Below are 57671 nucleotides of genomic sequence, written 5' to 3' on the forward strand. Positions count from 1 at the left end.
CGATCGGCGGGGTAGAGGCGCAGCTTGTCCCCCACCTTGAGGCTGCCCTGCTGCAAGGTGCCGGTAAGCACAGTGCCGGTGCCATTGGCGGTAAAGACCCGGTCTACATAGAGGCGCGGGGCGGCCTGCTCGCGAGCCGCTTGTGAAGCTGGCAGATTGGCAAGCTGGCGCACGATGGCGGCGTGCAGGGCAGCCATATTGGCGCCGGTTTTGGCGCTGACGCTGACGATGTCGGGCACCATGCCGCTCTCGTCCATCACCCGCTCCAGCAGGCTCTCTTCCAATAGCAAAAGCTCGTCGGGGGAGAGTTGATCGCACTTGTTGATGCAGACCAGCAGGCGCGGCACCCCCATCGCCTTGAGCAGGCGCAGGTGATCGCCGGTCATTGGCATCCACCCCTCGTCGGCGGCGATGACCAGCAGCACCAGATCCAGACTCCAGAGCCCCGCCACCATATTGCGGATATAGCGCTCGTGGCCGGGCACGTCGATGACGCCTATGGTGTTGCCCTGACCGTCGTCGAAGTGGGCAAAGCCGAGATCCTGGGTCATGCCGATGGCCTGCTCATGGGCACGGGCAGTGGTGATCCCGGTGAGAGCCTTGATAAGCAGGGTCTTGCCGTGATCCACGTGGCCGGCAAGACCGATAACGGCGCGATAGGGGGTCATGGGATCAAGGCTCCTCGGTCGCATTTGTTGCATTGAACGGGGCGGGCAGCAGCAACTCCCTGAGTTGGGCGATCAGCAGTTCCATCTCGGTCGGCAGCAGGGTCGCCATATTGAGCAGCACCTTCTGCTGGCGCACGGTGGCGATGACCGGCACCGGCAGTTCGCGCAAATCATCGAGCAACTGCTGGGCCGGACGCGGGTCGGTGCATTCGAGCGCTGGCGCCGGATAAAACTCGTCCGGCAGGGTGCCGCCGCCCACCACCAGTTGGGCGGGGACCGGCACAAAGCAGCCGGGCAGGGCGGCCATCAGCTGATCGGCTCTCGCCTGCATGGCGGTCGGGTTGCTTAAGGTGCGCTGGGCGATGCCTTCGCCGATGGGAGATTTGTTGAGCTTGTGGATGAGCAGGCGTTCGAGCAGGGAGTAGACGATGCGGCTCGGGCGGAAGGTGCGCATCATGGGGTGTTTTTCCAGCCGCTTGATAAGGTCGCTGCGGCCGCTGATTATGCCCGATTGCGGGCCGCCCAGCAGCTTGTCGCCGGAGTAGCAGACCAGATCCGCCCCCGCCTTGATGTACTGGCGCACCGAGGTTTCATCCGGTGCAAACTCCTCGGTGGTCAAGCCGGAGCCCTGATCCACCGCCAGCACCACCTGCTCGGGCAGGGCGCGGGCCACCTCGCCGATATCGGGGGATTCGGTAAAGCCGCGAATGGCGAAATTGGATCTGTGCACCATCAGTACCAGCGCGGTCTGATCGGTGATGGCATCGAGGTAATCTTGGGCGGTAGTGATATTGGTGGTGCCCACCTCCACCAGTTTGGCGCCGGAGAGGGCCAGAATGTCGGGGATGCGAAAGCCGCCGCCAATCTGGATCTGCTCGCCGCGCGAGACGATCACCTCGCGCCCCTTGGCCACCTCCTGTAGCAGCAAAAAGAGCGAAGCGGCGTTGTTGTTGACCACCAGCGAATCCTCGGCCTGGGTGAGGCAACGGAGCAGGGGAGCGATCAGCCCCTTGCGCCCGCCGCGCTTGCCGGTGGCGAGATCCAGCTCCAGATTGTTGTAGCCGGTGTTTAGATCCCGCACCTCGTCCCACAGATCGGCACTTAACGGCGAACGCCCCAAATTGGTATGCACCAGGGTGCCGGTGGCGTTGATCACCCGGGTTTGACGCTGGCGCAACTGCTGTTGGCAGCGTTTGGCAATCAGCGCCTCGATCTGCTCGGGGGCGACGCCGTGCTGGCGAAAATCTTCGCTCTGGCGCAGCTCGCTCAGGGTGTCGCGCACCGCCTGAGTCACCAACGGGCGGCTCAGCGCCTCGATAAACCCGGCGAGAAAAGGTTGCTGCAGCAGCTGTTCCACTTGGGGCAGACGGCGGGTTTGTTGCTGGCCGGGCTGTTGCTGAGAATCTGGCTGTGAATCGTCGGCAGCCGTACCTGATGCGGGCTGGCGGTGGAGGATGGCTGGCGCGTGAGACGAGTTCGGCATGGGATTACCAGTGCTGTGCGTGGGTTCGGGATGCGCACCGGTTTGCCGATAGAGAGGCCGAGCTGACGGGTTATGGCACTGCTGGCGATTTGCGGATGACTGCAAACTGGGTGCATCAATGAGCGGGTATAAATTAATGCTGCATCGATGCTGATAAAATAATTGTTGGCCAGCGAGATAACCTGAGTTCGGATTATATTGGCAAGCGGCAAGCACCTTTTACTAAGATATTCTTTCAAACATATTGAACAAACAATGGAAATAACATCCAAGCCAAAAAATTCAGCGGGAGAGTATTTGTTCAATAGATAAATTTGGCGGAAGAGGCAGGAATCGAACCTGCCAAAGCCTTCTCGGCTCACATCGGTTTTGAAGACCGAGGAGGCCACCAGACCCCATCAACTTCCATAACGGTCGCCATTTTGTGGCAAATTTCTGTGACTGGCAACGCTTTTTTTGTCATAAAAAAGCGAGAGTTAGCGATTTTTTGAAAAAATAAAAGAACCTTGTTTTATATCAAGTTCAGCACAATTAGCCCGATGTTTTTAATTTAACATCGGGCCTCGATCACATTGCCGGAACCGTTGGTCAATAACGGTCGTTAACAACTCGATAAATAATCACCGCTTGGCGTTGGCAATATTCCACTGATCCAGTTTATCTATTAACAGACTGGTGTCACTGGCGGCATCAAGATGCTGATAAAGATAATCCATCGCTTCACTCACCATCTCGGTCATCGGGAAAGAGAACGCCACGATGGCCGGTTGTACCCCGACAAAGATCACCTCAGGGACAAAGGTCTTGAGCTCGTCGATCAGGAAATTGAGCGGCATATTGTGGGTCGAGAAGATAAACATCTCGGCGATGGTCTCGGGGGGGATCACCTGCAGGGTCCCCGCCTTCTCGCCGATCTCGGCGGCATCCACCAGCACCACCCGATCCGGTTGCAGCTCCCGCACCTTGTAGACCACATTTTCCGGCGCGATGCCGCCGTCGATATGGATCCAGCCGGGCAGGGGGGTGGCCTGCAGCTTGTCGGCGAGATAGGGGCCGGCACCGTCGTCCCCCATCATGGCATTGCCCACGGTCAACACGAGATTGCAGCCCATCAGCGGCTCCTTACCATCAGGTACATATGGGGGTCGTTAAAGAGGGCGGTGAGCTGATCCATAAAGGTGTTGGTCCAGCCCAGCTCCTGCTCATCGAGTAGATTGTCGGCTTTGCGCAGCCGGTCGAAGGCGCAGGCCAGCATATGGCAGTGCTCGCGATAGATGGTGATCTCGCCAAAGGTGAGAAACCCCTCCATCTTGCGGCGCGCTTCACTCCCCTCTGGCAGCTTGGCTACCCAGTCGCGATAACCGATCAGCGAGCAGACCAGGTCTGCTCGCAGGCAATCGACGATGCCAAGGTGATGGCCGATGGCGAGGCTGTAGTACATCACCTCTTTGGCTTCCTCGGGCACGTCGAACTGCTCGTCGACGAACTTGCGCGAGAGGCGGTAGAAGAAAACCTCGTCAGCCATGCACCGCCTCTCCCTTGCCGGCCGCCCGGTTGAGGCAGGCGTTTGCGAGGTTGTTGACGATCTCCGAGAGGCGCGGATCGTCGTGCTGATCGAGGTAGCTCTGGATGCGCAGATCCACATCCTGCTGGGTCGCCCCTTCGAGCAGGGCCATGAATTCGTCGGCGATGATCCGCCCCTGCCGGTAACCGGCCATGCGGCGCGCTTCGCGCTCGATCATCACCCGAATTTCGTTGGGGATGCCGGTGTGGCGCAGCTCGACCCGCTCACCCGGTTGCACCTCATGGCTGGTGGCTTTGAGTTTCTGCTCAAGCAGACCGAGCGCCACGGCAAAGCCGTAGATGGTGGCCGCCGGTGTCGGAGGGCAGCCGGGGATATAGACATCTACCGGCACGATCTTGTCGGTGCCGCCCCAGACGCAGTAGAGGTCGTGGAAGATGCCGCCGTCACAGCCGCAGGCGCCGTAGGCGATGCAGATCTTGGGATCGGGCGCTGCCTCGTAGGCGCGCAGGGCTGGCACCCGCATCGCCCGGGTCACCGCGCCGGTAAAGAGCAGGATGTCGGCGTGGCGGGGGGAGGCGACCACCTTGATGCCGAAACGCTCGGCATCGAACAGCGGGGTGATGGTGGCGAAGATCTCGATCTCGCAGGCGTTGCAGCCGCCGCAATCGACCCGGTAGACATAGGCCGAGCGGCGAATGTCCTTGAGCAGGGTCTTCTTGAGTTTGGTGATCTCGGGATCCTGTGCCAGCGGCACGGCGCGGGTATGGGCATGGCCGACAACCGGTTCTATGCCTTTGATCTTGCTCATCACATCCACTCCTTTTGTGCGGCCATCGGTGTGGCTATCGGTGTGATCAGGGCCGAGTCAGGCTGGCTCAGCATGCTCTGTTTTCGTTTGCAGTCGGGGCAGTGGTGCAGCCGCTCCGGGGTCGCGAGCGGTGTGCCTGCCTGCTTGAGGGTGTCCTCCACCAGCGCCACCAGCTTGCTTGGGGCAAAGTAGGTGCCGCACAGGGTGCAGGGGGCCAGCGCGAAGCGGGCCTCCTCATAGAGGTCCGCCTTGTTGGTCACCGCCAGCTCGAACTCGGGGGAGAGGGCGATGGCGTGGGTCGGGCAGACCTCCTCGCAGCGGCCGCAGAAGATGCAGCGCGCCATGGAGATCTCCCAGCGCCGTTCGCCGGTCTCCATGTCCACTTCCATCACCAGCGCGTTGGCCGGGCAGGCCTTGGTGCAGGCGGCGCAGGCGATGCACTGATCCGCCTGATATTTCGGTTTGCCGCGAAAATCCCGGTTCACCTCGTAAGGGGCGAAGGGGTACTTGGCGGTCGGGGTGCCAGCCTTGAGGATGGTCTTGAACAGCTTGATCATGATGACCCCTTATTTCAGCGGAGAGTTTTTGCGATCGATGCCGTAGCGCTCGATCTCCTTGTAGGAGACCACGGTGGATTTGCCCTTCTTGGGGTCGACCAGGGTGACCCGGTCGGTACAGGAGTAGCAGGGATCCAGACTGCCGATGATGAGCGGCGCATCCGCCACGGTATTGCCGCGCAGCATGTAGCGCAGGGCGGGCCAGTTGGCGTAGGTGGCGGCGCGGCAGCGCCAGCGGAACAGCTTCTGGTTGTCTCCGGTCATGCTCCAGTGGACGTTCTCGCCGCGGGGCGCCTCGGTAAAGCCCAGCGCAAACTTGCCCGGCTGGTAGGTGAAGCCTTCGGTCAAAAGCGGCCCTTCCGGCAGGTGCTCAAGGCCGAACTCAATCATGTCGAGGGAGTCGTAGAGCTCGTGGATGCGCACCAGTACACGGGATTGCACGTCGCAACCCGCCTTGGTCTGGATCTCCATCGGCAGCTCGCGATAGCCGGCAAAGTCGTGGACCCGACGCACGTCGCGCTTGAAGCCGCTCGCCCGCACCATGGGGCCGACGCAGCTGAAATCGCGGGCAATTTGCGGGTCGAGCTTGCCGATACCGATGAGGCGGGAGGAGATGTTGGCGGTATCCAGCAGCATGGCCACCAGGGGTTTGAGCTCATCACGGAGCTCGCGTACCAGCTGGGCACCCTTGATGCGATCCTCCTTGAAGATGTCGCGGCGTACCCCGCCAATCAGGTTGAGGCCGTAGGTCTTGCGGGCGCCGGTGAGCAGCTCGGCCAGGGTCATGGATTTTTCCCGCACCCGGAAGAACTGCATAAAGCCGGTGTCGAAACCGGTGAAGTGGCTCGACAGACCGATGTTGAGGATATGGCTGTGCAGGCGCTCCACCTCCAGCAGCACGGCGCGGATCATCTTCGCCCGCTCCGGCACCGGAATACCCATGGCGTTCTCTACCGAGGTGGTGTAGGCGACGCTGTGGGTAAAACCGCAGATGCCGCAGACCCGGTCGGTCAGAAACGCCACTTCGTTGTAGCCCATGCGGGTTTCCGCCAGCTTCTCCATGCCGCGATGGACATAGAAGAGGCGGTAGTCGGCATCGATGATGTCTTCCCCATCAACGAACAGACGAAAGTGGCCCGGCTCGTCCGAGGTGATGTGCAGCGGGCCGACCGGCACGATGCGGTTGGCATCACTGCCCAGCTCGTTGACGAAGGGGTAGGTCTCGGTGTCGGTGGTGGGCATCGGGCGCTGGCGGTAATCCATGGCGTCCTTGCGCAGGGGATGGATATCCTCCGGCCAGTCGTCCGGCAGTACCAGACGGCGTTCGTCCGGCAGGCCGATGGCGCGCAGGCCGTACATGTCGCGGATCTCCCGCTCACCCCATACCGCCGCCGGAATGGTCGGGGTAATGGAGGGGTACTCCTGGGTATCAGCATCTACCAGCACCTTGACGGTGATCCAGCACTTGGTGTCGCCCTCCATGGAGAAGACGTGGTAGACGGCGAAGTGGCCGTTGAGGCTGCGCTCGTCATTGGCAAAGGAGAGCGGAAGCCAGCCCCCCAGCTGATGGAAGATCAGGCTGGCGGTCTCGACCAGACTGGTGGGTTTGACGGTGATGGTGGCCTGATCGGCGGTTTGCCACTCCTCGTCGACGATGGCGTGGGGTAGTTGGGCTCGCACCTGCTGGATGTAGTCGCAACCGATGCGATCCGAAATGGCGATGGTCATGCAGTTCTCACTTTAATGTTCGGGAATGAGCATTCGAAAATGATGAAATCGGAAAAAGTTGCTGTGCTGGCGGGCATGATTCAGATCCCGACCAGATAGGCGAGCAGCGCCAGCAGAGCCAGTCCCAAGCCGTAGAGGGTGAGCTTGTGGGTGCGCACGAACTGGGTACGGGCCATGGCGTTTTCGATGATGCCAGCCAGCAAAAAGGCCACCAGCAGCTTGCAGGCGAGGATCAGCGCCGCACCGATGAGTGCCGGCAGACTCCAGTTGGCCGCTTTGCCAAAGGGCAGGAAAATCACCAGAAAGAGCTGCACCACCACCAGTTGCTTGAGGCCAATGGAGAGCTTGAGCAGGGCCAGCCCCGCACCGGAATACTCGGTGAGCGGCCCCTCCTGCAGCTCCTGCTCGGCTTCGGCGCAGTCAAAGGGCAGCTTGCCCATCTCGACAAACACCGCGAAGGCGCAGGCGGCGCCGGCCAGCAGGGTGGCGATGGGCGCGGCCAGTGGCTGGGTCGCCACATAGTTGCTGATATTGCCCAGATCCGAGCTGCCCACCATCATCGCCATGATGAAGCAGGCGAGCACCAGAATGGGCTCCACCAGAATACCGAGGGTCAGTTCGCGGCGGGCACCAATACCTGCAAACATGCTGCCGCTATCCAGACCCGCCAGCGAAAAGAAGAAGCGGAAGATGGCGAACAGGTAGATGTCGGTGATGAGATCCCCGGCGATGGGGAAGGGGGACTCGTGAGTCAGGGTTGGCAGCGCCATCCCTACCAGCAAGAGGGCGGCGATGAGCAGCGCAGGCATCAGGTTGAAGATGATGCCGGCAGGCTCTGGGGTCACCTCCTGACGGCGCAGGAGCTTGGCGATATCCCGGTAATCCTGCAGCAGGCCCGGCCCCTGACGGGAGTGCATCTTGGCCCGCAGCACCCGGTTGAAACCGGTGGCGAGCGGCGCCAGCGCCAGCATGGCGATGGCCTGGGTCAGGGCGAGGGCAACCATGCCCCAGCTCGGCATTTCAAGAACAGGCATATCAGACTCCTACAGCCATCAGGATAAAGAGCGCCAGCACAAGGCCGTGCAGCAGCCAGCCGGTCGTTCCGCTGGTATCGCTCACCCCGTGCAGGGCGCTGGCCAGATCGAGCTGCGGCTGCTTGCGATAGAGCGGCGCGCAGAGTTGGCGCAAGGTGTGGGTGACACCGCCCGAGGTGAGGCTCATGCGCTCCTCATAGGCGTAACCACAAGCCCACGGGGTGCCGGCGTGACGACGACCCAGCTTGGGCCCCTTGAAGATGGCCAGTACCAGCAGCGGGATGAGGAACAGCCCCAGCAAGGTGATGGCGATAACGGGTGGGGAGAGGATCGCTTGTGAGCTGTCGAGTGGCAGCAGGGTGGCGCCAGTGGCGACACTCATCTGGCTGGCAACCAAGGCTTGGCCATAGCTGGCGATATGGGGGGCAATCCAGGGGGCGCCCAGACCCAGCACCAGACAGACAGCGGCCAGCAGCAGGGTGCCTGCCACCATGGCACCCGGCACTTCGCGGGCGTGGCTCGCTTTCTCGCTGCGCGGGGCGCCGCAGAAGCAGATGCCGTACACCTTGACGAAACACATCACCGCCATGGCGCCGGTCACCGCCAGCATCACTACCGCGAGCGGCGCAACGACCGAGGTGCCGAGCTTGGTCATGGAAAGGAGGGATTGATAGATAAACCACTCGCTGACAAAGCCGTTCAGTGGCGGCAGGGCCGAGATGGCCATGGCACCGATGAGGAACGCCAATGCAGTCCACGGCATCAGTTTGGCCAGCCCCCCCATCTTGTCCATGTCGCGGGTGTGCAGGCGGAACATCACCGAGCCGGTGCCCATAAAGAGCAGGCTCTTGAAGATGGCGTGGTTGAGCAGGTGATAGAGGGCGCCGAGCAGCCCCAGCACCACCAGTGCCGGTTGCTGGTTGGCGATACCGATCATGCCGATGCCCATCCCCATCAGGATGATGCCGATGTTCTCCACCGTGTGGTAGGCGAGCAGCCGCTTGAGATCGTGCTCGGCCAGCGCAAACAGTACCCCGAGTACTGCCGAGCAGGCACCGAAGATCAGCACCACATAGCCCCACCAGAGCTGGCTGGCGCCGAGAAAATCGATGCTGACCCGCAAAATGCCAAACAGACCCAGCTTCACCATCACGCCGGACATCAGCGCCGAGATATGGGAAGGGGCGACGGGCTCGGCCACCGGCAGCCAGCCGTGCAGCGGCACGAAACCGGCGCGCAGGCCAAAGCCGCAGAAGCTGAGCAGGAACACCAGGGATGCCAGGGCGCCCGCCAGATGGTGCTCGCGCAGGGCGGCGAACTCCAGCGAGCCGCTTTCGCGGCAGAGCAGCCAGAAGGCGATCAGCACCAGCGCCATGCCGATATGGTTCATCACCAGATAGAGGCGGCTCTGTTTGGCGGCCTCGGGGTTGGTCTTGACCAGCCAGTAGGTGGTGAGGGTCACCAGCTCGTAGCAGAGCAAGAAACCGAGCGCGTTGTCGGCCAGCACCATGCCCACCATGGCAAAGAGGAAGAGGTTCATCAGCGCGCCGATGGCCACATCCCCCTTGCCCTGATATTCGCGGATATAGGCAAAGGAGTAGAGGGCGACGGCGACGCCGACGGTACTAATCACCAGCAGCATCAGCGCGGCCAGCATGTCAAGGTGCACCGAGCCCAGCAGCCAGAGCTGGCCGTCGACGGGGGTGCCTTGGGCAAAGATCTGGATGGCGGCGACCAGACCCGCGAGCGATCCCAACAGGGCAAAGCCACTATTGAGACGGTTGGCCAGTGCGGGCAGCTTTTGCAGGAGCAAACCGGCGGCAGCGCCCAGCAAAAAGAGCAGGAGCGTAGCCATTACAAGGGGGGACAACATCAGCGAACTCCCTCTGTGGTGGATAAATCGGAGGCAGGGAGCGCCGTGGCGGGCGCCGAGAAGGCAGAGGCCCCTTGCGGGTTGGTGTCGGCCGCTTGCTGACGACGGATACGGGCGGCGCGTTCGGTGTCGCTGTCATTGACCAGCTTCAGTGCCTGGGAGGGGCAGGCACCGACACAGGCCGGGCCGTCGGCGCGAAACTCGCACAGGTCGCACTTGACGGCGATGCTGCGCACCCCCGGCTCCCAGCTCAGCAGATCCTCGCCAAAGCAGCGCAGGCCGGCGGAGGTGGAGGGGTTGCTGGAGCGGATGGAGCAGGGGATATAGGTGTCGTAACTGGTGGCCACGGCCACCGGACGGCTGCCGCTGCTCTGGATAGCGCCAAAGGGGCAGGCCACAGCGCAGAGATTGCAGCCGATGCAGAGCGACTCGTTGAGTTGCACGCAATCGCCGGTTTGGCGAATTGCCTCGACCGGGCACACCTTGATGCAGGGGGCATCGTCACAGTGACGGCACTGAACCGGCATGGTCGCCTGCTCGTGTCGCATAACGGTTAAACGGGGGGCTTGCTGCAAACCTTGCGCCTTGTGTACCTCGCTGCAGGCCGCCATACAGGTGCCACAGCCGATACAAAGCTTGGGGTCAGCGATAACGAAGCGGTTCATAGCCTACCTTGTCGTGTCGCGAACGGAGAAAGTAGGAGCTGGTTGGCAAAATACGGGCCAGATTGTTCGCTGGCGTGAAATTGATTTTAACTTGCTGTTTTTAAATGATTTTAAATTCTTTGTCGCGAGGTGGTACCGAGATTGTGCGGTGTCGAAGTGTGACGTTCGTCACTTGTGACGAACCATGACACTGATGCCACGAATAGTGATGTGCAATGAGAGGCGGGATTGGCAGCATTCTCAGACCATTAGTGATTTTTATATTAACTTTTTGTTTTATAGGGGATTTTTAGAAAAATGCAGAGCTTCATCACAAACTGAGTCGATTAGATATTAACTTAACCGGTTAACCTGTTAAACTGTGTTCATAGTGAAGAGACAGACTGACAGCATGACGATATGGCACCGATAGTTTTACCCAATTTAGCGCTGAGGTTGTGAGCTAAATAGCATTTATGGTGTTTTACGTATCCAGCGGATGTTTTGAGCGCAGCACGTAGGGTATCGAGACTTTTCTTTGCCTAACCAGATAGTTTAATATTATTAAATATGAGAAGTCACTTTGTATGAGGTCAGTAAATGTCTAGCAGTTTAAAGTATTTGACTATCAAGAACGACTTGATACAAGAAATAAATGAAGGGAAATATACTCCCGGACAAAAATTTTATAGCGAAGCAGAATTAAAATTAAAATATGGTGTCAGTTCAGCAACAGTGATAAAAGCCATCCATGAACTGGTCAATGAGGGTTTTTTATTTAGACAGCAAGGAAAAGGTACTTTTATTTCCAAGTCTAAAAGAAACAAGCATGTGTTGGTTTCAGAGAGTGATCTGAGTGTCAAGTTGAACAAATCACAAGTAACATTGATTGATGTTGAGAAAGAGGCGTCTGAGTCGATTAACAAAATATTGAATAGAGCATTCGATTCTTATTTTTATAAGATTGTAAGATTGAAGTCAGATAATGATATTCCCTATGCAGTGCAGACCTCGTACATACCAGAAAACTATTTAGACACAAAGAAACTGGCTGAAAAAAGTGGGTATTTATCATTGTACGAGCATCTGGCAGAGTTTAATAAAATTGACATGTACTCGATGCCATTCACTGAAGAGGTAACGGTAGTTAGTAACGTTGATGTTCATATAGCTAAAGCTCTGTCCATCCCAGAGGGAAGTGCCGTAGTTAAAATATTAAGAACTACCTATAAAACATCTGGTGAAATTATCGAGTATATCGAGACATTTAAAAGAGTTGAGTCATTCTATTTAAAATTTGAATCGGTAAGAGGAGCAGGAAGTGGAAATACTGTTGATATCTCATGATGGTATCGCGAGTGGAGCAAAAAAGTCAGCTGAACTCATTTTAGGTCCGCAAGAAAATCTACATGTTATTGAGTTAACCGCAGTTGGTGGTGTTGGTGGATTTGCTACTGAACTAATTCAATACCTCTCTAGCAAAACAAAAGAAAGTCAGAACGTAATTATCATTTCAGATTTGAAAAATGGGTCGCCATACAATACTGCTGTATCATATATCATTAATAATGATCTGGCTGATAAAGTCTCATTGCTCACAGGCATGAATCTAAATATGGTATTGGAAACCATTATGCTGGATGGTGATAGCGTGACTGGTATTGAACTGAATACCGTTATTGGTACGGCCATAGATGGAATTTCTATGATGCAACCAAGCGATTATAATACAGCAATCTCTACAGGTGATGAATAACATGCTTGAACATATAGAAATGTGGCAAATATTGCTATTGACTGCATATTCTGCCCTGGCTATTTATGATGGTAATAACACAACCTTTGGTCTTGTTAAACCGACCATGGCTGGATTTTTTGCCGGCGTCATTATGGGCGATATTCAAACAGGTTTGATGGTAGGTGGTACATTGAACCTGCTGGTACTGGGTGTCGGTAACTTTGGTGGAGCATCAATACCTGATTATATGACTGGCGCACTGCTTGGCACCGCATTCGCTGTGATGAGCGGTAAAGGCGCTGAGTTTGGTGCCACTATTGCAATCCCGATCGGCCTGCTAATGGTGCAATTAGATGTTTTGGCTCGCTTTACCAATACCTTTATTCAGAATAAAGCCGAGCGACTTATTGCAAATGGCGAGCCATGTAAAGCGGCGAAAATGAACTTGCTAGGGATCATTCCCACCTCGCTGTCCCGTATGATTCCTGTTTTCTTGGCTTTGTCGTTAGGATCTGTGTTTGTTAATGATATCGTCTCCTACATCCCTGAGGCGATTATGAATGGCCTGAAAGTAGCCGGTGGAATGTTGCCTGCGTTGGGTATTGCCATTCTGTTAAGATATTTGCCAATTAAAAAGAACATGTCTTTTTTGATCATTGGTTTCTTTTTGTCTGCCTATTTGTCTGTACCTGTGTTAGGGGTTGCATTAGTTGGTGTGGCTATCGCCATAGCATATTTCAACAGCAATGATGATGTTATTCAAGCAACCACTAATGTACAAAATGAGGTTATGGGTGATGAATAAAATAATAAATAAAGTATTTTGGCGCTGGTTCTTTTTTGGTCAGGCTGGTTGGAACTATAAAACAATGCAAGGCTTGGGGTACCTCTATAGCATTATCCCATTTCTAAAACATAAGTATAAATCCAAAAAAGAACTGGTTTCTGCTGCTGATAATCATGTCCAGTTTTTTAATTGTAATAACACGATGGCAGCATCAATTTTGGGTGTTAATATCGCGCTGGAAAATGATATTGGCACTGAAGGAAAAGATGCAATTACATCGACCAAGATGGGTTTGATGGGACCGTTGGCCGGGATTGGAGATACCCTCTTTTTTGTTATCCCGACGACAATTTGTGGTTCCATTGCATCATATCTGGCACTACAAGGTAATCCTCTGGGATTGTTGCTGTGGCCAGCCTTTGGTTTGATTCGTTTAATGTTCATGCGCTATAGCCTCAAAGTCGGTTATAACGAAGGGGTTAAACTGGTAGGGCAACTTAGCACCAAACTAAATAAAATCACAAAATCAGCAAATATATTGGGATTAACTGTCGTTGGTGCTCTTATTCCGACGGTGGTGAAAGCCAAGTTGAGCTTTGAGTTTAGTTATGGCGATGTTTCACTGAAACTGCAAAATATTGCTGATCAACTGATGCCCGGCTTGATGCCCTTGTTTGTGGTACTGCTGACCTATTGGCTATTAGGCCTGAAAGGCATGAACTCAACCAAAGTGATTTTCATTCTGATGTTCTTTGGTATCGTTACTTATAATCTTGGCATTTTTTAATCTCAAACAGGTAATAATATGAAAGGCATCGCACATATCCGCATTGATGATAGATTGATTCATGGTCAAGTCGCTACACGCTGGGTCAGCTATTATTCTGCCAACAGAATCATGGTGATCGATGATCAAGTAGCAAGCAATGATGTTGAAAAGAACATATTAAGAATGGCCGCACCTGCTGGGGTTCATACATCCATCATCTCTACCCAGACAGCCATAGAGAATATATCTGCAGGTAAATATGCTGGTCAGCAAGTGTTGGTATTGGTAAAGCATCCAGGCGTAATAAAAAAACTAGTAGATGCAGGCCTTGACATTAAAGAGTTCAATATCGGGAACATGTCCAACCGTCCCGAGACCACGCAAGTGAAGCGTTCCATTAGTGTCACCCATGCTGAAAAACTCGACATACTGGATTTGATTAATCGAGGTATCAAGATCACTGCCAGAATGGTTCCTGATGATGGTGAAGAACTTATTACATCATTTACTAGTAATTTCTGGACTGCATCATGAGCCATCTTGTTGAGTTTAAGAATAATATTTTTAGCATCATTGACAAGATTAGTGAGACCCAAACTGAGCAAATTGAATGTGCTGCTGAAATTTTCAAAAACACGGTCAAGAATAAAGGCATTATTTATGCTATCGGTAGCGGCCACTCATTTGCAGGTGCTATAGAGTTTGCTGGTCGAGCTGGGGGATTTGTAAATACCAGGGCATTGGATAACTTTTATGGCCATAGTGGCTGGTTTGAAAATGTTGAGGGGGTTGGAGATGTTTTTGCCTCTCTCCTTGATCTTCAACAACACGATGCCTTTGTCATAATTTCTAACTCTGGCAATAAAGCATTGCAGGTTGAATTGGCACAAAAACTAAAAAGCGCAGGCATCAAGATAATTGCCATTGTTAACAGGAAAGATGCTGATAAGTCCATTGCAAAGCACTCAAGTGGTCTAAAGCTTGCTGATCTTGCTGATGTAGTTATCGACAACTGCTGTTTTAAAGGTGATTGCTCAATTGAAATTCCGGAATCTGAATTAAAAATTGGGCCTACTTCATCGCTCGCTGTCGCATATATAGCAAACTGTATATCAATTCGAGCTACAGAATTGGTTTGTGCAGCTGGTATTTCTGTTCCAATTTTACGGTCTATTAATCAACCTGGTGGCAATGAGTATAATTTAGAACTATTGAGTGAATACAGAAGTCGAGTGTTTACTATCTAGAGACTTTCAAAATGAAAAAGCTAAATAGTGCTCAGTTTGATGCCTTGACTCCAATTACTGATGTGGAAGTCAAAGATGAGTTGAGATGGGCTTGTCATAAGATTAAAACCCTTGCAATAAAGATGGGTGACAAGTTTCCTTCAGCTTGTGCTGTTAATAACAGGTATTTGCTAAAAGAGAACAACGATTGGACCAATGGATTTTGGACCGGCATGTTGCTCATCGCATATGAGTTTACTGGCGATGTGTTTTTTAAAAACAAGTTGCAAGAAATAATCGATAGCTTTGTGTCCAGATTGACGAATCATGTTGTATTGGATCACCATGATATCGGCTTTCTTTACAGCCTGTCATTGCTTGCTGCCAAGCAGGTCTTTAAAACTGAAGAGTTCGACTCCGCCATTGTATTGGCAGCCGACAAGTTGCTTGCCAGATATCACTCTGATGCTAAATTTATTCAAGCTTGGGGGGGGATGGATAATGATCAAGAATATCGACTCATCATCGATTCATTGATTAACTTACCACTGTTATATCGGGCTCACGAAATATCAGGTGATGATAATTACGCTAGCGTAGCAGTGAATCACTTCAAGCGAGTGACTGAAAATATCTTCAGAGAAGATAATTCAAGTTATCATACCTATTTTTTTGACCGAGTCAGTAAGTTGCCGCTGAAAGGTGAAACATTTCAGGGCTATAGTGACTCATCATGCTGGGCCCGTGGTCAGGCATGGGCTCTGCTAGGGTTGCCATTAACTTATAAGTATCATCCAGAACTGGTTAATAGTGAAAAATATACGGCAGTATGTGAGTACTTTTTCTCACATTTGCCTGCAGATGGCATTCCATATTGGGATCTCCATTTTAAGGCTGAGAATAATCAACCCAGAGACAGCTCAGCATTGTCAATTGCCATCTGTGGGCTGCTTGAAGCGAGCAAGTTATTTGAGCATGCAGATTACCAGCATATCTCTCGAAAATTACTGAAATGCCTCAGTGACCACATGACATCGAGAGATGATGAGGATTGTGACGGGTTATTGAAACATGGTGTCTATGCCTTTGCGCTAGGCAAAGGCCAGGGCGGGAGCGCACTTTGCTTGATTTTCAACCAAAGAATAACTGTGCCCGATAATCATCGTCCCAGCCCGCTCTTTTCAACTTGTTTCGCTGGCTTGGCGCGCCACATTGACTCTGAGTGAGAATGTTCATCACGAATCGTCGAAACAGGGCCATATTCTCCACGGCATCCTCCATGGCTATCCGGGACGCATCCTCACCAAACACCACGTCCAGAATGTAGTGCTGACTGTTTTCTATCCGCCAATGCTGCCGGATATAGTGACCCAGCAGCTTATGTTTGTGAGACAGTGAACTGACATAGTAGGACGTATCCACCGTGCCTTTCCCGTTGATAGTCCGGTGCCGTTCAACGGCGATAATGCTGCGAATCGTCGGCCATTTTGCGGCCAGCTCAGGCGGTAACTTGGCCTTCAACTGAAACACATAGCGCGCTTCTTCCCGGCCATGGCCGCACTCTTTGTGCTCGACCACGACCTTCTCTTTTCCCGCATCGAACAGCGCCTGAAATTGGGACTGCACCGCCTGACGCAGCAAGGGCTGATTGTGTTTCACCTGCACCACCACATGGGCATTTTTCTCACTGATTTTCTCCAGTGTCTCGCGCTGGCAATGCAGTGCATCCAGGGTGACTACCGCCCCTTTCAAGTTGAGGACATCCAGCATCGCCTTGACGGTGCCGAGTTCGCCACGCTTGGAGGGGGTGACTTTTTGGCTAAGCACCAGCCCATTTTCGGTGTCATAAGCGGTGACGAGTTGCAGCGCCTGCTTGGCATCATTGCGATAGGCCCCGCGCAACACTTTGCCATCGAATGCGATGAGGGGCTTGCCGCTGTGGGTGCGGCGCTCATTGACCCAACCGAGTAAGGCTTCGAGCAAGGACTCGACGACGATGGTCCGTAGGATGCGAGCGATGGTATGACGACGCGGAATGCCATGAGTAAAGGGGCGATATAAGCGCAACCAATCGACTTTCGACTCGCCGAAGGTCTGGATATCACGCCAGCCCTCAGCTCCGGCCATGATGGCGCTGATGACGAGGAACATCACGTCCACCAAATCATGCTTGCGGTTGATATCTGAACGGGTTTCTTCAACGAGAGTGAGATGTTCAATGAGTGTCATGGCTTGAGCTCCTCTGGACTAGGGGAGCGATTAGATCACAGACGATCTGCCAGTTCAAAGTTTGTTAACAAAGTGCGATCCCGCCCTGAGGCAAAGGCATAGATGAATGTAACGTATGGGGGGACTACTATTATATGGAAGCCCTGTATCGAGTTTATTCAAATCAATGGCGAACTTATTGGTAATGAAAATGCAAGATACATTTTTTAATTGCGTAATGAAGAGCTTGTCAACCATTCATGAATCACAGCGTCAGATTATTGCTGATATTGCTAGAAAACTGTCAGATAAAGTTTGTGATAATGGCATAATTTATATCTTTGGCTGTGGCCATTCACATATCTTTGCTGAGGATGTTTTTTATCGGGCTGGCGGGATTGCCTGTGTGCGGCCAATTTTTATTGAGCCGTTGATGTTGCATGAAGGTGCCGCAAGATCGTCATACTTGGAGAAGCAAGAAGGGTATATCACAGAGCAATTATCGGCATATAATATTACTGATAAAGATGCGCTGATTGTTATATCTACTTCTGGTATTAATCCTGCTCCAGTGGAAGCAATTAGCTGGGCAAAATCGTATGGTGCATTGACGATAGGAATTACCAGCTATCAGTATTGTGATACGCAATCATCTCGACACTCTTCCGGGAAAAACCTAAGAGATGTGGCTTGCATCACGATTGATAATAATGTTCCTATTGGTGATGCAATTTTGAATCACGGTGATTGTACATCGTTCACACCAATATCATCGATTAATGGTATATATATCATTCAGTCATTGTTTTCTGAATTAATAAAAGAGATGGCTGATGCTGGTATAAATCCTCCAGTATTTAAAAGTGGCAACATTTCAGGTTCGTCCGAGCATAATAAATTACTTCTGAAACGGTATAAAGACAAAGTTCCAGAGTTAACCGCTAATAATTAAAATATCCTCTAAAGGTGACAAGCTATGAAAGGAAAGGTTTTTACTCCAACCTTGATTATGTTGGGGCTGATGTCCGTATATGGAAATGCTAACGCCAGTGCTGTCAGCGATGATTTTCAAAAGGCATTTATTAATGACTCAAGGCTAAGTCTCAATAGTGCTTTGTATTTTAGACATCGTGATGTTAAGGATGCTAATACAGGTTCATATTCAGCTGATGGCTCTCAGGGCGGCATTAAGAACCAGACTGCCAATATCGCGCTTGACTTTAATGGTGGCTATTATAAAGACATTATTGGTTTGGACTTTATGGCTGCCAGCAATATCAAGCTGGGATCGTCGGTAGGTCAATCTGAAATCCTGCTTTATGATTACGATTGCAAAGGTGATGGTACATTAAATCCTTGTGAGAGCAGTTATGCTGCTATCCCCATTGCTGCGTTAAAGGCAAAGTATGGTGATGACAATGTTTTGTTTAAAATGTCAGGTGGATATACAACGATAAACTCAGGTACTATCAAGAATAGCTGGGGCCTAAACCCTCATGCCTATCGTGGTATTGATAGCGCACTGGCATTGTATAACTGGAAGTTGACATATGCGTGGGCAGATCAATTCAGAAATGATTGGACAGATTCTTTCCATGATATGACGAATACCTGGCACCAGAATGAAGCATCAAATCTTAGTGGTGTTAAACCAGGACAGATTATTGACTATATTCATTCGGCGGGCATTTCATATAATACCGGTGACACCTTGTATGACCTGGCATATGGTGAAGGTGAAGGTTATCGGAAGAACTGGCATCTGTTGGTGACAGATAATCATAAGTTTGATAATGGTGCGGTTCTGACTTCCACTGGCTATTACCAGGGCGGTAAATATCTTGAGGAAAAATCCAACGTTAAAGATCCATCACTGGAGTACTATGTTGGTGCTGGCCTCTCACTTGCCAAAGATAACGTGACATATTTTACTGGATATAGCCAAAATAAATCAGAATCAACTAAGGATTACAATTTTAGATTGACACCATGGGCTAACTCTGACAAACGAGATTTCCAGCAAACATTATCCTCATTAGAAGATTATAATGTGGCAGGAGCGAAAGCTGTTAAGGTTGGCATCAAATATAACATGCTCGATTTTGGCCTCCCGAATCTAACACTTGGTACGTCCGCAAACTATGCATGGCACGTGGTATCTGATGTGTCGAAAGTAAAAGAGCAGAGAACTTATGATGGCACCATGCAGTCATTGGATTTTTTGATCACCTATAAATTTAATGCGGGTGCAGTGAAGGATATCAATATGACGGTACTGCCGGCACTGTTCAGGTCTAAAGACACCAACGCCAAGCAAGACAGAAATGATATCAGAGTTATTTTTACTCACTCTTTGAGCCTGTTGAACTAATGCATTCTATATGAGAGTTGATAGCTGATGGCGCTACATGATGAATGTACACCTACATGACTGATAGCCCATCGGCTATATCATCACTCTTTACTATCTACCTGATACAAGAGATAAATCATGGATATTCGTGAAAGTATTCATAGCGAACATGCAAAGCAACTTAATACCGACGGCTTGCGTAACGAATTTTTAGTTGAGGATATTTTTGCGGCCGATCGAGTCAGTATGACCTATAGCCATATTGATCGTATCGTTTTTGGCGGAATAATGCCTGTTACATCAGAGTTGGGTTTTGCCAATGATCTTGGCAAGGCATTTGGTGTGACCTATTTTTTGGAGCGTCGTGAGCTGGGACTTATTAATATCGGTGGCCCGGGGATTGTTATGGTTGATGGTGCTACCTACGAAATTGGTAGTGCCGAGGCATTATATGTTGGCAAGGGTGCCCGTGAACTGAGTTTTGCCAGTGTTAGCAGCGATAAACCTGCAAAATTCTATTACAATAGCGCCCCGGCACATACTGCTTTCCCGACTCGAAAGATCACTCAGGATGAAGCTGCACCGACAACCTTGGGTGATGCTGCTACCAGCAACCGCCGTACTATTTACAAGTATCTGGTTCCTGATGTATTGCCAACCTGTCAGCTGCTGATGGGGATGACCCAACTTGAGGATGGTAGTTTGTGGAACACTATGCCGTGCCATACTCATGAGCGCCGCATGGAAGTCTATTTTTATTTCAATATGCAGGACGATGCTGCCGTATTCCATATGATGGGTAAGCCAGCTGAAACTCGCCATATTGTTGTGCAAAATGAGCAAGCAGTCATTTCTCCCAGTTGGTCTATCCATTCTGGTGTGGGTACACAGGCGTATACGTTCATCTGGGGTATGGTCGGTGAAAACCAGGTATTTGGTGACATGGATCATGTTGCTATCAAGGACCTGCGCTAAAACATCGTATATCCATGTTGCCGGTCGATTCGTTTCGACCGGCATCTTACTTTAAATCTGGTGCACGTAATCTCGTGCCATAGGAAATAGCATGATTCTTAACGCATTCGATCTGAAAGGTAAAGTCGCCGTCGTAACCGGTTGTGATACGGGCCTTGGACAAGGAATGGCATTGGGCTTGGCACAAGCTGGTTGTGATATTGTTGGTATCAATATTGTTGAACCAACGGACACAATGATCAAAGTTGAAGCGATTGGCCAAAAGTTTTTGAGTCTCAAGGCTGATGTCAGTAAAGTTAGCGAGCTGCCACTGTTGATTGAGCAGGCCGTATCGCATTTTGGTCACATTGATGTATTGGTTAACAATGCCGGTATTATTCGCCGTGATGATGCGATCAATTTCAGTGAAAAAGACTGGGATGAGGTGATGGACATCAATATCAAGAGCCTCTTCTTTATGTCGCAAGCGGTTGCCAAGCAGTTTATGGCACAGGGAAATGGTGGAAAAATCATCAATATCGCATCCATGCTTTCATATCAAGGCGGGATCCGCGTTCCCTCTTATACGGCTTCAAAAAGTGGAGTAATGGGACTGACCCGTTTGCTGGCCAATGAATGGGCTAGTCATGGGATCAATGTGAATGCTATTGCTCCCGGTTATATGGCAACCAATAACACCGCTGCACTGCGTGCTGATGATGATCGTAATGCTGCCATCCTGGAGCGTATTCCTGCTGGTCGATGGGGGATTCCGGATGACATGATGGGGCCAGTGGTATTTTTAGCATCATCAGCTTCAGATTATATTAATGGCTATACCCTAGCCGTGGATGGTGGCTGGCTGGCTCGTTAATGCTCAAGCATTGCTGCATTACCACCTGATAGGCGTTTTTCTGGAATACTGTATGACTAATTATGTTGAGATGTTAGCGCAATTGATCGGATTGCTGGCTTGTATGATTGGTGCGTTGGCATTTATACAACGGCAAGATATGAAACTGCGATCACTGCTTTGCCTCAATGGTGCGCTTTTATCGATACATTTTTTAATGCTGGGCGCGGTAGCTGCTGCAATTAGTTGTCTGTTATGTGCGGTGAGAACGTGGGTGTCAGGTTATTACCGTACCCAAGCAGTCATGTTGATATTCATGATTGCATCATGTGGTCTTGTAATTCCATATCTGGAACATCCCATGCAGTTTCTGACGGTGTTGGGAACAACGCTCAGTACTTACGCTTTGTTTCGGCTGGATGGTGGGCCCCTGCGGTTATGTATGCTGGCCAGCACTGTCGTTTGGTTGATCCACAATATCTGGGCGGGATCATGGGGGGGAATTTTATTGGAAGGGGGTTTTTTCCTCATCAACAGTTACACGATTTTAACGGTTTATGGGATCCGGATAAACAAGGAGAAAATCGATTATGTTGAGTAAGATTGCCCTGCTCGGGGAGTGCATGATTGAACTCAATGGCACGCCTTTTGGTGACATGCAGCAGGCATTTGGGGGCGATACCCTCAATACCGCCATCTATCTCGCGCGTGCCTCCCAACCCACCGATATTCAGGTGAGCTACCTGACCGCCATGGGCCAAGACCCTCTCAGCCAGCAAATCATCGCGCGCTGGCAACAGGCCGGGATCGACACCAGCGCGGTGCTCATCGATCAACAGCGCCATCCAGGCCTCTATCTTATCCAGCTTGATGAGCACGGCGAGCGCACCTTCCTCTACTGGCGCAATGATTCGGCTGCCCGTTATCTGATGCAGCACCGGCAGTTGCCGCAGCTCAAGCAGGCCGTCAGCAACGTGGATGCGCTCTATCTCAGCGGCATTTCGCTGGCGATCCTGCCCGCCGCAGATCGGCAGGCGCTGCTGCAGTGGCTGGCTGAGCTGCACCGGGCGGGTGTGGCGATCATCTTTGACAGCAACTATCGCCCCGCCCTGTGGCAGAGTCCGGCCGACGCCCGGGCCTGTTACCAGCAACTGCTGGCCATCACTACGCTGGCCCTGGTCACCGACGACGATGAGCAGGCCTTGTGGGGGGACGAGAATATGACCCAGACCCTGCAGCGCCTCAAGGCGGCTGGGGTGCAGCAGGCGGTGGTCAAACAGGGGGCAGCTGGCTGTTGTTACCAGGCCCTGCAAACCGGGGAACCCACCATCACTATTCCTACCCAAGCGGTCAGCAAGGTGGTGGATACCACCTCGGCCGGTGACTCCTTCAATGCCGGTTTTCTGGCTGGCTACCTGCAAGGACAGGCGATCGACGAGTGCGCCCGCATGGGCCACCGACTGGCGGGGATCGTCATTCAGCACAAGGGGGCAATTATTCCGGAAAGTGCCACCCGCAGTGTCACCGACAGCTTCATCAAACCGGCATCACACTAAACGAGGTCAACCGAATGTCATCCATTACTGAACAACTGCAAGCCCTGAAAGTGATCCCGGTGATCGCCATCGAGCAGGCTGAAGACATCATTCCACTGGGGGCGGCGCTGGCCAATAACGGCCTGCCGGTTGCCGAGATCACCTTCCGCTCCGCTGCCGCGGCCGAGGCGATCCGGCTGCTGCGCCAGAGCCAACCTGAGATGCTGATTGGCGCAGGCACCGTGCTCAACCGTGAGCAGGTGATCGCCGCCAAAGAGGCGGGCGCCACCTTTATCGTCTCCCCCGGTTTTAACCCCAATACGGTCAAGGCCTGTCAGGAGCTCGACATCCCGATCATCCCGGGGGTCAATAACCCCAGCACCATTGAAGCGGCGCTAGAGATGGGGCTGACGACCCTGAAGTTCTTCCCTGCCGAAGCATCGGGTGGTAGCGCGATGATCAAGGCGCTGCTGGCACCTTATACCCAGATCACGCTGATGCCCACCGGTGGGATCTCGCCTCACAATATCAATGAATACTTGGCGATCCCGCGGGTCATCGCGTGTGGTGGATCCTGGATGGTCGACAAGAAACTGATCGCAGAGAAACAGTGGGAAGAGATTGGCCGACTCACTCGTGAAGCGGTGGCATTTCTGTCCCAGTGATTTTATAGGGCTGACTAAGCAATGGTGGGTCACATGGTGACGAGGATGAATTTGTGGCCCATTTAGGCGTTGTTTCCCAAATCAACCATCAAGCCACAACTTCCCCAGCCCCAGGTGACAGCTACACTCGGGGCTTTCTGACAGGCAGACCAAGGGCATTCAGTTTGTTCATCGCACACACGTAGGCCATGATCTCTCCCACTTGGCCGTTGTAGTTACGCAGACTGATTTTGCCCGTCATCAACTGCTTGAACCGATACATCGCCGTCTCTGCCAGCGAGCGCCGATGATATCCCGACATCTTCTTCCAGTGCACTAGCCCCTCCTTGCGCATTACCAGCACCGCCTCATTTCTTGGATGTCCCTTTTCCCATAACCCAGCGTTTTTACGAGGCGGAATACAGGCTGTCGCCCCTTTGTGCGAGATAAGCTGATGGCTGGCTTTGCTGTCATAGGCACCATCCGCATAAACACGTCCCAGCTTGCGCCGCAGTGGGTTGAGCAAGGTCGGCAACACCTCGGCATCATGGACATTCTCCAGCGAGACTTCCGCCGCCACGATATCGTGGCTCACCGGGTCTACTGCCAGATGTAACTTGCGCCAGACCCGCCGCTTCTCAGCGCCGTGTTTTCTGACCTTCCACTCGCCTTCACCAAACACCTTCAGCCCGGTTGAGTCGATAACCAAGTCGGTAATGCGCCCCTTTGGGGGCTGTCGATAAGCGACCATCACTGTGCGTGCTCGCTTGCTGACACAGCTGTAATCGGGGGCACAAAGCGGTACGTTCATCAACTCGAACAGGGAGTCGAGTAGTCCCTGAGTGGCCCGCAGAGTGAGGTTGAAAATCCCCTTGAGCATCAGGAAGGTACAGATGGTCTGGTCAGTGTAAAGCTGGCTGCGGCCCCGCCGCCCATGATGGTCGTGGTGAAACCAGTTGCTCATGGCCTCGGCATCAACCCAGAAGGTGAGTGAACCACGGTTAATCAGAGACCTGTTGTATTTAGGCCAGTTGGTGATGGGGTGAAGCGATGTGCCCATGATGCAGACTTGAAGGGGATGGTGGTGATCAGATCACCGAGTCCTCAGTTAGTTCCATTCAAGCTGCATCGATTTGGGAAACAACGCCGCCCATTTACTGTAATTGATGAAGGATTTGTCGCGATAAAGACATTGGAGACGTTATGAAAGTAAAAAAGCTTGTTTTTGTTTTTTCATTACTCTGTGCTGCACATAATGTATTCGCTTTTGAACATCCCGGCGTATTACTTAATAAAACAGACATAGAATTTGTTAGACAAAAAGTTTCCAATGAGGTTGAACCATGGTTCTCATCATATAAAAATATGCTTGTCTCCCCATTAGCTAATCGAAGCTATTTGCCCACTGCCAAATGGGACAGCATGGCGTGTGGTGGTCCTGATGGCGAGGGAATTGCCCAACGCTGCAAAATAGAGAGAGAGGATGCTCGTGCTGCATATACCCAAGCTCTCGCCTGGTTATATAGCGGGGATAATGTGTATGCCGAAAACTCGATAAATATAATGAATGCTTGGTCTGAACAGTTTACAGGGCATCACACTGGGCAAAACCAAGCACTTCAGGCATCATGGGCTGCCGCAGTATGGGCTAGGGCTGCTGAGATAATCAAACATACATATATTATCGACGGCAGTTCAAAATGGAATTCAGATAAAATAAAGAAATTTGAGCATATGCTTAGAAGTCGTTATATTGACGATATAAATGGACAAAAAACAGATTGTCATTTTGGGAATTGGCAGGCCGTCATCACGGAAGCAAAATTAAATTCTGCAGTTTTCCTTGATGATCAAAAACTGTTCGATGAATCTTTAGAACGATTCCATAAGTATTTTCCAACATATGTTTACTTATATTCTGATGGTGGTTTGCCAAAACCAATAGCAGGCTGTTATTCCCATGATGAACTAGATAAATTCAACTCATATTGGAGTATCACTAATAAGACAACACCATTAAAACAAGGTCATGCACAAGAAACGTGTAGAGATTTGGAGCATCTGGCTTATGGAGTAGCTGGGTTTGTTAATACGGCACAAACTGCCTATGTGCAAGGTGTTGATCTATATAGTCAAGAAAAAGAGCGGTTTATCTCGGTTATGGAATTTAATGCTGCATTAGATATGGCCGGGAACCGTGATTTGCTAAACGAATGTGGCATGAATGTTCCTGTTTTAGGTGGATTGAAAGGAACTATGCACATTGCGTATAACCACTTATCTAAAATAAATGGTGTCTATCTCCCCAATACTGAAAAATGGCTCCTTGAAAATGGTAGTCAACGGCCGCAAGGTTTCTTTCATTATTTATGGGAAGAGCTAACTCATACTAAATAACATAAACGTTATGCAGGTTAATAGATGCATAACAAGGAGATGGTACGGCCTGTAAATACAGGCCGTATTTTATTACGATCATGCTACTCAGGTATCAGTTCGGGCTTGTTCTATGACCATTACGGTCTCTTTCATCGACTTCACTACGATATTTAAAACCAGGCATGAAAAGCATAGGGAATTTTAGCTGATTGACATAAGCCACTGGTGTGGCTTGCATCGCTTAAATATCAACCTGCGAACCCAGCTCGATGACCCGGTTGGGCGGGATCTCGAATTGATCCGGCGCCCGCAGGGCGTTGCGCTGCAGCAGCATAAAGAGCTTGCCGCGCAGATAGAGATACCAGGGGCGGTCTTTCATGATGAGCGACTCGTGGGCCATAAAGAACGAGGTCTCCATCATCCGGCAGCTGAGCCCCTCGGCGTTGCAGCGGTGGAAGATCTCCTCCACGTTCGGGGTCTCGCGCCAGCCGTAGCTTGCCACCACCCGCCAGAAGGTGGGGGAGAGCTGCTCGATGCAGACCCGGCGCACATTGTGGACGTAGGGCACCTCTTCCACCCGCAGGGTGAGCAGGATGATCCGCTCGTGCAGCACCTTGTTGTGCTTGAGGTTGTGCAAGAGCGCATGGGGGATCACATTGACCACCCGCGACATATAGACGGCAGTGCCGGCCACCCGGGTCGGCGGGGATTTCTCCAGCGAGGCGATCATCGGCTCAAGGGAGTTGCCGTGCTCGTTCAGGCGGCGAATAAGCTGGAAACGCTCGCTCTTCCAGCTGGTCATCACGGTGAACATCACCGCGCCCAGGGTGAGCGGCAGCCAGCCGCCGGAGAAGATCTTGGCGAGGTTGGCGGCAAAGAGCGGCACGTCGATACAGAGCAGCGCGGCAAACAGGATGGCCACCAGATACTTGTTCCAGTGCCAGCTGTTCTTGGCCACCGAGCAGGAGAGGATGGAGGTGAGCACCATGGTGCCGGTTACGGCGATGCCGTAGGCCGCAGCCAGATTGCTGGAGTGCTCGAAGCTCATGATGACGATCACCACCGAGATATAGAGCATCCAGTTGATGACCGGAATATAGATCTGGCCGGACTCCTGCTCGGAGGTATGAACGATGCGAATGGGGGAGAGATAACCGAGGCGCACCGCCTGCCGGGTCAGCGAAAAGACCCCGGAGATCACCGCCTGCGAGGCGATCACCGTCGCCATGGTTGCCAGCAGCAGCAGCGGCACCAGCGCCCATTTCGGCGCGAGCAGGAAGAAGGGGTTGGCAATGGCGGCAGGGTTGCTCAGCAGCAGCGCCCCCTGACCGAAGTAGTTGAGCACCAGCGAGGGCAGCACCACGATAAACCAGGCGAGGCGAATTGGATTCTTGCCAAAGTGGCCCATATCCGCGTAGAGCGCCTCCACCCCGGTGATGGCCAGCACCACGGCGCCGAGGGCAAAGAAGGAGGTGGTCTGGTACTGGACAAAGAAGCGCACCGCCCAGATGGGGTTGAGCGCCCCCAGCACCTCGGGGTTGTGGATGATGCCGCGCAGCCCCAGCACCGCCAACGTCATAAACCAGATCAGCATGATGGGGGCAAACAGCTTGCCCACCATGGCGGTGCCATGTTTCTGGATGGCAAACAGCAGGGTCAGCACCAGCACCGAGAGAGTGACGATATAGGGGTCGAGGGCGGGGGTGAGAATGCTCAGACCCTCGATGGCCGACATCACCGACATCGCCGGAGTGATCACCACCTCGCCATAGAAGAAGCTGCCACCAATCAGGCCGAGGATGATCAGGAGCGGTGTCCAGCGGGTGGAGGCGTTGCGGGTCGCCAGCGACATCAGGGTGAGAATGCCACCCTCGCCGGCGTTGTCGGCCCGCATCACAAAGGAGAGGTACTTGACCGACACCACCAGGATCAGCAGCCAGAAGATCAGCGAGAGAAAGCCGAGAATGGAGGCCGGCTCGACGCCGAACCCGAATTGACCTGACAGGCACTCGCGCAAGGTATAGAGCGGGCTGGTGCCGATATCGCCATAGACTACGCCAATCGCCGCCAGCATAACGCCGGGAGTGGCTTGTTGTTTATCACAGTTCATGAGTTCATCTTGTCAGTTTGATGTTTACACGTTTGCCAACGCACAGCTGCCCGACCTACCAAGAGAGTCGTGATATTTAATCGGGAGAGAATTAATGGATTGCGATGGGAAAGGGCGCTAACGGAATAGTGATCTGCTTGTCATGGAACACAGTCTGTTCATCTGTCATTAAGCTTATAATGACACACACTCTGCGGGACTATGCTCAGTTATAAATAATCAAAAGTTCAATTTGAGTAAGAGAATTAATTATCCGGCGATTGAAATAGGCCGCGACAATGCAGGCAACTGTTTGTTTTATCTAGCGAAGTGGTTTGGCCACTCTCTTTTACCAAAATGGATAATAAATAGACGATAAAGTAATCACTAATTAAATACTGGCAGGATGGCAAAGGGGAGGGGGATGAGTAGCAATGGAGTCTTTATTTGCCAGAAAGAAATAAATGTAGGGTACAATAAACTGCGCTTATTGTACCCTAATGAACTAAAAGCTATTAAGAGATTTGTTTATATGTGTCAATAATGAAATGCATAGGTATTGGTAATCGATAGTGTCTACAACCTGTGAGTATTAATGGCCAGAAGTTATGTTTATAGGCACTCATTTCATAAATTTTATTTGAGGAGGCGCATTCATCTATTAATTGTTTGATAAAATTTTCTGGTGTGTCGTCTATGCATACGTGTGATAATGTTGAGCCATGCATGGAATCATACTTATAAAAGTGTTTTTCTGAAGACTCATCTAGAAAGAAAACTTGAAAATTACAGTGAGATAAAAACTCATCTTTTATTTTTTTAACATTATCATATGGCTGAATATTATTGGTGATAATGGAAAATAAAGAAATGTATGGATATAAAACAGCTCCTTTAGTGACACTTCTTCTATATTCATTGGAGTTGTCAATAGGGTGTTCAATTAGCTCGGCATAACTCAAAATAGTAGTTGGATATGAGTCGTTTTGATGAAAAAGATGATGTATACCTTGAGTCATATACAACAACCAAGAGCTAATATCATTCCAGTGAGTGGAGTTCATATATAAGAAAAACAATGCCAAAGTTAGATCTATCGCTTGTTCATCTTTGTAAGGTGTAAAGAGTATAGGGTTGTTTACAACAAGTCTCTTTATCGCATTTTGGGTTTTTAATATCGATTCTTCAAATTCTTTCGATAACTCTGAATTAGGTTCTGAATTTGATAAAAACCAGTATAGCCAGAATCCATATAGTGAAATTCGACCTAGTAAATCGAACATTTTTAAATTGACGTCAACAGGACAAGACGGCCTAACTGCATGTGATAAAGCATATAAATTGTCTACATGTGGCAAGATCTTGTCTTCTATGTATTGACTAGATATTTGTAAATTCAGCCTGAAAATAGAGTCCAATGCATTTAATGTCTCAATTGCTATTTTGTTTTTTTTGTCAAAAGCAAACTTAGTCGCATCCCAAGAGTTTAAAATAGTGAATTCAGAAGATAAAAATGCACTCTCTAAATTATTTTGTTCCCGACACCATGAGTATAAAATCCATAAACAAAGATTAAGTTGTCTGATGCGAGTTAAAATCTGGTTAGGTTTTGACTCCTTAACATTTGTATGTATGGAGATGGTATTCACCTGACAGTTGCCCACAAAAGGGAGTGGTCATACGGCTTCAAACCGGATAACAAAACGGTACCCCTACCGTGTTATCCGGAGTCACCGTATGACCACCAACGAGAAAGTAGCACGTCGTAAACTCAGCCTGCTAGAGCTCGCCAAAGAGCTCAATAACGTCAGCAAAGCCTGCAAGCTCATCGGCTACAGCCGCCAGCAGTTCTACGAGATTCGCCGTAACTACCAGACCTATGGCGCCGAGGGCTTGCTCGACAAACTGCCCGGCTGTAAAGGGGCTCATCCCAACCGGGTCGCTCCCGAGATTGAGCAGGCCATCCTCGATTACTCCCTCACCAGGCCTACTCACGGCCCGCTGCGGGTCGCGCAAGAACTGGCTTTGCAAGGCATCAACGTCAGTGCCGGCGGCGTGCGTGGCGTGTGGCAACGTCACGATTTGCTCTCCAAACACGACCGCTTGTTACGTCTCGAGAAAACCCATCGGGAACAAACGATTGAGCTCAATGACGAGCAAATTCGCCTGCTCGAGCGATTCAGTCCCGAGTTCCGAGAACGCCAGATTGAGGTCCACTACACCGGGGAACTGGTGGCGGTCGACACCTTCTTCGTCGGCGCGCTCAAGGGGGTCGGTAAGGTGTATCTGCAAACCGTGCTGGACTGCTATAGCCGCCACGCCTGGGGGCGGCTCTACACCAGCAAGCTGCCCATCACCTCGGTCCATGTGCTCAACGAAACAGTGCTGCCATTCTTTGAAACCCACGAGGCACGGGTCTATACCATCCTGTCGGACAACGGGCGCGAGTTCTGCGGGCGCCCTGACCATCATCCCTACGAGCTGTTCCTGCAACTGGAGGGGATTGAGCACCGAACCACCAAGGTGCGCAGGCCGCAGAGCAACGGCTTTATCGAGCGGCTACATCGAACCTTGCTGGATGAACACTTCCGTATCAAGGGGAGAACGACTTGGTATGAGTCGGTGGAGCAGATGCAGACAGACCTGGATAGCTACCTGGAACACTACAACACCGAGCGGCCACATCAGGGCAGGATGATGGAGGGTCAGACCCCCTACAGCATGTTCAAGAAGGGTCTGAAATTGATACCGAAGGAAGTGCGCACTAAAGTAGCGTAAACAAGACACCGGTTTGAGGCCGGTGTCAGGTGATAACTAGATCTGTACAATTTGTAAGGCTGGCAGCCAGTATTTTGAAGTGTTTAAAAGAAATTTCTGGTTCATCTATCATTGCAAGTGACTTACGTAATAAAACACGACAGTTTTTTGGTAAAAGCTCTTCTCGCAACATGTGTTGTTCAATTAATGTAGCTAATCTGTCCCCATTCCACTCAGAGAAAGACACAGAGTCAGTTTTATGTTTTTCTAAAAACATACTAACGTTAGCTCTAACCTCTTCTTTTACTTCTCCACCAAAGCATAAACAGATTTCTATAGGCTTATCTTTGTATTCCACAGGGATTCTCGTGGGAATAAATACATCTATTATTTCTTCTATTGAGGGTCTCAAATCTTGTGGGTTTCCACTGCTCCAGTCTTTTCTATCTAGATCCCCGGATTTTACGGAAAACAAATATACTTTGCTTTCGATGTCGTCAGCAAGCCTACCAAATGCTCCAACGTCGACACCATATTGTCTGCTACCTATACCTGGTTTTAAAAAACCTCTAATCCAATTTGAGATAATAGGTCTGGTAATAATGAATCAAGTTCACCGCGCTCTTTAAGTGATGCAAGATACTGTCTTACTACTAATTTCATTAATTACATCCCTCTATTTTAAATTGAAATATCATTTTGTTTAAACAATGTGGATCAAGGTTTAGCATAGAAGCTAGCAGCATTGAGTGAGATATTTCTTGAAGAGGAATTTCTTGACGAATTTTATCTTCCCCATGTTGGATATAGTGAATAGATTTATTCCCATATAGAAGAAAAGATTCATTCCCAGAAAATATTGATGAGAAGAAAGATTTAGATCTTGCCTGCTTGATAGAGTCATCCATTAATCTATTTTGATGTCTTCTATAGGTATGACGATCTTGTTCACTAGGAATTAGTTCTTTTAAATCTGTGGCTTTCTCTACTGCATCTTGATATTTATCGAAAGATACTAATATATCTTCAGCTATCTTACGCATTCGATGGTCTGATGAGTTTTTAAGCTGACTTATGCTTTCACGCATACTTCCAGGATAACTTATGAATAAAGGGTTAAATATAATTTCATTGATTTCACCTAAAGCATCATCAGGGGCATAATACATTAACGAGGTAATAAGTCCAATTGCAATCTTGGGTCTAATAAAAAACCAGCCACATGCTCTTTTAGCTAATGTAATATAGGTTTGATGGCTAATTTTAGATAGCATTTCTTTATTGAATTTAATTGATGCATCGGACTCTCTTCTATCAAATAGATTGCTGCAATTTTTACATAGATAGTAATTGTTTGAAATTAGCCATCGTGTAATTAATGATGATAAGTAGGTTTCTGGATGATTGTGTATTTCATTGGTAAAACTATTCAGGTTTTTAATGGAAAGTTTGTACTCCGTTAATGAGAATAGCTTCTCAATATAAGAGACACATTCAGCGAATCCTCCTTGTTTTAATAAGTTCCTTAATGCATAGTCAACAATGTTTACTGTTTGTATATTTTCTGGTTTCACATGGCAGCAGATATCAAACAATACTTTTATTAACTTATCATTCAGAACTTCATAGTTATAGGCGATTATCGTAGCCGCTGTGTTAATATACAGCTCTCCAAAATTGTTAGGGTGTTTACATAGGAATTCTAAAACTAAATTTTCTAAAGAGTTATTTTGAGAATAAATGTTTATTAACGCTCTCAGTGATATTGCTAGGATTTTATCTGATGGCGTAGAAGAAGTTAAATTAATGATCTCAGTTGCAGCTAGTGTTAATAATTTATGGTCTTGATACTTTATTTTACCAAGAGAAAATAATGCTCGCTCAACAACCTTAGAGTTTTTATTCTTTAAAAGATTAATGCCCTTCTCTATATAGTCCTTCTCGTTGATGCACGCACCAGCTTGAAGCGCTATTGATAGTGAGTCAAAATCCGGATCAACATTTGATAAGGAAAAATAAAAGAGTTCATCAGGATAGCTAATGTTTTTTTTACATAGTTCAATCAAAGGATCTATAAGCATATAGGCAGCCATATCTTGGCCTGCTTCCAATGTGATTTTTTTGACACATTCGACAATATCTATGATAGAAGTATCTAAATTAGGTAAGATTTTTTCAAAAATATTCATTTTTGAAAAGAAATCATGGTTTTCCGGTATGTTTTTAAGCGTTGAAAACACTTCAATAATGTTTATCTGTTGTTTGTTATGTAACTCTGAAAGCAAATTTATTAATGACTTGGAATCATCATTATTGTGATCGTAATAATCATCGATAAAATCCAAGAGAGAACCATTTATGTAATTTTCAACTATGCTTTCTTTTAGTTTTTCCATATTACTAGCATCTCCTAGATATTTATTTTTGTACGGGTATTATATTTTTACCGTGGTCGTATTTTGTTATCTTTCTGAATGGAAACGACTTCTAACGAAATTAGTTGCCAACTGAAGCATGCTATCCAATCGGGTAGGGGCTAAAAAGGGCGATCGGTGCAAAATCTGTCCAAGATCAATAAATTAGTCATTGATTGGTTGTTATTTGTTCGCTTGAGCTGAAAGGGCAGGGTGATACGCCTTTGTCAGCCGGTGTCGAGCTCGTCACTTTTGTCGTGTCGATCACACTTCCCACCCCGTCGTCACCCTCGTCAGCGGTGATAAACAGCGCGCTACGTTTTCTGATTACTCCTTTATTTTCAGATGGTTGTGAATTTTTATCGCACCCTTGACCCGTTTTGGTCTGATAAATGCTTTGTGGGGGGCTGGCCGCCTTTTTGCCTGTCGGCGGGCGGCCCGGTGTAACGAACCATTTAGGATCCCTCTCTATGAACAGCTTCGTGATTGCAGATCCCAGTCTCTGTATTGGGTGTCGTACCTGTGAGGTGGCCTGCGCCGTTTCACACCAGTCAGGGTCTTGCAGCGGGACCCTTGAGCGGGAGGGCGGCCTGCATCTTGCCATCGAGGATGGACATCTGGTCTCCAGGGACAGCTACTTTCAGCCGCGCCTGAAGGTGATCGTGGGCAGCAAGGTGACCACGCCGGTGCTCTGCCGCCAGTGTGAAGACAAGCCGTGCGCCATGGCCTGCCCGAACAATGCCATCGTCAGCGAGGATGGTTGCGTCAAGGTGTTGCAGGAGCGCTGCATCGGCTGCAAGTCCTGCGTGGTGGCCTGTCCTTACGGCGCCATGGCGGTGGTGCTCAAAGAGGTGCCCCCGACTGCCGATTCGCTCTTCAAGCGGCAGCAGACCAAGGCGCAGGCGCTCAAGTGCGATCTCTGCCGTCACCGCGAGGCGGGCCCGGCCTGTGTCGAGGTGTGTCCGACCCAGGCGCTGCGGCTGGTCACGCCGGAGCATCTTGAAACCCTGAACCGGCAGAAACAGCTGGCCAGTGCCGAGGCACTGCTGGCGATGCTGGCGCGGGTGTGAGCGAGCTTGCCGAGCCGTTTTTCGTTAACAAACAAGAGTGTGAGTCATGAAAAAAGTCATTACCGTGTGCCCCTATTGCGGCACCGGTTGCAAAATCAACCTGCTGGTTGAAAACGACAAGGTGGTGGGGGCCGAAGGCGCCAACGGCCGGACCAACGAGGGGCAGCTCTGCCTCAAGGGCTATTACGGTTGGGATTTCCTGAACGACACCAACCTGCTGACCCCCCGTCTCAAGAGCCCGATGATCCGCCGCGAGCGAGGTGGCAAGTTCGAGGCTGTCTCCTGGGACGAAGCCATCGAGTTCGCCAGCAGCCGTCTCTCTGCCATCAAGGCGAAATATGGCCCGGACGCCATCATGACCACCGGCTCTGCCCGTGGCCCCGGCAATGAAGCCAACTATGTGATGCAGAAATTTGCCCGTGCGGTGATTGGGACGAACAACGTCGACCACTGCGCGAGGGTGTGACACGCACCCTCAGTCTCCGGTCTGGAGACAACTGTAGGCAACGGCGCCATGAGCAACGCCATTCCCGAAATTCAAGAGACCAAGTGCCTGCTGGTGTTTGGTTACAACGCTGCTGACTCTCACCCCATCGTCGCCCGCCATATCCTCAAGGCGAAGGCAAACGGGGCCAAGGTGATTGTGTGTGATCCCCGTATGGTGGAGACCGCCCGTATCGCCGATCAGTGGCTGCCGCTCAAAAACGGTTCCAACATGGCGCTGGTTAACGCTTTCGCCAACGTGTTGATCAATGAAGGGCTCTACAACAAGGCCTTTGTCGCCAACTACACCGAAGGGTTCGAGACCTTCAAGGCGACGGTGGCCAAGTACACCCCGGAATATGTGGAGGGGATCACTGGCCTGAAAGCCGCCGATATCCGCGCCGCCATTCGCACCTACGCCGAGTCGCCTGCTTCCATGATCCTGTGGGGCATGGGGGTGACCCAGTACGGTCAGGCGGTGGACGTGGTCAAGGGGCTCGCGGGTCTGGCGCTGCTGACCGGCAACTTCGGTCGCCGTGGCACCGGTTGCGGGCCTGTTCGCGGTCAGAACAACGTGCAGGGCACCTGTGACATGGGGATGTTGCCGCACCAGTTCCCGGGTTATCAGTCGGTGGCCGATCCCGCCATCAGCGCCAAGTTCGCCAAGGCGTGGGGCGTGGCGTCCCTCTCCCAAAAGCCCGGCTATCGCCTGACCGAGCTTGGCCACAAGGTGGAGGAGGGCAAGTGCAAGGCCTTCTACATCTTCGGTGAAGATCCGGCCCAGACCGAGGCAGATCTCGGTCAATTCCGCCGCACTCTGGCGGGGATGGAGCTGGTGATTGTGCAGGATATCTTCATGACCCAGACAGCCGAGATGGCCGACGTCATTCTGCCCGCCACCAGCTGGGGCGAGCATGAAGGGGTCTACAGCTCGGCGGATCGCGGCTTCCAGCGCTTCTACAAGGCGGTGACGCCCCCCGAGAACGTCAAACCGGACTGGGCCATTTTTTCGCTGATGGCGACCGCCATGGGCTATCCCATGGAGTACCACAACACCGAACAGATCTGGGACGAGATGCGTGCGCTCTGCCCGCTCTATGCCGGGGTCAGCTACGACAAGATGGCCGATCTCAAGAGCGTGCAGTGGCCTTGCCCGACCGAGGATCACCCCGGCACCAGCACTCTGTTCGAGGGGAATGTGTTCACCACCCCGAGCGGCAAGGGTCAGCTGATTGCCTCCGAGTGGCGGCCGCCGCTGGAGCAGCCCTGTGCCGAGTACCCGCTGGTGCTCTCCACCGTGCGCGAGGTGGGTCACTACTCCTGCCGCTCCATGACCGGCAACTGCTCGGCGCTGCAGACCCTGGCCGATGAGCCTGGCTATGTGCAGATCCACCCGAGCGATGCCAAAAAGCTCGGGGTGAAGGATCAGGCGCTGGTCTGGATCTCGTCGCGCCGTGGCAAGGTAATTACCCGGGCCAACTACAACGACCGGGTCAACGCCGGGGTGGTCTACATGACCTACCAGTGGTGGATCGGGGCCTGTAACGAGCTCACTATCGAGCACGTCGATCCCGTCTCCCACACGCCGGAGTACAAGTACTGCGCGGTGAAGATCGAGCGCATTGACAATCAGCCTGAGGCGGAAGTGTACGTCCAGACTGAATACAGCGCGCTCAAGGCGAAATTGCGCAGCGCAGCCAAAGGCTGATCGCCCTAAAAAAGAGGTTCTGCACAAATAAGGGAACCCGACTCGGATTTATCGAGTCGGGCACCCTTTTATTACCCAAAGAAAGGGGTGTAAATGATGCAACATGAAATTGGTCGCTTATTCGGACTTTTCTATATTGGCACCTATCTGGCGGCGATATTGCTGGGAATAGGTTGCTATATTTGGCACGACGAGATGATATTTCTGCTCGGCTTCGGTTTTTTCGGCTGTTTTATGGCAGCGCGGCTCGCCATGAGCAGCGTATTTTCCGCCTTGAGTATTTCCAGTGCCTGGCTGATCGGGTTTATCTCCACCACCTTGATCAACGGCCTGCTGCTGGGGGTGATCACCCTGCTGATCTACCTCACGCACCAGAGCGTCGCCGCCGAGCTTGCCGACAACGCCAGCTGGCTGCTGATGGCCTTCCAGAGCCTGTCGGCCCTATTTATCTTCGGTGGCCTGAAGTGCTGCCACAGCCGGATCATCACCTCATAAACTGCCGATGGATGGGCAGCAAACGCCATCTCGAAACTCGCAGCCAGCGAAGAGGAGAGGCAGATCTGACAGTTGACGGCGGCCCACTTTTCGGGCGCCTTAATTGAGATCAAGAACTGATGAAATAACCGGTTAAATATGGCCATCAGATATATTAAATCGGATTGTAATGAAATTTGAGCTCATCTATGATGAGTCGCCATTCCAATATATCCCCCGATAACGATGTTACTTTTTGTTGTCGTTCGTTAATAACAACTCTGGAATTGCAACATGCGACAATTTTCGTCACCGCTTTTCTTATTGGCAGCCGCTTTTACGGGTTGCGGCTATTTATTTTGGTGACGGGTGCTTGTCGTGATGCGATGGCATGGACAGCCTGACTGGTGACTAAATCGATATAACGTGAGGCCGCAATGCTAAATGTGAGTGCCATCCCCCTGGACGAGATCTCTCCCATCTGGGACGACGGTTTCCTCCTGCTCTCCAAATCCCTCCTGTCGGCCGTGACGCTCGATGATTTTATCCACAAACTCAACAAGATAGATGCCAGCTTCGGCGGCGTGACCCGGGTCAACCTGATCCTCAACATGGGTGCGGACGAGGAGGCCATTTTCTACTTCATGGGACATTCCGGCCCAAAGCATCTGGTCTGCCCCAAGGCAGAGCTGCACCTCTCCCCCCGTCCTACCAAAGAGACCTCGGAACAGGCCATCATTCTCGCTGCCGCCCGCTTTGAGAATCGCTGCCCGGCTCTGGACGACGAAGGGGTTTACGCGGGGCTGCGCTCCTACTGCCAGCTCCCCATCACCACCGCCCGCAGCCACTTGGGCGGAGTCGAGTTTATCAATACCCGGCTCGACAGCTTCACCATGGAGACCCTTGCCAAGCTGACCCAGCTGGCGGCCATTATCGCCATTGCGCTGGAGAACGTGCTCGACAAGGAGCGCACCCTGGAGCAGGCCAACTCTCTGCGCCTTGAGCGCGACAGCTGCAAAATTCTGGTGGATGTGACCAATGCAGTGATCAAACTGGTGCGTATCGCCGAGCTGCCCAAGAGTCTGTTTACCATCCTGCATCACCACTTCGGCATCAGCAGCTTGTGTCTGGCCGAGTACAACGCCACCTCCGACAGCTTCAAGAGCTATCTGGTCAATCAACACCAGAGCGAGCAGCCGGGCATCATCGATCACTCCTGTTTTGAAAAGAAGTGCCTGCAGGGGGCCCTTGGCCACAGCGAGCCCTTCTTCGTTTATCGCGAACACGGCCATGGTTGCAGCAATCGCTGCCGCTTTACCTCCCAGATCCTGCCGCCCGAGGCCGACAGCTCCTGCATTCTGCCGCTGCGCTATCGGGGCAACCTGCTGGGGGTGTTGATCCTCTCGCACCCCCATGCCGACTTCTTTGCCGATATCGATATCTCCCTGCTGGAGCAGGTGGCGGCGCGCACGGCCATTGCCATGAACAACGTGCAGGCGCAGCAGGAGATCTCCAACACCAACGGTGCCAAAGAGAAGACCATTCGCATCAACGAGCCGCAGATGCAGGGGGAGTTCCCCCACATCATTTACCAGAGCGCGGTGATGGAGAGCGTGCTGGAGAAGGTGCGGCTGGTGGCCGAGAGCGACAGTACCGTGCTGATCCTCGGCGAGACCGGCACCGGCAAGGAGCTGATCGCCCAGGCCATTCACGCCCTGAGTGCCCGCCACGACCACGAGATGGTGAAGGTGAACTGCGCCGCCATCCCCACCGGCCTTATCGAGAGCGATCTCTTTGGCCACGAGAAGGGGGCCTTTACCGGCGCCCTGACCCAGCGGATCGGCCGTTTCGAGCGGGCCCACAAAGGCACCCTGTTCCTCGATGAAGTGGGGGATATGCCGCTGGATTTGCAGCCCAAACTGTTGCGGGTATTGCAGGAGCACGAGCTGGAGCGGGTGGGCAACAGCAACCCCATCGCAGTGGATGTAAGGCTGGTGGCCGCCACCAACTGCGATCTGCTCTCCATGGTCAAGAACAAGCGCTTTCGAAGCGATCTCTACTACCGGCTCAACGTCTTTCCCATCGAGCTGCCACCCCTGCGGGAGCGGCGCGAGGATATTCCGTTGCTGGTCAATTTCTTTATCAAGAAGATTGCCAAGCGGATGCGCCGCACCATCACCTCGATCCCCGCCGATGCCATGAAGATGCTGGTGTCGCTCCCTTGGTACGGCAATATCCGCGAGCTGGAGAACGTTATCGAGCGCGCCGTGGTGATGACCCGCGGCCATGTGCTCAACCTCTCGCCCGATGAGCTGATGCCGCTCAAGGGTTACCACAAGATTGAGACCCTGGTCTATGACGAGCCCGCCACACCGCTCTTTGCCGAGGAGGGGCCGATTGATGAGCGCGAGGCGATCATCGCGGCCCTGCGTGACTGCAACGGCATCGTCGCTGGCGAACGAGGGGCGGCCAACCGCCTCGGCATGAAGCGCACCACCTTGCTTTCGAAAATGAAGCGGCTCGGCATTTCGGCCAGAGATCCCGAGATCATTGACGGGGTTGCACCATGAGAGAGCTACTTAAGGTTGAGGCGCGGAGCGAGCAGAGAAAACAGAACGAGCAGAGAGAACAAAGAGAACAGAGCGAACAAAACGAGCTGGCCCGCTGTGCCATCCATCGCGAGGTGGTGCACTACCGCGCCGATGCACTGACCTGCGACAGCGAGATGGCGCTCCCCTCCGAGACGCCGGTGGCGCTGGTCTACAACGGCATCGCCCACAGCGTGATGATGTGCTCGGCCTCCGAACTGGAGGATTTTGCCATCGGGTTTTCGCTATCCGAGGGGATCATCGACAGCCTGCTCGATATCCACGACATCGAGCAGATTGACGGCTGTCAGGGGATTGAGCTGCATATCACCCTGGCCAATCGCTGCGTTTATCGCCTCAAAGAGAAGCGGCGCACGCTGGCGGGGCGCACCGGCTGCGGCATCTGCGGCAGCGAGAGTCTGGAGCAGGTGATCCGCACCCAGCCAAGCTTGCCCGACAGTCAGCGTCTGGCGGTGGGTCATATCGACAAGGTATTGACCGCGCTGCGCCCGCTCCAGCTATTGGGCCAGCGCACTGGCGCCACCCATGCGGCTGTGCATCTGGACGCGGAAGGTAATATTCTCGCCATCCGCGAGGATGTGGGGCGCCATATTGCGTTGGATAAGCTGGTGGGGCACTTGTGCCGCACGGGTCGCCGTGACGGTGCCATTCTGGTGACCAGCCGCGCCAGCTTCGAGATGGTGCAAAAGTGCGCCAGCGCCGGAGTGGAGATCTTGCTCGCCATCTCCGCCGCCACCGAGCTTGCGGTCGAGCGAGCCGAGCAGACCGGGCTGACGTTGGTGGGCTTTTGCCGCCCCGGGCGGGCCGAGATCTACAGCGGCTGTCAGCGTATTCTGCTTTAAGTGACAGCAAGAGTGAGAGCCTGCTAAAGGGCTTATAAAAACAGGCAATAAAAAAGGGCGGGGAGTGTGACTCCCCGCCCTTGTTGTATCTGCCTATAGCTTGCGGATTAGCGAGCCAGCAGGATACGCAGCATGCGGCGCAGCGGCTCGGCGGCGCCCCACAGCAGTTGGTCACCCACGGTAAAGGCAGCCAGATACTCAGGGCCCATATTGAGTTTGCGCAGACGACCCACCGGAATGCTGAGGGTGCCAGTGACGGCAGCCGGAGTCAGCTCGCGGGCTGTGATGTCGCGATCGTTGGGGATCACTTTTACCCAGTCGTTGTGGGCAGCCAGCAGCGCTTCGATCTCCGCCAGCGGCACATCCTTTTTCAGCTTGATGGTGAACGCCTGGCTGTGGCAGCGCAGGGCGCCGATCCGCACGCAGAGACCATCCACCGGAATGACGGCATTCTCGATACCCAAAATCTTGTTGGTCTCGGCCTGACCCTTCCACTCTTCACGGCTCTGGCCGTTGTCGAGCTTGGTGTCAATCCAGGGGATAAGGCCACCGGCCAGCGGTACGCCGAAGTTGTCGACCGGCAGGGTGCCGGAGCGGGTCTTCTCGGTGATCTTGCGCTCGATATCGAGAATGGCGGAGGCGGGATCCGCCAGCTCGACCGCCACTTCGTCACGCAGCATCCCCATCTGGGTGACCAGCTCGCGCATATGGCGGGCACCGCCACCGGAGGCCGCCTGATAGGTGGCCACGCTGACCCACTCCACAAGATCGGCCTTGAACAGGCCGCCGAGGGCCAGCAGCATCAGGCTGACGGTGCAGTTGCCGCCGACGAAGGTCTTGATGCCATCGTTCAGGGCCTGCTCGATGACGTCGCCGTTGACCGGATCCAGAATGATGACGGCGTCTTTCTCCATCCGCAGGGAGGAGGCGGCGTCAATCCAGTAACCCTGCCAGCCAGCGGCTTTCAGGCGCGGATAGACATCCTTGGTGTAGTCGCCGCCTTGCGCGGTGATGATGATATCCTGCTTGGCCAGCGCCTCGATATCGAAGGCGTCCTGCAGAGTACCGGCATCGACGCCGAAGTTGGGAGCGGCCTCACCGGCCTGGGAGGTGGTGAAGAATGTGGGTTGAATATGGGCGAAATCCTGCTCTTCCTGCATCCGGCTCATCAGAACCGATCCCACCATGCCACGCCAACCGACCAAACCTACTTTTTTCATAATGTCCTACCCTGGATTGCTGCTAAAGAAACTCGCGGTGACACCCGTAACCCCTTGTCTGGCGACGCCTGTTTACAAGCGGTTTACAGGCTATTTAAAAAATATGCGCTGCGAAAAATGCGTCTATCCACATTACGGATTGTGGCGGCTTGCGCAAGTCGAATTGCGCAATATTCTGTGCCGTTTGCTGCATTAACCGGCAGCCAGAGCACCGCTCAGGTAGACTGGGAGGGAGAAGGTCAACATCAGACGAAAAGGCCACCGTTTATGGCGGTGGCCTGTCAATAAAGCGGTTGAGGACGTCCTCTACTGTTGTCGAGGGCGTAGTTGGCGAGTGAAACAGCCCGACAGCTTGGGCGCTTAGCCGTAACGGGCCAGAGTGAGCCCCTCATCGCTGATGGCGGGCTCGCTGCCGCTGATCAGATCGCACAACAGCTGACCCGAACCGGCCGCCATGGTCCAGCCCAATGTGCCGTGGCCGGTATTGAGCCAGAGACCGGGAATGGGGCTTGGCCCTACAAGCGGGGTGCCGTCCGGCGTCATGGGCCGCAGGCCGGTCCAGAACTCGGCTTGGCTGATATCGCCCCCCTCGGGAAAGAGATCGCCCACCACCATCGCCAGGGTGTCGTGGCGTCTGGGGTTGAGAGCGAGGTTGTAGCCCGACAGCTCCGCCATGCCGCCGACCCGGATCCGCTCGTCAAAGCGGGTGATGGCCACCTTGTAGGTTTCGTCGAGCACGGTGCTGCGCGGCGCGGCCTCGGCATTGATCATCGGCAGGGTGAGGGAGTAGCCCTTGACCGGATAGACCGGCAGCTCCAGCCCGAGCGGGCGCAGCAGCGGCCGCAAAAAACCGGTGGCATAACTGCCGAGCGCGCAGACGATGGCATCGGCGCGATAGCGCTGCTCGCCTGCTCGCACCGCCACGGCGCGGCCGCGGGCTTGCTCAATCTCGTCGATGTCGCAGTTGAAGACGAACTTGACCCCGAGCTTCTCGGCTTCAAGGGCAAGGGCCTTGGTGAAGCGGAAGCAGTCGCCGGTCTCGTCGCCGGGCAGACGCAAGCCGCCGACGATTTTGCCACGCACTCGCGCCAGCGCAGGCTCTGCCGATTCGCAGCCGCTGGCATCCAGCGACTGGTAGGGGACGCCATACTCCTCCAGCACCTCGATATCGCGCTGACTGGCATCGAGCTGGGACTGGCTTCTAAACAGCTGCAGGGTGCCGAGCTGGCGCCCTTCGTAATCGATGTTGAGCTCGTCGCGCAGCCGCTTCATGCAGTCGCGGCTGTATTCGGCCAGACGCACCATGCGCCCCTTGTTGGTGGCATAGGCGGTCGGGGTGCAGTTGGCGAGCATTCTGAGCATCCAGCGTAGCTGGAAGGGGTCGGCAGTGGGGCGCACGGTGAAGGGGGCATGCTTTTGCAGCATCCACTTGGCGGCCTTGAGGGGGATGCCGGGTGCCGCCCAGGGTGCCGCATAACCCGGGGATATCTGCCCGGCGTTGGCATGGCTGGTTTCAAGGGCGACGCCACCTTGTCGCTCCAGCAGGGTTACTTTGTGACCCGCTTTGGCCAGATACCAGGCGCTGGTTACCCCTATTACGCCGCCACCGAGAACCACTATCTCCATATCGTCTTTCCTTGACTGATCTCCTGATGTGGCCACCACCATAATCAGCCGCCACAGGATATTCAACCGCTCTGCGCAGGATTGGGATCTCCGTCTGCTTGCCAGTCACAAGCTGGTGTTTGGTGCGATGGTGAGCCTGATTGCCAGCGTAAATCGCTGCGCTGTTGTCAGTGTGAATGTGCCAGGGGGCATGGCCCGCTTACAACTGCTCCAGCTTGATCAGGTACTGCTCCGCCGTCGCCAGAATGGCCTGCTGCTGTTCGGCGGCTTGGCCATCCCAGTTGGCATAGGGGAGGGCGAGGCGAGGATTGCCGCCCAGTTTGTCCCGATTGCGCCAGAGAAAGTGCCAGTAGAGGCTGTTGAAGGGGCAACTTCCGTCGCCGTGGCGGGCTTTGACCTGATAGTGGCACCCCTTGCAGTAGTGGCCCATCCGCTCGAGATAGGCGCCGCTGCTGGCGTAGGGCTTGCTGCCCATCAGGCCGCCATCGGCAAACTGGCTCATGCCGCGGGTGTTGGGCAGCTCCACCCACTCGATGGCATCCACATAGATACCGAGATACCACTGATCCACCTCGTCAGGATCGATCCCCGCCAGCAGGGCAAAGTTGCCGGTCACCATTAGCCGCTGGATATGGTGGGCGTAACCGTGCTCAAGAGACTGGCCAATGGCGTGACGCACGCAGGCCATCCTGGTTTCGCCGCTCCAGAAGAAACCGGGCAACGGTCGGTTGGCCCCGAGAAAATTGGTCTGCTGGTAGTCGGGCATCTTTTCCCAGTAGAGGGCACGGACAAACTCGCGCCAGCCGAGGATCTGGCGGATAAAACCCTCGACCTGCGCCAACGTGATGGTTGCCTGATTGGCCTGCCAGTGGGATTCGGCGGCGCGGATCACCTCAAGCGGATGAAGCATCTTGCTGTTGAGGGAAAACGACAAACGGCTGTGAAACAGGCTCCAGCCCCGCTCGCTCAGGGCATCCTGATAGCGGCCAAAGTGGGGCAGGCAGTGGGTGAGAAAATGGGCGAGCAGCTCGCGACTCTGGCGCCTTGTGATGGGCCACGGCAGCATGCTGGCATCCGCCTCGCCGATGGTGCTGACCCCGTGGCGGGTCAGCATGGCGTCAATCTCGCTCACCTCGTTGGCAAAGGTGAGGGGGGCCGGGATCGGCTGGCTTGCCGGCAGTTTGGCGCGGTTCTCGTCATCAAAATTCCAGCGCCCGCCAAGGGTTTGGCCGCGCTCATCGAGCAGCACTTGATATTGCTTGCGCAGGGCGCGGTAGAAGAACTCCATCCGGCTGTGGGGGTAGCGCTGCCAGCCATCACGGGGGGTGAGGAAATGTTCGCTATCCACCTCGGTGGCAGGGATGGCAAGGCCCGCCGCCCAGCTTTTCAACTGGCTGGCGAGGCGCCACTCGTCCGGGCTCTGCCAGGCAAAGCTGCTGGCCTGATGTGCTTCGAGCTGAGCCTCCAGTAAGCCGGGCAAGTCGGGCCAGCGGGCGCTCTCATCGAGGGTCAGGTAACAGACGCGGTGGCCCGCTTGGGTGAGTGCTGCTGCGAAGGCGCGCATGGCGGCAATGAAGGCCAGCACCTTCTGGCGATGGTGGCGGCAGTAGTCAGTCTCCTGACGTAGCTCTGCCATCAGATAGCAGATTGCCGGATCCGGCGTGCGAAACCAGCTGTGAGCGGCGTTCAGCTGATCGCCGAGAATCAGGCGCAGCTCCATCAAAATCGCTCCCCCTCAGGTTGCTGGCTGCTGTGACGAGCGTGGCGACAGCGTTCGCTGCAATAGCGAACCTCCTCCCAACTGCGCGCCCACTTGCGCCGCCAACTGAAGGGGCGCTGGCAGACGGGGCAGATCTTCTCGGGCAGATGGGGTTTGCGATGCATGATGGCTTCCGGCCTTGGCTGATGGGGGATGTGACGTGTGGCTAGGGAGAATAACGAAGCGGGGGCGTGGACGGATCAACCTCGCTGCCGGTTTGCCGCGCAGATGCCCACTTTGTGAGCGGGCGCACAGCCCGTCGGTGCGCCCCTTGTTTGCCAATTAACCAGCCGTTAACGTGGCGAAGCTGCCCGCTGGCAGTACCCATCAATGGATCTTGTTGGCCACCGACTGTCTACAACCGATATGGAGGGGAGTGATGCCAATCATGACAGCTACGCCCCGGGCAGCTTGCCTGCTCGCTCACTGGTATACCCGGGATCCCATTCTCACCTTCGACTTTCCTCACCGCTGATTGGCGGCACCTGCCGTTTGAATTTGTCAGCCGGACGACCCTGATCGCCCCGGCCTCTTTGCCAATTCCAATTCCAATTTCAAACACACTGGCCCCGCGCCGGTGAGGAGTCTTTTATGCGTCGTATACCCGAGCCGTTTCGTATCAAGATGGTCGAGCCCATCAAACAGACCACTGGCGCCGAGCGCCGCGCCGCCCTCGAGGCCGCTGGCTGGAACCCCTTCCTGCTGCTGGCCGAGGATGTCTATATCGATCTGCTGACCGACAGTGGCACAGGTGCCATGTCCGATCGCCAGTGGGCCGGCATCATGATGGGGGATGAGGCCTATGCGGGCAGCCGCAACTTCGTCGAGCTGGAGCGCACGGTGCGCGAGATTTTTGGCTACCAGCATGTGATGCCCACCCACCAGGGGCGCGGGGCCGAGCAGATCCTCTTTCCCGAGCTGGTCAAGCGCTGCAAGGGCAAGGCGCCTGTCTTTATCTCCAACTACCACTTCGACACCACCAAGGCTCACGTGGAGTTGGCCGGCGCGCGGGCCATCAACCTGCTCACCCCGAAGGCCCTCGACACCACGGCGCCTTATGCCTGGAAGGGGGATTTTGATCTCCCTCGCCTGACCGACACCATCGAAACCCTGGGGGCCGACAACGTGGCCGGCATCATCATCACGGTGACCTGCAACAGTGCCGGTGGCCAGCCGGTCTCCATGGCCAATATGGAGGCGGTCTCCGAGCTGGCCCGTCGTCACCAGATTCCGGTGGTGATCGACGCCGCCCGCTTTGCCGAGAACGCCTGGTTTATCAAGGAGCGGGATCCGGCCTATGCCAAGCACAGCATCAAGGAGATAGTGCGCCAGATGTTTGCGCTGGGGGACATCTTCACCATGTCGGCCAAAAAGGACGGGTTGGTCAATATCGGCGGGCTCTGCTGTTTCAAGGAGGATCTCGACCTGTTTCGCGCCGTGCAGGTGCGCTGCGTGGCGATGGAGGGGTTTGTCACCTATGGCGGCCTCGCCGGGCGGGATATGGCGGCGCTCGCCATCGGCCTGCGGGAGGGGATGGATGAAGAGTATCTCACCTATCGCATCAGTCAGGTGGCTTATCTCGGCGAGCGGCTGGCCGAGGCGGGGATCCCGATCCAGACCCCCACCGGCGGTCATGCGGTGTTTGTGGATGCCAAGAAGCTGCTGCCCCATATTCCGGCCGAGCAGTTTCCGGCCCATGCGCTCGCCTGCGAGCTCTATCTGGAAGGGGGCGTGCGCGGGGTGGAGATTGGCTCCCTGCTGCTGGGGCGCGATCCCGCCACCGGCAAGCAGGAGGCTGCGGATTTTGAGCTGTTGCGTCTCACCATTCCGCGTCGGGTCTACACCCGGGATCACATGGACTATGTGGCCGACTGCCTGATCGCGGTGAAAGCGCGGGCCAGCGACATTCGCGGGCTCACCTTTGACTACGAGCCGCCGCTGCTGCGCCACTTCACCGCGCGGCTGAAACCGGTCTGATCAGCAATCGGTTAGACGGGGTGATCAAACGGCCAAGCGCAGCCCCCGGTTAAACGGCCAAGTAAAAAGCCCCCGCACCTTGGTGCGGGGGCTTTCGTTTATCGACACAAAGCCGGGGGTCAGACCGCCTGATACTCCAGCTCGACCGAGCCCAGCGCCTTGAGGGTGGACTGGGCGGAGTCACGCTGGCTGATCTGGCCGTTTTTGTTCTCCAGCAGTACTGCGCGGCGGATGGTGGCGAGATCTTCGCCATTAAGCACCGCATGGGCGCAGGCCATCTGCATCGGCGGAAGGCTGGGGTTGAAGGCGGCGTTCTCGGCGTAGCGGCCAGAGAAGATGCGGTCATCGGCAAACTGCAGCGCCACCGCGGCATAGCCCTGACTGTAGGGGGCGTAGCTTTGACGGGCGGCGGCCAGCGCGGCCTGCCACAGCGGGTCTTCGCTTTGAAGCGATAGCTCTGCGTGATCCTGCGGGCTCATCAGCGCATCCGTGATGTCGAGATCCGCCGGCCCAAACGAGTGGGGCAGGAAGGATTGCAGGGCGCTCAGGTCATCGGGCAGAGAGACTTTCAGGATCTTGGCGGTGCTCAGCTCGTTCATGAACTGACGGCAGTGGCCACAGGGGGTGTAGTTGACGGTGATTTCAGAGATCCCGGTCTCGCCACCCAGCCAGGCGTTGGAGATGGCGGACTGCTCGGCGTGGACCGAGTGAAACAACCCTTGCCCCGCAAACTCCATGTTGGCACCGAAGTACCAGGTGCCGCTCAGGCCACAGGCGATGGCACCGACATAAAACTTGGAGATGGGCGCCACCGAGCAGGCGGCTGCCAGCGGCAACAGGGCGAGGCGCAGGGCGCGATCATCGAGACCTGTGGCGGCTTTCAGGGTGGCGACTTGCTCCGGCGTGAAGCGGGCGTTGAAGTCGGCACTATCCAGCATGGGCTGCACGGCTGCTTTGAGCGGGGCAGAGAGGGTATCGAATGGCTTGGCAAAACGGGGATGCATAGTGTGTCCTCAAAGGCCAATTGGGCGGCCATTGTAGGGAGCAAGCTCGGGTAAATGTGTGAGCAGGCTCACGCCCTGATGGGCAAACGGAGGGGGATGGTAATGGAAACGTTTGTCTTGTGCAAATTGTGCGGCAGGTCGCACCCCGAGAGGCCAGCAGGCCCCTCGGAATGGTCAACAGGTGGTCAATGGGGTCATCAGGTCAGCCAGTGATAGATGGCAAACAGCAGCGGGGCAACGGCAGCGGTGAGGATCCCGCACACCACCATCGCCAGCGATGCAAAGGCCCCCTGGGTAATCCCCTTCTCGGCGGAGGTGGCGGTGCCGATGGCGTGGGCACAGGCCCCCATGGCGAGCCCTTGGGCTTCCGGATCGGTCACTTTGAACAGTTTGAGCAGCGGGTAGCCGATCAGGGCACCGACAATCCCCACCACCACCACCACGGCGGCCGCGATGGCGGGAATGCCGCCGATGGACTGGCTGACGCTCATGGCGAGCGGGGTGGTGATGGATTTGGTGGCAAGGGAGGCGAGCAGTGCCGGATCTGTGCCCATAAAGTGACCGATCAGCAGGGTTGTGCACACCGAGATCAAGACGGAGGCGAGGGTACAGATTAGGATGGGCTTGAGCTTGGCCTGGATCTGGCGCGCCTGCTGATAGAGCGGCAGTGCCAGCGCCACTACTGCGGGCTCCAGCAGCATGGTAATGGGGCTGCTGCCGCGCTCGTACTGCTCAAGGGGCAGATCAAACCAGAGCAGCAGGCCGATGATCACCGCGGTCGGCACCAGCACAGGGTTGATGATGGGCCAGGGCAGGCGGCGATAGAGGGCGCGGGTGGCGAAATAGAGCGCCAGGGTCAGAGGGATCGCTAGCCAGAAGATCATTTGTTCATCCTCTGGTAGAGCCGACCGACGGTGGCGAGGATCAGCACGATCCCGAGCACGATGCAGAGCATGATGACGCCGAAGGATTGGCGCAGGGGCTCAAGCCAGGCCACCAGCCCGACCGCAACCGGCACGAACAAAACGCCCATGTGGCGCAGCAGCAAGCCTGCGCCCAGCTCGACCCAGTGCAGCTTGATCAGCTGCAGGGAGAGCAGCACAAACAGCAGCAGCATGCCGATGATGCTGCCGGGAAAGGCGAAAGGCAGGATGGCTGCCACGGATTTGCCTGCCAGCAGGCAGGCGACAATGACCATAAAGTCACGAAAGTACAGCAAGGCGCGTTGCGCGATCACGTGAACCTCATCGACTGGGAAGAAAAATCGCAGTTTACCAGAGAGGGCGGGTCGCGGCATTAAAACAATAACAACTGAAATCAGTTCATTTGAGGCTGATTTGATTGGCAATTTTTGAAAATTGTCTGATAGAACCCTTTTCGAACTTCAAGGAGTAGTGATGACATCCCTCTTGTCCCGCGTTCGCCAGATGGCGAACGATAATGCGTTGCCACCCCATCTGTTGCAAACCCGTCAGTGGGACGGGCCCCTGTGTCGGGTGCGACTCGACAACACCGGCGCTGATGCCACTCCGGTTGAGCGCTGGGTGCTGTTTGACGGCAAGCTTGGCCTGCCGGTGGAGAGCGCCATCTATGGCGAAGGATTCCAGATGCTGGCCCAGACCATGGGTTGCTGGCAATCACCGCAACATGTCGGCCGTTGCCCCGATGCCAGCATCTATCGCATCACCGATGACAATGGCTATCACACCATTCACAACCTGTTGCTGGTGGAGCATGGCAAGGGGTGGCTGCTGCTCGCCTTTGCCAGCTGCCACCGTTTTGGCGGGGAGTTTCGCCTCTACCCCGATGGTCGCTTGCAGATCCTGATGAATTGCGAAGGGCGAAAACTCGCGGCCGGTGAGCACTGGCAGAGCGAGGCGCTGATCTGCCTCGAAGGGCCGGAGCGCGAGGATCTGCTGGCTGAGTTGGCACGGTTGATCGAGGCCGAGCACGGCTCGCTGATCGGCAAGGTGAGTGATCGCCCGAGCGGTTGGTGCTCTTGGTATCACTACTACGCCGAGGTGAGCGCTGCCGATATTCGCGAGAACCTGCAGGTCCGTGCCGAGCGTTTCCCGGCCCTGCGATATGTGCAGATCGACGACGGCTATCAGGCCAAGATGGGCGACTGGCTTACTCCATCGGCCAAGTTCGAGCAAGGAGTGGCAACACTGGCTGCGGAGATCAAACAGGCTGGCTGCGAGCCCGCCCTCTGGGTCGCTCCCTTTATTGCCGAACCAAGCTCGCAGGTGTTTCAGGATCATCCCGACTGGTTTGTGAAGGGGGATGACGGCCTGCCGCTCCCCTCCGAGCGGGTCACCTATGGCGGTTGGCGTTGTACTCCCTGGTATGTGCTGGATGGTACCCACCCCGAGGTGCAGGTGCACCTCGAGCGGGTGTTCCGCACCCTGCGCGAGCAGTGGGGCATCCACTACTTCAAGCTCGATGCCAACTTCTGGGGCGCCATCCACGGTGGCCGTTTCCACGATCCGGCTGCCACGCGGGTTGAAGCCTATCGGCGCGGCATGGCCGCCATTCTGCGCGGTGCTGGCGATGGTGCCTTCCTGCTCGGTTGCAACGCCCCCATCTGGCCGAGCCTTGGGCTGGTGCACGGCATGCGGGTGAGCGATGACGTGGAGCGCAACGGCCACCGCTATCGCCAGATTGCTCGCGAAGCCTTCTGCCGTGCCTGGCAGAACGACAAGCTCTGGGCCCTCGATCCCGACTGCATCTGTTTGCGTGATCTACCGAGCCAGCAGGCAAGCAAGGCGGATTACAGCTTCCATCTGGCAGCGCTGGTGGCGAGCGGCGGCATGATGCTGGCGGGTGATCGACTGCAAGATCTCGATGAGGAGCAGGCGGCGCAACTGTGCAAGCTGCTGGGTCTTTGTGCTGTTCGTGCACCCTCTGCCCGTTTCGAGTCGATGGACTTTGCCTGCGGCGAAGTAAGCCTGCCCGAGGGCGGTACTCTGCTCTGCCTGTTCAACTGGGAGGGGCAACCACAGGAGTTTCTGCTGCCGGAAGGGGGAACCGATTTTTGGCAGGAGCAGGCAGTCGGCACAACCGTGACCCTGCAAGGGGGTGAGGGGCGGGTGATCCGCTACACCTGATCACCGCATCACCACATACAATTCAGGCTCCATCACGGAGCCTGAATTGTTTCAATCAGCGGTTATCAGTCACGTTTTTCAGTAACGCCACTCAAAACCGACAGCGTATTTGGCGGAACCATAGCCCGGGATATCACTGCCGGAGGCGATCGCCTTGAGGGTCAGCAACGGGGTGATGGGCACCCCCAGACCAAAACCGATGGCCAGTTGATCATTGGGGTTCCCCATCAGATCGACCCGCATCACTCGATAAAGGGACATATCCTCGCTCAGGTGCATATAGGCTTGCGAAGCGCGGTTATAGACCTGACCAAACACCTCCAGCTGGAAACCTGACTGGGCGCTGATGGCCAGCGGTACCCCGACAAACTTGTAGAGATGGGAGCCGTTGAAGTAGCTGTTGGTGATCAGGGGAGTGAAATCAGTCTGCTGATAAAGGGTATTGAAGTTCTGTTCTACGATGCGATAGGTCTGCTCGGGCAGGCGAGCAAGATAATCCGGCACATCGAACCGGTATGCGGCGTTGGCTGCCAGCGGCAGCAGGGCCAGTAATCCGAGCAGTGCGTGGTGACGAGGCATCAGCAAATGGCTTCCGTTCGGCCAAAGAGATCTCTTGCTTGGGAGACATCCGCTCAGGATGTTGCAAGATATTGGTTTTTGGGGAAATCCCCTTCGTCATTATGACCTGAAGAAGGGGACGGGCGGGAAGGATTTATTGTGAAACTACTCACAACTCATAAATCTTCCAGATAGTGATAGAGACTCTTTAGAATCGCGAAGTTCCGTTCGTTACTCTGGTTCTGCTCGGCCAGCGCCTCGAGACGGGGCACATAGTCCGGCAGACGGCGGCTGAAGTAGTCGCTGCAGTGCAGGCGCCAGCGTTTCTGCTCCGCTTCGCTCAAGGTGTGCGGCCAGTTGCGGGCGCGGTAGCGGAACAGCATCTCCGGCAGCCGGGCGTCGGTAAAGGCGAACTCCCGCTCACCCAGCAGGTCCGCGGGGGTAGCACGCACCAGATCCATGGTGGACTTGTCGCCGTGGCCAAAGAATCCGCCGTAGAGCTGGGTATCGGGGTCGCTCTCATTGCTGCCGGCAAACTCCTGATTGAACACTTCCACCAGTTTTTCCCGTACTTCGGGGTGGGCGCGCAGCAGATCCAGGCTCTTGCGGCACTGCTCCCGATCGATGCCGAGCTCGTCGGCCCGTTCCGCCGTCAGGGTGGCGGCCGGCGCCAGCACCGGGCACTTGTTGATGTGCACCAGTTTCACCGGAATGCCCGCCAGATCCCCTAGCTCCTCTTTTTTGGTATAGAGGCGCTCGCGGATCTCCTCGCTGGTGAGCTCGATGAGCGGGGTGGGGTCACGGGTCAGATCCACCATGATCACCGCGTTCTGGTTGGTGGGGTGCCAGGCAAGTGGCGAGACCCAGCTTGCACAACCCTGCCAGGGGGAGAACATGCCGGAGACGTGCACCAGCGGCTTCATGGTCACCACGTCAATCAGCGCCTTCACCTTGTTTTTGTTACGCAGATCAAAGAGGTAACCAAACAGCTTGGGTTGGGCCTTTTTCACCAGCTTGGCCATCTCGATGGTGGCCAGTACGTCAGAGAGTGCATCGTGAGCATTGGCGTGGGCGACGCCGTTGGCGACCGTCAGCTTCTCCAGCCGGAAACTCGGTTTGCCTTCATCATCAAAGGCCCACTCGATCCCCTCCGGCCGCAGGGCATAGCAGGCCCGCAGCATGTCGAGGATGTCCCATCGGGAGTTGCCGTTCTGCCAGCTGTAGGCATAGGGGTCATAAAAGTTGCGATAGAGGGTGTAGCGGGTCACTTCATCATCGAAGCGGATACTGTTGTAGCCAAGCACACAGGTATTCGGTGTGGCGAACTGCTCGTGGATCTGGCGAATGAAATCCGCCTCGCACAGCCCGTCCTTCATCGCCTTTTGCGGCGTGATACCGGTAATGAGGCACGCCTCCGGATCTGGCAGGTAGTCTGCCGGAGGCTTGCAATAAATCACCAGTGGCTCGCCAATGATGTTGAAATCCGCATCGGTACGAATACCGGCAAACTGCGACGGCCTGTCCTTGGCGGGGCTGATGCCGAAGGTCTCGTAGTCGTGGAAGTAGAATGTTGGCTCGTTGCCCGCGTGTGCTGTTTTGCTCATGTTGCTCGAGATGAGGTATCCGATGACGGTAGCGCCTGGCGCTAGGGTGGGCGGTGCCAGGCACCACAATTGTGTGCATGGTAAACCATAGCGCAGGCAGAACGAAGGGCGAGCCGTGTAGGTGGCGGTTTATTGGGCGGAAAGAGACCTCATAGAGTTAGAGGGGAGTCAGCCAATCAGGTGGCCAAATTCACTATGTCACTAGATCCAACGCTTCAGTCGGTCGGAGACATGGCGCTCTTGGGTCGCGCCCGTGGTTTTTTTGCAAGGATCCTCTCTCATCCGATTTGTTATGAAGGCGCTCACAAAATTGAGCAATCGTTTAGTTTTGGGCGAAATCTCTGGTGTATCATTTGTTCAAAATAATGAAGATATAAATGATGACAAACCCATACATCAGTAAAGAAGGCATGGCAGTGATATGCCTTGCAAAGTATCTCATGACGACCCAGCCTGACGACCGCCTGAGGACGATAGAGTCCTTGTCTGACGAGATCGGTGTATCGGTTGGATTTATACAGAAGGCGTTTACCACGCTGGAAAATGACAAGGCGGTCAGCTTGAGTAAGCAGGGGCGTAATGGCACTTATATTCGGCAACTCGATTATCAAAAGCTTGTCCGTTACTCCGGCATCAGCCATGTGGTGTGTGCCATGCCGCTGCCTTATACAAAGCACTACGAGGGCCTGGCCAGTGGATTGAAGGCGCAACTTGGCAGCCTGCCACTCTATTTTGCCCATATGCGCGGCGCTGATGTCCGTGCCGAATGCTTGAAAAAGGGTGTCTATGACCTAGCCATTATGTCCAAACTTGCTGCTGGAACATTGGGTGGCAGCGTGAAGATCCTGGCGGATCTGGGGGCTGAGTCCTATTCACTCGAGCATCGATTGATTTATAGGGAAAACGAATATGAGACTATCAAACGCGTAGGGGTCGATCCGGCATCTCCTGATCAGCGAATTCTGACCGAGAAGGCGTTTGCAGGAAGAGAAATTGAAATTGTCGAGATCAACTATTCTAACAGCTTGAGTTATCTCGTTTCCGGGCAGATAGATGCGGTCGTGTGGTTGCCCGAGGCCATCGATATGAATGTATCGGGGCTGTGCGAAAAATCGCTCCAGCATATTGATGAATGTCGCCAAGCATCCCAGGCTGTAGTTCTTGTCAGTCGCCAGAGCCAGCATGTCTGCGAGCTAATTAGTAAGTTACTTGATGTTCATCAACTGTTGGTCCATCAGCGTTTAGTAATTGAAGGGAAGTTGATACCAAGTTATTAATATTTGAATATGGAGATATGCAGTGATAGCGCGATTACAGTTACTCCGGTCAGCCGATGTGATCAGTCATGATGCATTAAAAGCATGTTTATTGGTAATGGAAGACCTCAGGGAAAATTTTCCAGTTGGTGATGATAATGAGCAATTCCAGATGATGATTGTCCATCTGGCCAGGGCATTTGATCGGATTAAGTCAGGAACACCAATAGAGCAAGGTATGGATCCAACCCTGTTTGATGAAGTACAGGAAGATCCATTCTTCCATGATATTGATGTTCTCAACAGAAGACTGCTTGATAAAATTGATCTTGCGACAGCTCCGGAGAGTGAAAAGTCATTTATGTTGAGTAATCTTTTATCACTGCACTACTCATGTCAGGAGGGTATGTAATGTCGATTAGCCTCGATGGTTACACCTATTGTCATGAACATCTGCACATTGACCTATCCTCACAGAAAAGGGATGAAGATTGTCTTCTTGATAGTTATGCGTCGATCCGGGATGAGCTTGTTGCACTCAAACAGCATGGAGTGCTTAATCTCATCGAGATGACAAATCGTTTTATGGGGAGAAATCCTCATTTTATTGAAAATATAATGCAAGATACCGGCATGAATATCCTGATGTCGACAGGTTATTACATCGAAGGTTTCTTCCCCGAGAAGCTATACCGTATGTCAGCTCGCGAGATATGCGGTGAGATGGTGCATGAAATCACGGTGGGTATCGATGACAGTGCACTTAAAGCTAGTGTCATTGGGGAAATTGGTAGTAGCGAGAACGCATTTACCGAAACCGAGCGAAAAGTCTTTGAAGCTGCAGCAATGGCGCATTATGAGACCGGCCGCCCAATCTCGACCCACCTTTCCATGAGCACCATGGCAAGAGAACAGGTGAAGTTATTCAAGTCGTATGCGGTCGCAATGGAAAGGGTCACTATCGGTCATTGCGATCTTAAAAATAATCTGGATGACATCTTGTGGTTGATCGAACAGGGTTGTCATGTTCAGTTTGACACTATCGGTAAGAACAGTTACTTCCCTGATTCGTCGAGAATCAACATGCTGAAAGAATTGGCTAGCAGGAATTTGTTGGATAGAGTCATGCTGTCTATGGATATAACTAGAAAATCACACCTTAAAAAAAATGGAGGCCTTGGATTTTGTTATCTGGTGGAAAGTTTTATTCCACAGTTACTTGAGTCAGGTATTAGTAAAACTCAAATAGAACAAATGTTACGTCTTACCCCTTACCACTTTTTTAAATGAGGCTGGATATAAAAATGAAAAAAATAGGGATTGCTGGATTGCAACGTGAGCAGATAAAGGCGCAGATTGAACAAGCTGCACCGGGGGAGTTTGAATGTCATATTCTCAATGACATGGATGCCGCCATGAAGGTAAAAGCGGGAGTCCTGGATTATTACATCGGGTGTTGTAATACCGGTGCTGGGGCTGCACTATCAATCGCTATCGCTATTATCGGTTATCCGAAAAGTTGCACTATTGCTAAACCTTCCATCAAAGCTAAGTCCGAAGAGGTGGAGAAGTTTATTCAAGAGGGCAAGGTGGCGTTTGGCCTTTCAGTGGAACATGTCGAACATGCCATTCCTTTATTAATTACCAAGCTTGCCGCCAATTGAGGGCACAAAAATGGACATTATTCAATTAGGGTTAGTCACTCTGTTGTGTGCCATGACAGCTCTGTTGGCCAATATGAGTGCATCGGTATTTCATGACGGAATCAGGCCGATTCTACCCCAAGTCGTCGAAGGAAATATGTCGCGGCGTGATGCGGGATCCGTGGCGTTTGGCTTGTCGATTGGTTTCGTCGCCTCAGTCGGTATTTCGTTTACGCTTTCCACTGGTCTTCTAAACCCTTGGTTGCTCTTTTTACCGACCGACATTCTTGGTGTGATGATGGCTCGGCGCTGGCAAGCCGCATTAGCTGGCGGTTTGTGGGGGATTCTGGTTGTTACCTCTCTTTCCGGTGTGAATGCTGTATTGACAGGCTTGCCTGTCGATGCGGTTGGCGCGTTAGGTGAATTGGGTACGCCAGTGATGACCGCTTTTGCACTGTTTCCGCTGCTCGCCATCTTTTATCAGTTCGGTTGGAAAGCTGGTGCTATTTCGGCTGCAGTTATTGTGCTGGCTCGGCTTGCCACGATGAAATTTACCACTATTTATCCTGAGTCCCTGCAAATTTTCGTTGGGATGATGATGCTGGTGGGGACTGCCATATACAAAGACATCAACGATAAGAAAAATGGTATCGCGCCGCCTGATATGTCGGGTATGCACAGTTTGTTTGAAGAACGCACCAAGCGCATCATGAAAAACCTGCCGTTCCTAGCTGCAACCGGTGCGCTGGTAGCTGTGGTTGTCAACGCTGGTTATTTTGCTGGTTCTGAAGTCTCTATCTATCCGCTTGCCGATGCCTACAAGTTGACCGATCCTGTCGCGCAGCAGACGGCAATCAACCAGGTTGCTCTTTCTGAATTCATGCGCGGGCTTGGGTTCGTACCTCTGATTGCGACCACTGCACTGGCCACTGGTGTATATGGTGTGGTCGGGATGACTTTTGTGTTTGTGGTTGGTTACCTCTCACCTAACGTACCTGTTGCTGCGGTGCTGGGGGCCCTGACCATTTGTGCGGAAGTATTCTTGCTGCGTCGGATCGGCCATTTCCTGGAACAATTTCCGTCTATTCGTAATGCTTCGGATAATATCCGTAATTCGATGAACACGCTGATGGAGTTTGCACTCCTGATCGGTGGGGTACTGGCGGTGATGAAAATGGGTGGGACCACCGGGATTACCATTTTCACTATCTTGTTCTTCCTCAATGAGGTGATGGGCCGTCCTGTACTAAAAATTGCTGCTCCGGCTCTCGCTGCCATATTAACTGGTGTTGCACTCAATATTTTCCATATCGTCGGAATTTTTAATATCTGACCCCAGGGTCACCCGGTTTGACAGCCTGAAAACTATCGGGCCGGGTAAGCTACATTTATAAGGTGAGCGAAGATGTTTCTTGATGCTTTGAAAAGACAAAATCCGAGATTTATAGAGTGTGCAGCTGAATTATTAAAATCCAACCAGGTTTTGCCTGACACTTATATTATTGATGTCGACCAGTTTGTTGAAAATGCGAGGGTGATCAAGAAAACTGCAGATGAGTATGGGATCACACTCTATGCGATGACGAAGCAATTTGGACGCAATCCCGTTTTAGCAAAATTGCTGATCGATGAGTTAGGTTATGATGGTATTGTCTGTGTTGATTTCAAAGAAGCACGCCATTATTCAGACCTGGGAATAAATGTT

General features: G+C 53.5%; 54 protein-coding genes and 1 tRNA gene (2 of these 55 running past the window's edge). 29 read left to right on the forward strand and 26 right to left on the reverse strand.

Features of this window, described 5'->3' with window-relative positions:
* The 11 genes from selB to ACTG19_RS01055 form a co-directional block, all read right to left on the reverse strand.
* A protein-coding gene (gene selB / locus ACTG19_RS01005; protein WP_439988598.1) for a selenocysteine-specific translation elongation factor crosses the window boundary here: on the reverse strand, positions 1–668 show its start. It extends 1228 nt beyond the left edge of the window; the window shows 668 of its 1896 coding nt (coding positions 1–668); the start codon lies at positions 666–668; its stop codon lies beyond the left edge, outside the window.
* A 4-nt stretch (positions 669–672) separates the two neighbouring features.
* Entirely contained in the window at positions 673–2151 is a 1479-nt protein-coding gene (gene selA / locus ACTG19_RS01010) for an L-seryl-tRNA(Sec) selenium transferase (protein ID WP_439988599.1), read from the reverse strand.
* A 315-nt stretch (positions 2152–2466) separates the two neighbouring features.
* Positions 2467–2558 (reverse strand) — tRNA-Sec (locus ACTG19_RS01015).
* Positions 2559–2771: 213 nt separating this feature from the next.
* The gene (hycI, locus tag ACTG19_RS01020; protein WP_439988600.1) at positions 2772–3263 is read right to left on the reverse strand and encodes a hydrogenase maturation peptidase HycI; all 492 of its coding nucleotides are present in this window, start codon (positions 3261–3263) and stop codon (positions 2772–2774) included.
* A complete protein-coding gene (locus tag ACTG19_RS01025; RefSeq protein ID WP_040065718.1) occupies positions 3263–3676 on the reverse strand; it encodes a formate hydrogenlyase maturation HycH family protein in 414 nt (137 codons plus the stop codon). The genes hycI and ACTG19_RS01025 overlap by 1 nt, the downstream gene beginning before the upstream one ends.
* On the reverse strand, positions 3669–4484 hold the full coding sequence (locus tag ACTG19_RS01030) for an NADH-quinone oxidoreductase subunit B family protein (protein WP_005333324.1): 816 nt from the start codon (positions 4482–4484) through the stop codon (positions 3669–3671). Before ACTG19_RS01030 ends, ACTG19_RS01025 begins: the two co-directional genes overlap by 8 nt.
* Entirely contained in the window at positions 4484–5041 is a 558-nt protein-coding gene (locus ACTG19_RS01035; RefSeq protein ID WP_219280463.1) for a formate hydrogenlyase complex iron-sulfur subunit, read from the reverse strand. The genes ACTG19_RS01030 and ACTG19_RS01035 overlap by 1 nt, the downstream gene beginning before the upstream one ends.
* 9 nt (positions 5042–5050) lie before the next feature.
* Complete coding sequence (locus ACTG19_RS01040) at positions 5051–6769, reverse strand: hydrogenase large subunit (protein WP_017784116.1); 1719 nt, start codon at positions 6767–6769, stop codon at positions 5051–5053.
* Between the two features lie 80 nt (positions 6770–6849).
* Entirely contained in the window at positions 6850–7803 is a 954-nt protein-coding gene (locus tag ACTG19_RS01045) for a respiratory chain complex I subunit 1 family protein (protein WP_439988601.1), read from the reverse strand.
* A 1-nt stretch (position 7804) separates the two neighbouring features.
* Positions 7805–9676, reverse strand: a complete 1872-nt coding sequence (gene hyfB, locus ACTG19_RS01050; RefSeq protein WP_439988602.1) for a hydrogenase 4 subunit B — start codon at positions 9674–9676, stop codon at positions 7805–7807.
* On the reverse strand, positions 9676–10341 hold the full coding sequence (locus ACTG19_RS01055) for a 4Fe-4S dicluster domain-containing protein (RefSeq protein ID WP_439988603.1): 666 nt from the start codon (positions 10339–10341) through the stop codon (positions 9676–9678). Before ACTG19_RS01055 ends, hyfB begins: the two co-directional genes overlap by 1 nt.
* Before the next feature lie 579 nt (positions 10342–10920).
* On the opposite strand from ACTG19_RS01055, the gene ACTG19_RS01060 reads away from it, so the two are divergent.
* From ACTG19_RS01060 to ACTG19_RS01090, 7 genes are read left to right on the forward strand one after another with little or no spacing between them, the layout of a single operon-like run.
* Entirely contained in the window at positions 10921–11667 is a 747-nt protein-coding gene (locus tag ACTG19_RS01060) for a GntR family transcriptional regulator (RefSeq protein ID WP_439988604.1), read from the forward strand.
* Positions 11642–12076, forward strand: a complete 435-nt coding sequence (locus ACTG19_RS01065) for a PTS sugar transporter subunit IIA (RefSeq protein ID WP_074045201.1) — start codon at positions 11642–11644, stop codon at positions 12074–12076. The genes ACTG19_RS01060 and ACTG19_RS01065 overlap by 26 nt, the downstream gene beginning before the upstream one ends.
* Before the next feature lies 1 nt (position 12077).
* Positions 12078–12863 carry a PTS mannose/fructose/sorbose/N-acetylgalactosamine transporter subunit IIC gene (locus ACTG19_RS01070; RefSeq protein ID WP_005351531.1) on the forward strand — a complete coding sequence of 262 codons (786 nt, stop codon included), beginning with the start codon at positions 12078–12080 and terminating at the stop codon, positions 12861–12863.
* The gene (locus ACTG19_RS01075) at positions 12856–13632 is read left to right on the forward strand and encodes a PTS system mannose/fructose/sorbose family transporter subunit IID (RefSeq protein WP_224970192.1); all 777 of its coding nucleotides are present in this window, start codon (positions 12856–12858) and stop codon (positions 13630–13632) included. The genes ACTG19_RS01070 and ACTG19_RS01075 overlap by 8 nt, the downstream gene beginning before the upstream one ends.
* Before the next feature lie 18 nt (positions 13633–13650).
* Positions 13651–14148, forward strand: a complete 498-nt coding sequence (locus ACTG19_RS01080) for a PTS sugar transporter subunit IIB (RefSeq protein ID WP_224969990.1) — start codon at positions 13651–13653, stop codon at positions 14146–14148.
* A complete protein-coding gene (locus ACTG19_RS01085; protein ID WP_005345238.1) occupies positions 14145–14861 on the forward strand; it encodes a sugar isomerase domain-containing protein in 717 nt (238 codons plus the stop codon). Before ACTG19_RS01080 ends, ACTG19_RS01085 begins: the two co-directional genes overlap by 4 nt.
* A gap of 11 nt (positions 14862–14872) precedes the next feature.
* Positions 14873–16066, forward strand: coding sequence for a glycoside hydrolase family 88 protein (locus ACTG19_RS01090; protein ID WP_439988605.1), 1194 nt, complete (start codon positions 14873–14875; stop codon positions 16064–16066).
* On the opposite strand, the gene ACTG19_RS01095 is transcribed toward ACTG19_RS01090, so the two are convergent.
* Positions 15972–17069 carry an ISAs1 family transposase gene (locus tag ACTG19_RS01095; RefSeq protein ID WP_439988606.1) on the reverse strand — a complete coding sequence of 366 codons (1098 nt, stop codon included), beginning with the start codon at positions 17067–17069 and terminating at the stop codon, positions 15972–15974. The two genes, ACTG19_RS01090 and ACTG19_RS01095, sit on opposite strands and share 95 nt — an antisense overlap.
* Before the next feature lie 184 nt (positions 17070–17253).
* Between ACTG19_RS01095 and ACTG19_RS01100 the strand changes: the two genes are divergently transcribed.
* The 7 genes from ACTG19_RS01100 to ACTG19_RS01130 all read left to right on the forward strand — a co-directional run bounded on the left by ACTG19_RS01100 (position 17254) and on the right by ACTG19_RS01130 (position 23408).
* On the forward strand, positions 17254–18000 hold the full coding sequence (locus tag ACTG19_RS01100) for an SIS domain-containing protein (protein ID WP_421276791.1): 747 nt from the start codon (positions 17254–17256) through the stop codon (positions 17998–18000).
* Between the two features lie 24 nt (positions 18001–18024).
* A complete protein-coding gene (locus ACTG19_RS01105; protein ID WP_224969993.1) occupies positions 18025–19419 on the forward strand; it encodes an OprD family outer membrane porin in 1395 nt (464 codons plus the stop codon).
* A gap of 120 nt (positions 19420–19539) precedes the next feature.
* Complete coding sequence (gene kduI, locus ACTG19_RS01110; protein ID WP_224969994.1) at positions 19540–20376, forward strand: 5-dehydro-4-deoxy-D-glucuronate isomerase; 837 nt, start codon at positions 19540–19542, stop codon at positions 20374–20376.
* A gap of 91 nt (positions 20377–20467) precedes the next feature.
* Positions 20468–21229, forward strand: a complete 762-nt coding sequence (gene kduD / locus ACTG19_RS01115; RefSeq protein ID WP_005351548.1) for a 2-dehydro-3-deoxy-D-gluconate 5-dehydrogenase KduD — start codon at positions 20468–20470, stop codon at positions 21227–21229.
* 52 nt (positions 21230–21281) lie between these two features.
* Positions 21282–21809, forward strand: a complete 528-nt coding sequence (locus tag ACTG19_RS01120; protein ID WP_013723795.1) for a YgjV family protein — start codon at positions 21282–21284, stop codon at positions 21807–21809.
* A complete protein-coding gene (locus tag ACTG19_RS01125; RefSeq protein WP_439988607.1) occupies positions 21799–22764 on the forward strand; it encodes a sugar kinase in 966 nt (321 codons plus the stop codon). Before ACTG19_RS01120 ends, ACTG19_RS01125 begins: the two co-directional genes overlap by 11 nt.
* A 14-nt stretch (positions 22765–22778) precedes the next feature.
* A complete protein-coding gene (locus ACTG19_RS01130) occupies positions 22779–23408 on the forward strand; it encodes a bifunctional 4-hydroxy-2-oxoglutarate aldolase/2-dehydro-3-deoxy-phosphogluconate aldolase (protein ID WP_005351553.1) in 630 nt (209 codons plus the stop codon).
* A gap of 121 nt (positions 23409–23529) precedes the next feature.
* On the opposite strand, the gene ACTG19_RS01135 is transcribed toward ACTG19_RS01130, so the two are convergent.
* Positions 23530–24447 (reverse strand): IS5 family transposase, encoded by a 918-nt coding sequence (locus tag ACTG19_RS01135; protein WP_439988608.1) that lies wholly within the window; start codon positions 24445–24447, stop codon positions 23530–23532.
* Positions 24448–24590: 143 nt separating this feature from the next.
* Between ACTG19_RS01135 and ACTG19_RS01140 the strand changes: the two genes are divergently transcribed.
* Positions 24591–25784 (forward strand): alginate lyase family protein, encoded by a 1194-nt coding sequence (locus tag ACTG19_RS01140; protein ID WP_439988609.1) that lies wholly within the window; start codon positions 24591–24593, stop codon positions 25782–25784.
* A 223-nt stretch (positions 25785–26007) separates the two neighbouring features.
* Here ACTG19_RS01140 and kup read toward each other — a convergent pair whose 3' ends face one another.
* Together kup and ACTG19_RS01150 are read right to left on the reverse strand one after the other, a co-directional pair.
* Positions 26008–27876, reverse strand: coding sequence for a low affinity potassium transporter Kup (kup, locus tag ACTG19_RS01145; protein ID WP_216948705.1), 1869 nt, complete (start codon positions 27874–27876; stop codon positions 26008–26010).
* 494 nt (positions 27877–28370) lie between these two features.
* A complete protein-coding gene (locus tag ACTG19_RS01150) occupies positions 28371–29504 on the reverse strand; it encodes a hypothetical protein (protein ID WP_439988610.1) in 1134 nt (377 codons plus the stop codon).
* An 88-nt stretch (positions 29505–29592) separates the two neighbouring features.
* Here ACTG19_RS01150 and ACTG19_RS01155 point away from each other — a divergent pair, with 88 nt between their 5' ends.
* A complete protein-coding gene (locus tag ACTG19_RS01155) occupies positions 29593–30633 on the forward strand; it encodes an IS481-like element ISAs19 family transposase (protein ID WP_101615945.1) in 1041 nt (346 codons plus the stop codon).
* A gap of 25 nt (positions 30634–30658) precedes the next feature.
* On the opposite strand, the gene ACTG19_RS01160 is transcribed toward ACTG19_RS01155, so the two are convergent.
* Positions 30659–30970 (reverse strand): hypothetical protein, encoded by a 312-nt coding sequence (locus ACTG19_RS01160; RefSeq protein ID WP_439988611.1) that lies wholly within the window; start codon positions 30968–30970, stop codon positions 30659–30661.
* A gap of 304 nt (positions 30971–31274) precedes the next feature.
* Positions 31275–33008, reverse strand: a complete 1734-nt coding sequence (locus ACTG19_RS01165; protein ID WP_439988612.1) for a hypothetical protein — start codon at positions 33006–33008, stop codon at positions 31275–31277.
* A 488-nt stretch (positions 33009–33496) separates the two neighbouring features.
* On the opposite strand from ACTG19_RS01165, the gene ACTG19_RS01170 reads away from it, so the two are divergent.
* The 5 genes from ACTG19_RS01170 (at position 33497) to fdhD (ending at position 40212) form a co-directional block, all read left to right on the forward strand.
* On the forward strand, positions 33497–34096 hold the full coding sequence (locus ACTG19_RS01170; RefSeq protein ID WP_439988613.1) for a 4Fe-4S dicluster domain-containing protein: 600 nt from the start codon (positions 33497–33499) through the stop codon (positions 34094–34096).
* A gap of 46 nt (positions 34097–34142) precedes the next feature.
* Positions 34143–36287: a formate dehydrogenase subunit alpha gene (gene fdhF, locus ACTG19_RS01175; protein ID WP_421250192.1), complete on the forward strand. Its 2145-nt coding sequence runs from the start codon at positions 34143–34145 to the stop codon at positions 36285–36287.
* Positions 36288–36383: 96 nt separating this feature from the next.
* Positions 36384–36782 carry a hypothetical protein gene (locus ACTG19_RS01180; RefSeq protein ID WP_216954379.1) on the forward strand — a complete coding sequence of 133 codons (399 nt, stop codon included), beginning with the start codon at positions 36384–36386 and terminating at the stop codon, positions 36780–36782.
* A 416-nt stretch (positions 36783–37198) separates the two neighbouring features.
* Complete coding sequence (locus tag ACTG19_RS01185) at positions 37199–39331, forward strand: sigma 54-interacting transcriptional regulator (RefSeq protein ID WP_439988614.1); 2133 nt, start codon at positions 37199–37201, stop codon at positions 39329–39331.
* Positions 39328–40212 carry a formate dehydrogenase accessory sulfurtransferase FdhD gene (gene fdhD / locus ACTG19_RS01190; RefSeq protein WP_234923093.1) on the forward strand — a complete coding sequence of 295 codons (885 nt, stop codon included), beginning with the start codon at positions 39328–39330 and terminating at the stop codon, positions 40210–40212. The genes ACTG19_RS01185 and fdhD overlap by 4 nt, the downstream gene beginning before the upstream one ends.
* Positions 40213–40319: 107 nt before the next feature.
* On the opposite strand, the gene asd is transcribed toward fdhD, so the two are convergent.
* The 4 genes from asd to ACTG19_RS01210 all read right to left on the reverse strand — a co-directional run bounded on the left by asd (position 40320) and on the right by ACTG19_RS01210 (position 44942).
* Complete coding sequence (gene asd / locus ACTG19_RS01195) at positions 40320–41432, reverse strand: aspartate-semialdehyde dehydrogenase (RefSeq protein WP_005345266.1); 1113 nt, start codon at positions 41430–41432, stop codon at positions 40320–40322.
* Positions 41433–41792: 360 nt separating this feature from the next.
* A complete protein-coding gene (locus tag ACTG19_RS01200) occupies positions 41793–43100 on the reverse strand; it encodes a D-amino acid dehydrogenase (RefSeq protein ID WP_439989585.1) in 1308 nt (435 codons plus the stop codon).
* A gap of 157 nt (positions 43101–43257) precedes the next feature.
* Positions 43258–44778: a cryptochrome/photolyase family protein gene (locus ACTG19_RS01205; RefSeq protein ID WP_439988615.1), complete on the reverse strand. Its 1521-nt coding sequence runs from the start codon at positions 44776–44778 to the stop codon at positions 43258–43260.
* On the reverse strand, positions 44778–44942 hold the full coding sequence (locus ACTG19_RS01210) for a DUF2256 domain-containing protein (RefSeq protein WP_129504131.1): 165 nt from the start codon (positions 44940–44942) through the stop codon (positions 44778–44780). The genes ACTG19_RS01205 and ACTG19_RS01210 overlap by 1 nt, the downstream gene beginning before the upstream one ends.
* 466 nt (positions 44943–45408) lie before the next feature.
* Between ACTG19_RS01210 and ACTG19_RS01215 the strand changes: the two genes are divergently transcribed.
* Positions 45409–46794 carry a tryptophanase gene (locus tag ACTG19_RS01215; protein WP_335863847.1) on the forward strand — a complete coding sequence of 462 codons (1386 nt, stop codon included), beginning with the start codon at positions 45409–45411 and terminating at the stop codon, positions 46792–46794.
* 119 nt (positions 46795–46913) lie between these two features.
* Here ACTG19_RS01215 and cdd read toward each other — a convergent pair whose 3' ends face one another.
* The 3 genes from cdd to ACTG19_RS01230 all read right to left on the reverse strand — a co-directional run bounded on the left by cdd (position 46914) and on the right by ACTG19_RS01230 (position 49035).
* Positions 46914–47798 (reverse strand): cytidine deaminase, encoded by an 885-nt coding sequence (cdd, locus tag ACTG19_RS01220; protein WP_439988616.1) that lies wholly within the window; start codon positions 47796–47798, stop codon positions 46914–46916.
* A 197-nt stretch (positions 47799–47995) separates the two neighbouring features.
* Positions 47996–48682, reverse strand: coding sequence for an LrgB family protein (locus ACTG19_RS01225; RefSeq protein WP_043850903.1), 687 nt, complete (start codon positions 48680–48682; stop codon positions 47996–47998).
* Entirely contained in the window at positions 48679–49035 is a 357-nt protein-coding gene (locus ACTG19_RS01230) for a CidA/LrgA family protein (protein ID WP_005333279.1), read from the reverse strand. The genes ACTG19_RS01225 and ACTG19_RS01230 overlap by 4 nt, the downstream gene beginning before the upstream one ends.
* Before the next feature lie 160 nt (positions 49036–49195).
* Between ACTG19_RS01230 and ACTG19_RS01235 the strand changes: the two genes are divergently transcribed.
* On the forward strand, positions 49196–50905 hold the full coding sequence (locus tag ACTG19_RS01235) for a glycoside hydrolase family 36 protein (protein ID WP_439988617.1): 1710 nt from the start codon (positions 49196–49198) through the stop codon (positions 50903–50905).
* Positions 50906–50983: 78 nt separating this feature from the next.
* On the opposite strand, the gene ACTG19_RS01240 is transcribed toward ACTG19_RS01235, so the two are convergent.
* The gene (locus ACTG19_RS01240; RefSeq protein WP_005360277.1) at positions 50984–51484 is read right to left on the reverse strand and encodes a hypothetical protein; all 501 of its coding nucleotides are present in this window, start codon (positions 51482–51484) and stop codon (positions 50984–50986) included.
* A 155-nt stretch (positions 51485–51639) separates the two neighbouring features.
* Positions 51640–53067 (reverse strand): exodeoxyribonuclease I, encoded by a 1428-nt coding sequence (sbcB, locus tag ACTG19_RS01245; protein ID WP_113739464.1) that lies wholly within the window; start codon positions 53065–53067, stop codon positions 51640–51642.
* A gap of 377 nt (positions 53068–53444) precedes the next feature.
* Between sbcB and yhfZ the strand changes: the two genes are divergently transcribed.
* The 6 genes from yhfZ to ACTG19_RS01275 form a co-directional block, all read left to right on the forward strand.
* Positions 53445–54344 (forward strand): GntR family transcriptional regulator YhfZ, encoded by a 900-nt coding sequence (gene yhfZ / locus ACTG19_RS01250; RefSeq protein WP_201989380.1) that lies wholly within the window; start codon positions 53445–53447, stop codon positions 54342–54344.
* Positions 54345–54402: 58 nt separating this feature from the next.
* Positions 54403–54735 carry a hypothetical protein gene (locus ACTG19_RS01255; RefSeq protein WP_139474136.1) on the forward strand — a complete coding sequence of 111 codons (333 nt, stop codon included), beginning with the start codon at positions 54403–54405 and terminating at the stop codon, positions 54733–54735.
* Entirely contained in the window at positions 54735–55613 is an 879-nt protein-coding gene (locus ACTG19_RS01260; protein ID WP_113739466.1) for a phosphotriesterase-related protein, read from the forward strand. Before ACTG19_RS01255 ends, ACTG19_RS01260 begins: the two co-directional genes overlap by 1 nt.
* Positions 55614–55627: 14 nt before the next feature.
* The gene (locus ACTG19_RS01265) at positions 55628–55987 is read left to right on the forward strand and encodes a DUF2620 domain-containing protein (protein ID WP_029303224.1); all 360 of its coding nucleotides are present in this window, start codon (positions 55628–55630) and stop codon (positions 55985–55987) included.
* Positions 55988–55997: 10 nt separating this feature from the next.
* Complete coding sequence (locus ACTG19_RS01270; RefSeq protein ID WP_113739467.1) at positions 55998–57299, forward strand: YhfT family protein; 1302 nt, start codon at positions 55998–56000, stop codon at positions 57297–57299.
* A 72-nt stretch (positions 57300–57371) separates the two neighbouring features.
* Positions 57372–57671, forward strand: partial view of an alanine racemase gene (locus tag ACTG19_RS01275; RefSeq protein ID WP_113739468.1) — the 5' end (the start) only. Its footprint extends 864 nt past the window's final position; only the first 300 of its 1164 coding nucleotides appear in the window; the start codon lies at positions 57372–57374; its stop codon lies off the right edge, out of view.

This window comes from Aeromonas sp. 3P (assembly GCF_051919745.1).
GTDB classification, from domain to species: domain Bacteria; phylum Pseudomonadota; class Gammaproteobacteria; order Enterobacterales; family Aeromonadaceae; genus Aeromonas; species Aeromonas veronii.

What these genes read in the sequence shown, in the direction of transcription:
- selA (WP_439988599.1), bottom strand. Translation starts at nt 2,151, where the DNA reads ATGCCGAACTCGTCTCACGCGCCAGCCATCCTCCACCGCCAGCCCGCA.
- hycI (WP_439988600.1), bottom strand. Translation starts at nt 3,263, where the DNA reads ATGGGCTGCAATCTCGTGTTGACCGTGGGCAATGCCATGATGGGGGAC.
- ACTG19_RS01025 (WP_040065718.1), bottom strand. Translation starts at nt 3,676, where the DNA reads ATGGCTGACGAGGTTTTCTTCTACCGCCTCTCGCGCAAGTTCGTCGAC.
- ACTG19_RS01030 (WP_005333324.1), bottom strand. Translation starts at nt 4,484, where the DNA reads ATGAGCAAGATCAAAGGCATAGAACCGGTTGTCGGCCATGCCCATACC.
- ACTG19_RS01035 (WP_219280463.1), bottom strand. Translation starts at nt 5,041, where the DNA reads ATGATCAAGCTGTTCAAGACCATCCTCAAGGCTGGCACCCCGACCGCC.
- ACTG19_RS01040 (WP_017784116.1), bottom strand. Translation starts at nt 6,769, where the DNA reads ATGACCATCGCCATTTCGGATCGCATCGGTTGCGACTACATCCAGCAG.
- ACTG19_RS01045 (WP_439988601.1), bottom strand. Translation starts at nt 7,803, where the DNA reads ATGCCTGTTCTTGAAATGCCGAGCTGGGGCATGGTTGCCCTCGCCCTG.
- hyfB (WP_439988602.1), bottom strand. Translation starts at nt 9,676, where the DNA reads ATGTTGTCCCCCCTTGTAATGGCTACGCTCCTGCTCTTTTTGCTGGGC.
- ACTG19_RS01055 (WP_439988603.1), bottom strand. Translation starts at nt 10,341, where the DNA reads ATGAACCGCTTCGTTATCGCTGACCCCAAGCTTTGTATCGGCTGTGGC.
- ACTG19_RS01060 (WP_439988604.1), top strand. Translation starts at nt 10,921, where the DNA reads ATGTCTAGCAGTTTAAAGTATTTGACTATCAAGAACGACTTGATACAA.
- ACTG19_RS01070 (WP_005351531.1), top strand. Translation starts at nt 12,078, where the DNA reads ATGCTTGAACATATAGAAATGTGGCAAATATTGCTATTGACTGCATAT.
- ACTG19_RS01075 (WP_224970192.1), top strand. Translation starts at nt 12,856, where the DNA reads ATGAATAAAATAATAAATAAAGTATTTTGGCGCTGGTTCTTTTTTGGT.
- ACTG19_RS01080 (WP_224969990.1), top strand. Translation starts at nt 13,651, where the DNA reads ATGAAAGGCATCGCACATATCCGCATTGATGATAGATTGATTCATGGT.
- ACTG19_RS01085 (WP_005345238.1), top strand. Translation starts at nt 14,145, where the DNA reads ATGAGCCATCTTGTTGAGTTTAAGAATAATATTTTTAGCATCATTGAC.
- ACTG19_RS01090 (WP_439988605.1), top strand. Translation starts at nt 14,873, where the DNA reads ATGAAAAAGCTAAATAGTGCTCAGTTTGATGCCTTGACTCCAATTACT.
- ACTG19_RS01095 (WP_439988606.1), bottom strand. Translation starts at nt 17,069, where the DNA reads ATGACACTCATTGAACATCTCACTCTCGTTGAAGAAACCCGTTCAGAT.
- ACTG19_RS01100 (WP_421276791.1), top strand. Translation starts at nt 17,254, where the DNA reads ATGAAAATGCAAGATACATTTTTTAATTGCGTAATGAAGAGCTTGTCA.
- ACTG19_RS01105 (WP_224969993.1), top strand. Translation starts at nt 18,025, where the DNA reads ATGAAAGGAAAGGTTTTTACTCCAACCTTGATTATGTTGGGGCTGATG.
- kduI (WP_224969994.1), top strand. Translation starts at nt 19,540, where the DNA reads ATGGATATTCGTGAAAGTATTCATAGCGAACATGCAAAGCAACTTAAT.
- kduD (WP_005351548.1), top strand. Translation starts at nt 20,468, where the DNA reads ATGATTCTTAACGCATTCGATCTGAAAGGTAAAGTCGCCGTCGTAACC.
- ACTG19_RS01120 (WP_013723795.1), top strand. Translation starts at nt 21,282, where the DNA reads ATGACTAATTATGTTGAGATGTTAGCGCAATTGATCGGATTGCTGGCT.
- ACTG19_RS01125 (WP_439988607.1), top strand. Translation starts at nt 21,799, where the DNA reads ATGTTGAGTAAGATTGCCCTGCTCGGGGAGTGCATGATTGAACTCAAT.
- ACTG19_RS01130 (WP_005351553.1), top strand. Translation starts at nt 22,779, where the DNA reads ATGTCATCCATTACTGAACAACTGCAAGCCCTGAAAGTGATCCCGGTG.
- ACTG19_RS01135 (WP_439988608.1), bottom strand. Translation starts at nt 24,447, where the DNA reads ATGGGCACATCGCTTCACCCCATCACCAACTGGCCTAAATACAACAGG.
- ACTG19_RS01140 (WP_439988609.1), top strand. Translation starts at nt 24,591, where the DNA reads ATGAAAGTAAAAAAGCTTGTTTTTGTTTTTTCATTACTCTGTGCTGCA.
- kup (WP_216948705.1), bottom strand. Translation starts at nt 27,876, where the DNA reads ATGAACTGTGATAAACAACAAGCCACTCCCGGCGTTATGCTGGCGGCG.
- ACTG19_RS01155 (WP_101615945.1), top strand. Translation starts at nt 29,593, where the DNA reads ATGACCACCAACGAGAAAGTAGCACGTCGTAAACTCAGCCTGCTAGAG.
- ACTG19_RS01165 (WP_439988612.1), bottom strand. Translation starts at nt 33,008, where the DNA reads ATGGAAAAACTAAAAGAAAGCATAGTTGAAAATTACATAAATGGTTCT.
- ACTG19_RS01170 (WP_439988613.1), top strand. Translation starts at nt 33,497, where the DNA reads ATGAACAGCTTCGTGATTGCAGATCCCAGTCTCTGTATTGGGTGTCGT.
- ACTG19_RS01180 (WP_216954379.1), top strand. Translation starts at nt 36,384, where the DNA reads ATGCAACATGAAATTGGTCGCTTATTCGGACTTTTCTATATTGGCACC.
- ACTG19_RS01185 (WP_439988614.1), top strand. Translation starts at nt 37,199, where the DNA reads ATGCTAAATGTGAGTGCCATCCCCCTGGACGAGATCTCTCCCATCTGG.
- fdhD (WP_234923093.1), top strand. Translation starts at nt 39,328, where the DNA reads ATGAGAGAGCTACTTAAGGTTGAGGCGCGGAGCGAGCAGAGAAAACAG.
- asd (WP_005345266.1), bottom strand. Translation starts at nt 41,432, where the DNA reads ATGAAAAAAGTAGGTTTGGTCGGTTGGCGTGGCATGGTGGGATCGGTT.
- ACTG19_RS01200 (WP_439989585.1), bottom strand. Translation starts at nt 43,100, where the DNA reads ATGGTGGTGGCCACATCAGGAGATCAGTCAAGGAAAGACGATATGGAG.
- ACTG19_RS01205 (WP_439988615.1), bottom strand. Translation starts at nt 44,778, where the DNA reads ATGGAGCTGCGCCTGATTCTCGGCGATCAGCTGAACGCCGCTCACAGC.
- ACTG19_RS01210 (WP_129504131.1), bottom strand. Translation starts at nt 44,942, where the DNA reads ATGCATCGCAAACCCCATCTGCCCGAGAAGATCTGCCCCGTCTGCCAG.
- ACTG19_RS01215 (WP_335863847.1), top strand. Translation starts at nt 45,409, where the DNA reads ATGCGTCGTATACCCGAGCCGTTTCGTATCAAGATGGTCGAGCCCATC.
- cdd (WP_439988616.1), bottom strand. Translation starts at nt 47,798, where the DNA reads ATGCATCCCCGTTTTGCCAAGCCATTCGATACCCTCTCTGCCCCGCTC.
- ACTG19_RS01225 (WP_043850903.1), bottom strand. Translation starts at nt 48,682, where the DNA reads ATGATCTTCTGGCTAGCGATCCCTCTGACCCTGGCGCTCTATTTCGCC.
- ACTG19_RS01235 (WP_439988617.1), top strand. Translation starts at nt 49,196, where the DNA reads ATGACATCCCTCTTGTCCCGCGTTCGCCAGATGGCGAACGATAATGCG.
- ACTG19_RS01240 (WP_005360277.1), bottom strand. Translation starts at nt 51,484, where the DNA reads ATGCCTCGTCACCACGCACTGCTCGGATTACTGGCCCTGCTGCCGCTG.
- sbcB (WP_113739464.1), bottom strand. Translation starts at nt 53,067, where the DNA reads ATGAGCAAAACAGCACACGCGGGCAACGAGCCAACATTCTACTTCCAC.
- yhfZ (WP_201989380.1), top strand. Translation starts at nt 53,445, where the DNA reads ATGATGACAAACCCATACATCAGTAAAGAAGGCATGGCAGTGATATGC.
- ACTG19_RS01260 (WP_113739466.1), top strand. Translation starts at nt 54,735, where the DNA reads ATGTCGATTAGCCTCGATGGTTACACCTATTGTCATGAACATCTGCAC.
- ACTG19_RS01265 (WP_029303224.1), top strand. Translation starts at nt 55,628, where the DNA reads ATGAAAAAAATAGGGATTGCTGGATTGCAACGTGAGCAGATAAAGGCG.
- ACTG19_RS01270 (WP_113739467.1), top strand. Translation starts at nt 55,998, where the DNA reads ATGGACATTATTCAATTAGGGTTAGTCACTCTGTTGTGTGCCATGACA.